Consider the following 57,671-nt stretch of genomic DNA (forward strand, 5'->3'; position numbering starts at 1 on the left):
AACCTTACATAGACCCGCTCAACTACCTGCAGGCGGAGCTACTCAAGCGTTATCGCAGTGGCAAACCCTTTAGCGACGAGCTAGAGCGTGCATTGAAAGTGACCATGGCGGGTATTTCCGCGGGAATGCGTAATACCGGTTGACAGGGTCTGGTTTGACGAAGAAAGACACGGGGTGCTTGAAAGCGCTCCGTGTCTTTTGGGTTTATGAATGCAAAAAATCTAAATTTTCAATTGTTGCTTTCGATAATCCGTGGGGGTCATGCCCACTCGTTTTTTGAATAATGTGTTAAATGTTGCTTTGCTGTTAAAGCCTGAGTCGTAAAGAATATCGAGAATGCTTCTGTTTTTATGATCAGGGTCGGAAAGTAATGCTTGCGCTTTGTCTATGCGATAACTATTAATGAATTCATAAAAGTTTTTACCAAAGTGCCGATTGAATATAGCGGATAAGGTTTTGGTTGGAACGCCTACCATATTGGCTAATTCTTCAACGGTCAGAGCGTGATGTAAGTGGGGGGATTTTTTCTCCATCAGTTCCAGCAATCCTCGAACCTCTTTGTCGTTGAAAGTTACCTTTTCGGGCTCTTGTTTTTTTGCTTGGCTCTCATCCACAGTGCCAACCAGAGCCGAATGTCTTAAGCTAAAAAATATTAAGACACTAACCAATAAAAAAGTTAAATAATTGGCTGTTAGCCCCATGGTTCGAAAGTCGAACGAAAGTCCAAAATGAACGCTGCATAAAATCATAAGACTAACGATCACTGCGATAATTCTCAGCACTAAAAAACCATCGACTAAAAGGTTAAGCCAGCGAAAATCAATGCTCTGAATGTCAGAAAAATTCTGCCGAATATGTGAACGATAACGGCGAATTTCAATGACACACAAGACGCCAAAGATGACACGCAAAATCTCTCGGGCAAAGGTTACATAGTTCATGTATTTGGGCGCCACAGCAAGATCGTAACCTTGCTGAAGGGCAGTTTTTACATCGTCAGACAGGCTGTAATAAAACAGAATTTCATAGGCTAAGTACAGGAAAAAAGGCAGTAAATAAATATACTCGTAGAGCCTTGGGCGGTAGTTTTTGTACAGTGATGATCGTGTATACCATAGCAATAAGGGCCCTTCCAGCCAGTATGCAAAGCCAAACACGTAAAATAGATTGGGAGAAAATTCCAGTGCGACAAAGCGAAACTCTTCGCCAAAGTTAATTAAAATATCTAACGGAATGGCTGCATGTGATAGTAAAAAAAGCGCCAAAAATAGATTTCTGGGTAGATGGCCGCGACTAACCGCCAGGAGTAGCAGTGCGTAAAGTACACATTGATACGCGGTCATCAACAGCACTACATCGTGAGTGTTGAATAAAACTGAATCCATAGAATCTCATCTTATTTTTATAATCATTAGATTTTATCCATCGCTTTGAGAGGCGAGATGAAGTCTAGATTAGTAGCTATTGGTCGGTATACCAAGTTCTTTTATGCATTTAGGAGTAAAAATCTCCAGATGTTAACTAATGTGCCATCCTTTGCTGTGCCTTGCTTGTGGAGGTTCGAATTTTATCTGAACGTTCAAATTTTATCCTTTTTAATGTGTTGGACGCTTTTGGTTAGGTGTCGTGGTTAAGTGTCTCGCCTCTCGCGTGGCTCAATATGAAAATGCCGAGCTATCTGCGATGGAAACATTGTTAATAACAACGAAGAAATTTGGAGAGTCCTGTGGATATAATAAAGAAACGCTGTAAAGCGCGCCGGCATTTACTGGCTGCCGCTGTGGCTGGCACATTGAGTCTTGTGGGTGCAGCGAATGCATTTTCTCAAGTCAATATTTTAGAAAATTCAACGTTCGACGATAACGCATTTCCTTGGAAAAATAGTGCGGACTGGGGGGAGGCGACTTTAACCTCTTCAGTTGATAATGGTGAGTTATGCGTCAATATAATTGACTCGGGTTCAGTTGCATGGCATGTAACCTTGCGTCACGAGAACTTAAGCCTAAAAGCTGGCACTACCTACTCCTATGCTTATGATGTTAGAGCAACGCAATCAGCGTCGCTGAATTTTCAGGTTACTCATGAGTTGGGTGATTGGATTGGAATCGCTACCTCAGGCACGCAAAGTATTGGCACAACGGTTAGTCGAAAAACCGGAACTTTTACCCCCAACGCTGATTACGACGGGGCGTTTTTTGGCTTTCACATGGGGGGCAATTTAACCTCCGCAGGCACTGAAGTGTGCTTCGATAATATTGAATTATATTGTCCGGACTGTGAGCCGGAAGTGCCCGAAGTACCCGCCTCCTTGGTGCACGTGAATCAAGCAGGCTATCTGCCATCGCTTGAAAAAGTGGCCTCTTATGCTGTGCCTGGCACGGCAACTAATAAGGCTACGCCCAGAGCCTGGCGATTACTGCAAGGTTCACGTGAAGACGCGATCGCGGGTACCGCTACAGAAATTGCTGCCGGTTCTACGTCTGTGGTTGGTGAAGACAGTGCATCGGGCGACTATTTGCATACGGTGGATTTTTCGAGCGTTACAGCGACAGGCTCAGCGTTCGTGCTAGAAGTTCTGGAGGACGGTGAGCAGAATCTTAGCCCAATTTTTTCAATTCAAAGTGACGCCTATAGCGACTTAAAATACGATGCCTTGGCCTATTTTTATCATAACCGAGCGGGTAGTGCAGTCGATGCCAACTTAGTTGGTGCAGATTTGGCTCGTGCTGCAGGACATGAGTATGACAACAATTTATCAACTAAGGGTTGTCTCGACGGCAGTTTTGAATGTCGTGAAAATATTGATGCGAGTGGTGGATGGTACGATGCTGGCGACCACGGTAAGTATGTGGTGAATGGTGGTATCTCGGTTTGGACCATGTTAAATCAGTACGAGCGTTCGTTGCATTTAGGTGCCAATGCAGGTGAGTTTGCTGACGGCACTATGGCGATCCCCGAGTCTGGTAATGGTACGGCAGATATTCTTGACGAAGCTCGCTATGAAATCGAGTGGATGTTGAAAATGCAGATACCCGCTGGTTATGAAAATGCTGGCATGGTGTATCACAAGCTACACGATGACAGTTGGACGCCGAGTGCATTTAACCCAGCTAGTGCGACCCCCTCGATGAACCCGCGACACATTTGGGCCCCATCAACGGCAGCTACCTTAAATCTTGCCGCTGTGGGCGCGCAGTGCTATCGAGTCTTTAACACAATCGATCCAGTGTTGGCTGATGAGTGTTTAACCAAAGCTAAAAATGCGTATCAAGCCGCAAAGAGCTCCTCCTACATGCCCGCACCTTATACTAGCCCTGCCGGTGATGGTGGTGGCCAATATGAAGACTTGCCAGGAGATCGTAACGCTGCGAGTTCAAGTTATGTAGCGGATGAGCATTACTGGGCTGCGACAGAGCTTTATATCGCTGCCACATTAGATGCTGGCACCGATGCCAGTGTGTATGCTGCGGATATGCAAGCGGCTACGGATTATCACCTGCTGCTGCCCAGTGCTGACCCGCAAACCAGTATGACTTGGGCACATGTTTCTGGATTGGGGGTAATGTCACTGGCAACCGCTGGTGAGGCCGCCGGTGCAAATAGTAATTGGGTCAGTCAGGCACGCTTGGCAGTAACCAATCGCGCTAATGATTATGTAACGGCCAGTCAAAGTGAAGGTTATGGCGTTCCCTTTAATGTTGATACTGTGTATTGGGGATCTAACTCTAATGTGCTGAATAATGCAGTGGTTATGGGGCTTGCCCGGGATTTCACTGGCTGCTCCAATGATGAATACCTCCAAGCTATGAATCGGGCCATGGGTTACCTAATGGGACGTAACCCTATGGGAACTGCCTATGTCACAGGTTACGGTGAAAAGGCGGTACAGAACCCGCACCATCGTTACTGGGCTAATAGTTTGAACAGTAATTTTCCTGCTCCACCTTCAGGTGTATTGGTTGGTGGTCCGAATGCGGGCATGGACGATCCGATAGCGCAAGTATTACTCGATGGATGCGATCCGTTGAAGTGCTATGTGGATGAGTTGGAGGCCTACTCAACCAACGAAATCACGATTAATTGGAACACGCCTTTAGCGTGGGTTAGCTCTTACCTAGATGAAGCTGCTAGCGGTGTACTGCCTCAGGCGTGTGGAGGTTTAGTTGCCAAAGAAGAGACGTTAGAGATTGGTGAGGCGAGTGTAGGCACACTTGATTTGGCTGCTCTTAATAACGCCCTGCCAGGTGATCTGTTTGTTATTGTTGAGCCTCCTGAATTTGGTACAGCCAGTATTAATGCCAATGGCGTATTGACGTACAGTGTCGATGTGCAGAGTGGCGAGGATACCTTGGTTTACGAGTTGCACCGTGGAACAGAGGTGTCTGCTGGCGCGACTGTCACTATCACGGCAGAGACTTCACCTTTAAGTTGTACTTGGCAAGTCGTACAAGATGTCGACGCATATAACAGCCATTGGAATGCTGAGCTATTACTTGAAAACAATTCAGCTCAAGATGTTGATGGTTGGGAGTTAGCTGTAACTCTCGGTGCGGATAATGCATTGGGTAGTGAGTGGTATACGGTTCCAAGCTATGCCGTGACATCTGGCAATAGTACTTCGGGAAGTATCTGGTCGGTTGTAGATAGCGGCTGGAACGCATATATTCCCGCTGGTGGCAACATAACTTTAACTTTAGTAGGTTATGACCCAACATTAAAACACTGGGAATCTGGCTTTAATGGTTATACGTCCGCCGATATTCTTAGCGTTGGTGGTGATTGCGGCTCGCCAGCCGTTAAGACCGTCGATATTGTTGAGTTGGAAGGTGGTACAAATGGTTCGTTTACAGGTGATGATTATGTCGTGCTTAGTTGGTTTAATAATAGTGGAAAACCTTTACATTTGACTGATGAGCAAGGCAATCGATTGGAGCTAACCGAGCGTGGGGATGCGGTTAGAATTATTCCGCAAGGAAACTGGACCCGAATTGAAGCTCGAGTGTTCCAATTACGTGAATTAACATCCTTGGATATGTCGCCTGGCACACATACTTGGACAGTCGCTACTGATTCAGGTCTTCCTCAAGAAACCAGTAACCCGATCAGCATTACTATCTCTAACGAGGCGGTTCTAAGATGCAGTGTTGGCATCACAACACGTTACAGCGACGGGGATTGGATGGGTAGTTTTGAGTTGACGAATACTAGCGATCAACCTATCACCGATTGGAGCTTAGTATTAGAGTGGCCAAGCGATGATTATTTAAAAGCTCCTGCAAATATACAAAATTACTTTTCTAGCAGTGAGTATGAGGTCGTTCAAGAAGAAACATGGCTATACCGGATAGAGTCGAAGGACACAACGATTGCACCGGGAGCGACACTGACCAATGTGTACCGTGGTATTGTTTGGCCTGAAAGTGACTCTTGGGCAGTGTCTAATCCAACAGTTATTGCCGAACCAGGTGGGCTGCACTGTTACTAACACGAGTAATTAGAGTGGGGAAAATGACCTGCTCATATTGCTATTTAGTATCCTATAGCCAATGTTTGACATGCTGCCGCGCAGCACTATTGATCCACCGGGTTGGTATCCGGTAAACGAGGGGCAGCATTGGCTGCCCTTTTTTTGCAACGTTAAACAGTTTTAAATACGCTTGATTATCGGATAATAAGTGCAATTTCCAAAAAGCGTCGATGTGTGAGGTGCAGTGGGCAGTTTTTATGGCCTTAATTGATGTAACATTCTCTGCAGCGACATTTTTAGCGGCAGAGGTTTACATTGGTGGATGCCAAAACTGAGGTGGAAAATTTAGAGCAAGTTATGGATCGCGTTGTTAAAACAGCCGAAGGGCACAATGCGGTAACTCTCGATCTGATTCTCAGCGCCATTGGTCAGCGCTCCTACGGCCCGGTACTGCTACTGGTGGGGCTAATTGTGCTCGCCCCGCTCATCGGGGACATACCTGGCGTGCCAACACTCTGTGCCATCATTGTATTACTCTTTTCTGTACAATTAATGTTGCAGCGCGAACATTTTTGGTTGCCTAACTGGTTGCTGAACCGTTCCGTTAAAACCAGCAGCTTAATTAAAGCGGTTAAATTATCGCTTAAGCCCGCTCGCTTTGTTGATCGTTTAGTCAAGCCTCGGCTCACCTTTTTAATTCGTGGGTTTATACCCACCCGCTGTGTCGCTCTGTGCAGTATCTTTATCGCTCTAATGATGCCGTTAATGGAGTTTATTCCCTTTAGCGCCAACTTGGCCGGCGGGGTGCTCACCTGCTTTGGTCTGGCGCTAATCGCTCGCGATGGCGTGTTGGCAGTGCTGGCATTCTCACTGATGTTAGCCAGTGCGAGTTTGGTGTTTTATGGGATTTGGGGGTGAGCCTAAAGGGCTACAATAAGCCTTGATGTAGGTGTGGGGTGGTTGAGAGCTTACACAGAGCGTTAGGGCTGTATTTAACTATTGGCTTTTGTCGTGAAAGGTTTTAGCAAAGCTACCGTCCGACTTTAATTCTCGCAAAGTTTTGTCAATTAATTTTGCCAGTTGATGTCCCCGGTCAGTATCCTGATAGGCGATATAAACAGGCATTTGCGACAGCTGCTGCTCAGGATTGTATTGCATTTGATCCAACTGCCCGGTGTTTTTAAATGCTTGACGCCCCGAGTGCTCCTCCACAACAATGGCATCAACCCGGCCACGTACAAGCATTTTTACACTTTGTTCATCGCTACTGGATAATTCAAGCTTTAGGCTTTTATTGTTGAGTAAGGCGGGTGTATAAGGGTAGCCTCGGGTGATGCCAATACGCTTTCCTGCTAAGTCGCTCATACTGCTTAATAAGGGTGTTCCGCGCCGCGTGAAAACAAAATCTTCTTTCGTGTAAATGGTTTCTTGGCTTTTAATTACGCGGTGCTCTGGGGAAATCATACCCTCGAGCGCGGGTAGGAATATATCAATTTCCCCTTGAATGAAAAAACGAGTGGCTCGCTTGGCTGGAGTAACAATGATGTTTAGCTTGAGATCGGCATCTTGGGCAATGCGTTGCATCAGCTCAATAAACCTTCCTTTTTCTGGGCTCTCAACCATAAGGGGTATGGGGAAGGTGCCAACTTGAACCGGATCATCTTGGCCAAGGCACAAGGGGGCGCTTAAGCTGACGATGGTTAGCAATAGGCGGATGAGACGTGACATGTACCGTCCTTAGTGAAAAGTCTAGTAATGTTGCTGGTTGCAGAGCATACATTGAGTTTAGCAAATATATTTGTGTGTCGTCCTGGGTAGGTCAATGCCTGATTCATTCTGAATTCATGGGCGATATAAGAGAGGGGAGTGCAGTATCCTTGGCCACACTTTAATTTGCATGGCATTGATACGTGTGTACGCTATTTACAACGGCCAGTAAAAAGGGTTCCGTTAGACGGTAAGTACCTTTTTATGCGCGCCTATTAGTGCGCGTTTTTTAAAAGTTGCCTGCTATACCAAAAGGCATATTCAGGGTTGCGCCAAACCACCCGTGTTGATCGTCAGTAATCCCTAGGGCGATACCAAACTTGAACGATTGACGTTGCCAGGGATAAATATTAACTCGCAGTTTTAAATCCTCGGTGCCGTTGTAAATGGCCGACCACAATAGGTTACCATTGCGGTCGGCAAAAATACCTGCACTGGGTCTGGTGTTATACGCAAGTTCATCATTTTTATAATAAATACGCGTCATTGCCACACCGACGCCCCAAGAAATGGTTTGTCCATTGCTCAAGGTGTGTGATAAGCCTGCCATGTTATTCATGCCCATATACATAAATAACTCGGTGTTGTCACTGCTAAGCAGTTGTGGTCGAATCACGTAGCTAATACCGGCATTGCGCAATTTGTCAGTGCTGGGGTTGTACATGAGCTGGTGGGGCCAAATAGCGGGTTTGAGCCATTTCTCGATGGTTTTAGCACGCCCATCATCGGCAAATAACCACAAGCCCAGAGGGCGAAAAATATAAAAATCGGCGACCGGGTCATCCTCAGTGGTGGTCTTTTTCTCGACCGCTTCCTGAGCAAGTTCCGAAAGGATGGCGGTGCCCACGGCAGCCAGTTGAGGATAGGAATAATCTTTGGCGCGAAAGTACTCTAGGTCGCGACGGTAAACGAGACCCCCGCCAAACAGGTGCAGTGCGTAATTGGGCAGCATGGTGGGCCAATCACTGACGTATTCTGTATCGTAAGGCAAGACTTGGCGGTTGATAAACCGCCCCCAGCCCCCCTCGTTGTCGATTGAGCGACCCGGCTCCGATAAATTGTCAAATAGGGTTTGAAAGCGATCATCGAGGTTGTGCTGATCGAAATTGCGGGGCAATTGCAAGGTGTCGAAGGTGTAGTGCGAAAAGCTGTTAAGTGGTGTGTATAGTGCGTCTGAGCCTACAGCTGAAGGTTGATAATAGTCTGCCTGCACGGGCGACGCCATTAACAAGATTACTAAGCTTATTATCCACTCTTTGCCGAGTAAAAGTCGCTGCAGCTGTAGGCGTGAGATTCGGCGTGTAAACAAGCTAAATTCACCCAAGGTTTTGAATAGCGGGTTTTTATAGGTCGCTGGCATTGTTATAAGTTTGCTTGATGATCGAAGTGTTTCTGATCATAACAAGATTTTTGTTGTGAAGCGTTACCTGTTAGCGGTAGTGGAAAATGTCTATTAAGGCTTTTGTCTTAAGTTGGCGCAACATTCATTTTTTGCCAGTCATTTTTGTGTATTGTATAGCGAATATGATCCACCCACTCGCCGTATAAGTCTTCCGCTTGCAGTATTTTATGCCCTTGTCGAAAGCCCAGGCGTTGGGCTACAGCACGGCTTTTTTGGTTGCATTCGGCTGTATTTAAGTTCAATTGTTGCAATGACAATTGAGTGAAAGCGATATCCAAAAGTTGCCGAACACAAAGCGTCATAATGCCTTGTCCACAATGCTCTTCAGCGAGCCAATAACCTAAGTTGGCTCTTCCTCGAGTCGTTTCAATCGCATCGATCGAGCAGATACCAATAATGGCACGGTGCAGCTTAATCGCGAAGGTGTAGCTAGTGCCTGCTCGGCTCTCATTAATGGTCAGTGCAATAAACGCTCGGGTATCGCTCGGGCAAACTGCATCATCCAGCCAGGGTAGCCACTGGCGTAAATGCAATCGATTGGTTTCTATCTGTGCGAACAGCCCCGCCTCGTCTGCGGCTTGCAATAGGCAAAGTTGTAGTTCGTCCGATAGAACAACTGGGGTGTTTAGCTTAATGGCTAAGGTTGGGTTAGGCATATGCCATATTTAATCACAATTGATCACCGTTTTGCCCTTTCTCCTCCCTCGCGGTGCCGTTTTGTTCTGATTAACTGACAGGCACAGTTTGTTAATACGAGAAGGGGCAAAACAATGAGGGGATCACAATATTGGGTGTACACGTTACTTCTGTGGCTATTGGCATCTGCCGCGGTTGCTCAGGAGCCGCAAGCCGGTAAATTATTGGTTGAGTCGGGCCATGAGGCTCTGCACTTAGGCGCTGAGGTGGATGTTCGGATACAAGGCCTCCAGGCTGAAGTGTTAGTGAGTCAACGCTTTCAAAATACATCGCCCGAGTGGATCAATGCCACTTATGTTTACCCTCTGGCTGAGGACAGTGCGGTACATCATCTGACGATGCGTGTGGGTGAACGCGTTATTGAGGGCGAAATTAAAGAAAAAGCCGAAGCGCGAAAAATTTATCAACAAGCTAAAGCTCAGGGTAAAAAGGCCACTTTGTTAGAGCAACAGCGTCCCAACTTATTTCGACAGCAAATCGCCAATATTGGCCCTGGGGAAACGATCGAAGTTGAGATCGGTTATAGCCAACAGGTTATTTACGACATGGGTGAATTTCGCCTGCGCCTACCCATGACACTTACCCCGCGCTATATACCGGGGGTAAGTCGCAGGGAGCTTCTACCACAAAAAGTCTTGGCGGCTGAAGGTAGTGGCTGGTCACTGGCAACCGATCAAGTGCTCGATGCCCCCATGATTACCCCGCCGCAGCAGACAGTTCAGCCAGGCCGTTTACTTAACCCTGTGGCTATTAATGTGCAGCTTAATGCCGGGGTAGATTTAGCGCGCGTAAGCAGCGCCAGCCATGCGCTAAAGGTCTCTCGCCCGAACGGTTCGGCCGCGGGGGTGAGGCAAGTACAATTTGCCCATGGACAGGTGAGCATGGATCGAGATTTCGAGTTAAGCTGGCTGCCGGTGGCGCAACAGGCACCAGTGGCGGCGCAGTTTGTAGACCAGTGGCAAGGTGATCGCTACGCTCAGATTATGCTGATGCCGCCGCAGAAAATGAGCGCCGAGCAAGTACTACCGCGCGAACTATTGCTGATAATTGATACCTCGGGTTCCATGGCGGGTCAATCTATTGAGCAAGCGCGTGCCAGCGCGCTACAAGCCCTCGATCAGTTAACCCCGGGTGATCGCTTTAACGTAATTTTGTTTGCTGGCGAGACACGTACACTTTTTCCGCATGCTGTGGCGGCACAACCGAATAATGTAAATCGGGCGGCCGATGCGATTCGGGCCATGCGGGCAGAGGGCGGTACCGAAATGCACGATGCGCTCGCGCGCGCTTTTGAGCACGAGCCTTTAGCATCCCATTTACAGCAAGTTGTGTTTGTCACCGATGGCAGTGTGGGCAATGAATCGGCTTTGTTAAAGCTTATTCATCGGCACCTAGGTGATGCGCGATTGTTTACAGTTGCTATTGGCAGTGCTCCTAATCGTTATTTTATGCGCCGCGCCGCCGAATACGGACGCGGTACGTTTACCGAAATTACCAGTACCGAACAAGTGCAAGCGCGTATGGCGCAGTTGTTGGAGAAATTGCGTAAGCCCGTGGTTACCAATATATCCATTGATTGGCCGCAACCGGTGGAAGCGTTTCCGCGCAAGGTGCCAGATTTGTACTGGGGGGAGCCTCTATTGGTCACGGTTAAGATGAGCCCCTGGCCCGGTCGTTCCGATCAGCGCATCATTATTCGCGGCGATAGCGCCGGCAGCCCATGGCAGCGCGAACTGCGTTTACCGGAGCCTGGCAATGAGTCCGATGCGAGTAAAACACCGGTATTAGCACAGCGTTTTGGTCGCGAAAAAATTGCCTTTTTAGAGGATGAAGCAATTCGCCAGGCAGAGGATGCGCGCGTGAAAGTGTTGCCGGTTGCCTTGCGGTATCAATTAATGTCGCGCTTTACCAGTTTGGTGGCCGTCGACAAGACGCCCTCTAAACCCGAGGTGCTGACAGCTAAAGAGCGGTCGGTGGCCAATGCCATGCCAGTGGGTTCACAAATGCAGGCGGTGGGTTATCCGCAAACGGCAACCAATTTATATTGGCATTGGTTAATAGGAGCATTTGCGGCCTTGGGGTTGTGGCGAATTCAGCGTCCGGGGGTGAACTGTGAATCGTAAATCAGAGCGCAACGCATTGGCACTGTCACACCCCGGGCGTTTGGTAATCTCGGCTATTTTATTGCTGGTGTTGCTCTATCAATGGGGCAGTGCGCTGGGTATTGAAGCCAAGGCGCATTTGGCGCAAATACTCATAGAGCGCGCCTGGCAGCAAAAGCTTGAGGCGCCGGATGTGGCTGCTCGCCCTTGGCCCTGGGCCGATACCGAGCCGGCTGGGCGTTTACAATGGTTGGATGGCGAGGGACGGGTGCGCAAAGATCTGTTTGTGTTGTCCGGCACTCACGGTGAGGCGTTAGCTTTTGGCCCTGGGTTAATGGCCGGTGTAGTGGCCGGGGCTCGAGTGGTCGGTGGCCATCGGGATACCCATTTTGCCTTTTTGCGGGATTTGCGTGATGGCGATCAGTTGCGGTGGCAGAGTGAAAGTGGCCGCTGGCAACACTATGTCATCAGCAAACGCAGTATTGCCGATGCGCGCAATAATCATTTGTGGATTGATCCGTCTGCGAACGCTATTTGGTTGGTAACATGCTATCCATTTGAAGCCTTGCAGGCGGGCGGGCCATTGCGTTATGTGGTGAGGGCCGATCCACTGCCGGCTTACCCAGTGGAGCGAGCGTCATTGGCGGGGGTTCAGTGGTAGTTTTAACTTAGCGCTGCGTAGCCAGCAAGGGTTGGATCAACTCCGGTATTTGTGTGGGTGTTGGGTGATTGAGCACAATGATGTGATCCTTTTTTTGTTGAATAAGTGCTAGCGCCTCACCAAAATGTTTTTCCAGTAAGCGCGCCAAGGTGCCGTCGCGTTCTACTATAGCGAGCCCCTCGGCCACTCGGCGGGCGAGCTCGGGGTGCTGGCCACTCACTTGATATACCATGGCATGGGGGTAGTAAATAATAGTCTCTTCGACAATAGTAAGTTGTTCTTGTAGGTGGCTGGCTGCGAGCTCGGCGGCGGCTTCAGCGACGCCAAACAAAACCATATCAAAGCGGCTGTAGGTCAGCATGTTGAGCAGGTTTTCGTAACGGCCGTTATCGTTTACGGTAAAACCGTTATGGCGCAAAATATCGACATCGGCCCAGCTGTGTCCTTGACCGATTACCCAGCTGCGCAGGTCCGACTGTTGTACGGCCTGCTGAAAACGGCTGGCATCCTCTTGGCGAATAAGCACCGTGCGATAACCTAATAGCCCTTTCATAATAGGAGTGGGAATGGGGATGATATTTTGAGTACGAGTGTACTTATCTTGCCGTAAACCCGAGACATAAATATTTGCCAGTATGCCGTCGGCCACCGTCTGTCGGCCTCTTTCCGCACCTAAGTTTTGGGTGTTCATTTGCAAGTTAAAGGCGGGGTAGTGGGACGAGGTTTTTAGCAGAATTTGTTCAAGCAGGTCGTGTTCGTAAAGGCTGCGGCCGCTTTTGCCCCCCCATAGGGTGACTTGCATGACGGTCGTGTCGGCGGCGTTATCTTGCCCGGCAGCTTCAACGTGTGTCAGCGCCAAATTCGCGGTCAGAAAAAATAATACGCAGTGCTTAAATCCCATGGCTTGCCTGTCAGGTAAAGAGACGAACTGCTTGAATTGGGCTTGTCTGCATTGTAGCACGTGTGCTTTACACTACAATTTGAGTTGGTGTCGAGCTAGCGCCTTTGCTTAAACGCCGTCAACATTAAAATCTAAGGCTACAGTGTATAATGAAAAGTCTGTTTCACCTCTGCGAAAAAGGATGCTCGAATGCCCGCCCGCCGACAGCTTGAAGGCCTACAGTTCGCCTACGCCCTGCGCGATAGTCTAGGTCGTGAAGGTTATAATGGCAGCAAGTTACGCGGCGACTTATTGGCCGGATTAACCGTCGGTATTTCGGCTATTCCGCTGTCCATGGCTTTGGCCATTGCCATCGGGCTTCCCCCGGAACACGGCCTGTACACCTCGTTGGTGGCAGGGCTTATTATGGCGCTGTTGGGAGGGTCGCGTTACAGCGTATCGGGCCCTACGGCGGCTTTTGTAGTGATATTGCAACCCATTGTGTTGCAGTACGGGTTATCCGGATTATTGTTAACGACGTTAATGTCGGCCTGTATTGCCCTGTTAATGGCCGTGGCGCAATTTGGGCGGGTGGTGACCTACATTCCCAATACCGTCACCTTTGGTTTTACCTTAGGTATCGCCGTCATTATTGCCACCTTGCAGGTGCCGGACCTTCTGGGGCTGGAGTTAGACGGCACCTTGCCAGAGTTTTATTTTGCCAAGGTGTGGGTCATTGTGGTGGCGGCATTGAGTTCAGCGCACTGGCCCACCTTGCTGATTACCGTCATCTCCTTTGCGGTGATGCTGGCTTGGCCGCGCCTGAAATTACCGATACCGGCCCACTTGGTGACGATTGTCGTGGCCACAGCGGCGGCGTTTGCACTGGCGGCTATCGATGCACCGGTGGCAACCATTGCCAGTAATTTCGAATACACCGCACAAGATGGCCATACCGGTGAGGGTATTCCCAATTTTTTACCCGCTTTCGGGCTGCCTTGGCAAAATGTTCCGGGTGAGCCTTGGTCGTGGAGTTTAGTCAGCACTTTATTGCCGCAAGCATTAACGATTGCTTTGCTAGGTGCTATTGAAGCGCTACTGTGCGCGGTGATGTTAGAGCGTATGAGCGGCTCGCGTTACTACGCTAACGCCGAGTTGTTTGGCCATGGCTTGGGCAACCTGGTGGCGCCATTCTTCGGCGGTTTTAGTGCGGCGCCCGAGCTGGCTCGCTCCACCACCAACTTTCGCGCGGGTGCTCGCACACCTATAGCCGCGCTTATTCACTCAGGGGTCATCGCGGCCAGTTTAATGTGGCTGGCACCCTACCTTAAGCACTTGCCCATGGCTTGTATGGCGACGCTGGTGATTATTGTGGCCTGGCGGATGTGCCACGGCCGGCAAATAGTCTCCACGATTCGAACGGCACCGGTGGCCGATGTGTTGGTGTTTTTTGTGTGCTTCTCCCTGACGTTAATGGTGGATATGGTGGTGGCCATTGGCAGTGCGGTAGTGATCGCTGCTTTTTTGTTTATGCGCGATATCGCCGAAATGACGAAAGTGCGCGATATTACTAAGTTGCTTAAACATGTGCCCCGGCCATTGCCGGAGGGCTGGCGAGTGGTGAAGATTTCCGGCCCGCTGTTTTTTGCCGCCGCGGATAAAATATTTGCCGAGCTCGATGTGCTGGCCGAAGATCAAGCGGGGCTGGTGATGCATATGGACGGTGTGCCGCTGCTGGATGCCGGTGGCTTGGATGGTCTAACCAGCTTTATTAAGCGCTGCAAAAAGAATGGTGTAGAACTTATTTTGTCCGATATTCAGTTTCAGCCTTTGCGGGCGATGGTGAAGGCCGAAATTAGACCGGAAAATGGTAACTTTGCCGTGTTTCCGACCCTGGCCGACGCGCTCGATGCTGTGCTGGATAAATCCCCCGAGGCGCCGCCGGCCTGTTAGGTAGAAATAACTCTCACCGTCACCCCCGTGTGAAGGCTTTGAGAACTCCCCACTTTCTCACTGTATCCACTATGGCGTATACGCCATAACCGATTAAGGCGATACGGAAACTGTTGCTGGATGCCGCCCAATGGTTGGCGTTTTCTTCGGCCCCTATTATGAGCGTTATCGGATTGTCCCACTGGCTGATTAAGAAAAGTAACATTAAAGTGGGTAGGTGTAATGCCAATTCAGCGTAGACTTTCGGGCGGGTCCAGTAGGGTGTGATTAATTTGCTGAGCGCCAGAGCAAGGCTGGCAATCAGTACGGCGGTAATCCACGGTAGCAGGGTTGCCCACTCACTGGAGAATATGAGATCAATGCTGGGTTCGCCCAAGCTTTGGGGGATTGTTTTGTTGACCCATGCGGTTACGTAAATGAGCACTACCACCTCAATGGCCGAGCCGGTACGGCTGATGTACTTTCCTCGTTCTGGCACTAAGGGCAGTGAGTCCGCTTGCCAGCGCTGCAGTAAATTGGCTTTTTTAATTGATTCTGCGAATAGATAAAAGAGTAATGTTAACCAGGCAAATCCATAAAGGCTGGTATTCAATATGCTCCACAGCAGTTGCGGTAACAATTGCCAAAAGTTTGGGTCGGGTGCTTGCGCAGCTCTAATCGCACTAAAACTCAATTGAACCACGGCGATGAGCATCACCAGACCTTGCAGTAACTGCCTGTATAAAGGAAATAAGCTTTCGCTGATCAAGCTAGGTCGGGGTAGAAAGTTGGCCGCAACTAATAACGGGTGTCCCCGCTCTTGCAATAGTTGTTTGACCTCGTCGTCGTTTAGTTCCCGCCCCAATGTTTCACTGCGGTAATCACACTCGTCGATAAGATCGCTGAGCAGTTCGTCGGCGACATCATTGCGCACTTGTGCTGGCAGGTGAGATTTTACTGCGTATGCGTATCGGTTTAACCATGGGTTGATCATTGTGCACCCTCCGTTAAGTTTGTTAGCGCTTGATTTAATTGTTGCCACTCGCGCGCCATTACCTCGCGCGCTTGTTCACCTAATGTCGAAAGTTGGTAGACCCGTCTTTTCCGCCCCTCTTGCACCTGCCAGTCGCTGGTTAATAGCTCTTGGCTCTCTAGGCGTCGCAGCAGTGGATACAAAGTACCCTCATCGACTGTGAGGCCGTTTTGCTCCATATGCCGCCGCAGGGAGTAGCCATAGTGCGGGGTCACCACAGCCTCCAGAACCGCCATAACCAAAAGGCCCCGACGCAGCTCCATGGTTAATTTATTGAACTTGGCGTGGTTGTCTGACACGGTGCACCTCATACTGTGTGATATACAGTATATACTATGTGTCACACAGTATGTGTTGTCAAGTCATCCGCAAAATCAGGTGTTGTGTAATAAAATTGCGGTAAGATAGAGAAACTGTGATTGCTGGAGTTAAACCATGAAAAAATTACTGTCCGTATTAGCGTTATCCCTCTTGGCCGTGGCTTGCTCTAAGCCAGACCCACTGCATGAGTCCATGGAGTCGATGGGTGATTCATTTAAAGCCATGCGCGAGTCTAATGACTTGGCGCAAATGCAATCCGATTGGGATGCGTTTAAAGAGGCGCGCAGTGTCGCTGCCGCGCAAACCATGGGCCCTGAAGAGCAAAAAGATTTTGAGCAGGGCATGCAGAGACTGGCAAAATTAAGTAAGGTGGTGGACGCCGCGTTTGCCAGTGGTGATGTCGAGGCGGTAAAGGCGAGCCTTCAAAAATTGGGTAAGGTCCGCAAGAAGTATCACGACAAACTCAAGGTCGATTAATCGGCCCGAGAGATACCCCGCAGGCTAAGCTTGCGGGGATTTCACCGCATGAGCTTTAAATTGAGCAAACACCCCGAGCCCTGGGGTGAGGTCTAATGCTCGAACGGCCCGGTGAGTGATGAGCGAATACAGGCGCAGCTCGCCCCAGTGCAAAGTGAGCAGAGCGCTGGTTTTATCGAGCGCCGTTATTTTGCCTATCTCGACTTGCAGAGTATTGGCGATACTGGAGGGGCCCGGGTGCCGGCGAGCAATGGAAACCTCGTGGGCGTCAATGCTCACTCGGTTAATCGTTGTGGGCAATGGGCCTGTTTCGATTGCGTGGCCGGCTGCCATCCATTGCCTGCGGTCCTGGCACCACTGGACTGGCCAGAGCGCCGCTGCCTGGACCGGCGATTGCTCGGTGAGTTCGTGCTGGGCGCGGTTGATGTCGAGTGTTTGTCGGCTTTGCCATTGGTAGCAAAAATCGCAACTGGCGGCGAGATCGCGCCATTGGTGGCTGACGAGCAAAGCGCTGAGATTGCGCTGGTCGGCTGCCCGGCGCAGCGCCATTAATATTTCGCTGGCGGCCTGTTGATCCAACGCCGATACCGGCTCGTCCAGTATTAACAGTTTGTCGGCACACAAGAGCGCCGCGAGCAGAGCGACGCGCTGGCGCTCCCCGCCCGATAGTATTGCGGTCGGTTTTTCCAGAAGCGGTAACACCTGAAACTCGGCGGCAAGCGCTAACCAGTTTTCGCTTTTGTGGCGCTCGGCCAGTGCGCGCAGTTGTTGTTCCACTCGTTGATTGGGCCACAGCGGTGCTCCCTGCGCGGCCCAGCCGATGCCTCGCAAAGCCTGCGGGCGCTCTAGAAGATTGTTGTACTCCAGCTGAAGTTGGCCGCTCTGGCCCGACACGATTTGTTTCAGCAATTGAGTTTTACCACAACCGGAAGGACCGCTGATGCCCACCCAGGCGCCCCGGGGCCAGCGGATTTGATGCGCGCCGAGCTTAAGCTCCCACATGAAAGCCTCCCCGGCCTCGCTGCCAGCGATATAACATAAACAAAATAACCCAAGAAACAACCACCAACCCACCGGCTAAGCGGTGGGCGTTGGCATACTGCAGCGACTCTACCTCGTCGTAGAGCAAAACTGATAACACTTGGGTTTCACCGGGAATATTGCCACCAATCATTAAGATTACGCCGAACTCGCCCACGGTATGAGCAAACCCCAGCGCGGCGGCGGCGACAAACGCATAGCCACAGCAGGGCAGGATAATGTGTCGGAAGACGGCAAAACGGTTAAGCCCCTGAGACTGCCCAAGTTGAATCAGTTGCGGGTCCAGCTGGCGAAAGCTTGCGGTTAAAGGCTGCGCCACAAACGGTAAAGAGTAAACACAAGAGCCGATGACCAGGCCGGTAAAGCTAAACGCCAAACCGCGGTCAAAAAACTGGCCGAATAAACCCTCGGGGCTTAATAACAGTAATAAATAAAAACCCATCACGGTCGGCGGCAATATCAGCGGCAGGGCAATGGCGGCCTCAACGCAGTTGCGCAGCCAGCCCGACTGCCCTCGGGCCAACCACCAGGCTAGGGGGGTGCACAAGAGCGTTAACGCCACCGTTGTGACGCCGGCGAGTTTAACGGTAATGATAATGGCGTCGATCATGGCTGGGCCGCTTTGCTAGGCGGCGATGTATAGCCATTGTTACGGATAATCGTCTGCGCCGGTTCGCTCAGTAAAAACTGCATAAAGGCCTGGGTTGTATCGGAGGTGCTCAGCAACACGCCGGCTTGTGGCAGTGACGGGCTAGCATCGATGGGGTGCCAGTGCAGTTGAGGGGCAATATGGGCAAAGCTGGCGGCTACCAGCCCACAGGTGACATTGCCAGTTACAACAGTGTGTAGAGCACCGGCGACGGATGTTGACTGGACAGGCTGAGCTTGGATGGAGAATTGTTGCAACCACATTCGGGCGGCGCGACCATAAGGTGCGGTTTTGGTATTGGCAACGGCTAGACGGGGGCTGGTTTTAAGTGCCTCGGTGGCCGATGCAAAAGGTCGGTGGCATGCGAGCATCAACTGGCCCTCGGCATAAATAAAAGGCTCGGCAGTATCGAGCTTTTGAAATATACGCTGAGGGTAATCCATATCGGCAGAAAGAAAGACATCAAAAGGCGCGCCGGAGAGTATCTGCTGGGTAAAGACTCCGGAGGCGCCACCGGAAATAACCAGCGGATAAGGCGATTGCGACTGCCACAGTGGGCGCAGAGCCTCAAGGGTAGGCTTAAAGTTACTGGCTACCGCCACTTTTATACTGGTTGCGGCAAACGTGTTGGCGCTGGCCAGGATGAGATAGCTCAATAAAAAAAAGCGCACAATAGCTCCTTGGTTTGGGCGCGGGGTATTCGCCTGAAACAAGCTTGCTGTCAATCAGCGAGAACGCTATTGTGCCATAAATACCGCGGCTTAGGCCGCGTTATGATTGGTGCTTTTGGCCTTTGGCGGGGCGCTGCGCCGCGCGGTGAGCGGCTCAACCTTTTTTTGTTTTTCATACAAAAAGCGCAGTACCGAGCTGCGGTATTGGTTGTAGTGGGTGTCGTCCGCCAGAGCCAGTCGATCTCGGGGACGGGGCAAGTCGATATCAAGAATTTCACCAATGGTCGCTTCCGGGCCGTTTGTCATCATGACAATGCGGTCGGATAGCAGTACTGCCTCGTCTACATCGTGGGTAATCATAATTACGGTGTTGCCCAGTTCTGCTTGTATATCCATTAGTGAGTCTTGCAGATGGGCGCGGGTTAACGCATCGAGCGCACCAAAAGGCTCGTCCATTAATAATACCTGAGGTTCCATAGCCAGAGCGCGGGCAATGCCCACACGCTGCTTCATGCCACCGGAGATTTCATCGGGTTTTTTATGCATGGCATGGCTCATTTGCACCAACTCTAGGTTGTGTTCAATCCATTCACGCATTTCGGTCCGAGTTTTTTTTCGGCCGAATACGCGTTTAACCGCGAGCTCCACATTTTGGTAGGCGGTGAGCCAGGGCAGTAGGGAATGATTTTGAAATACGACCGCTCGCTCAGGGCCGGGTTCATTCACTTCGCGACCGTTAAGTACCACGCCGCCGGTAGTGGCTTGATATAACCCGGCAACAATGTTGAGTACAGTGGATTTGCCGCATCCGGAGTGGCCGATAAGCGAGACAAATTCACCTTCGCGAATTCTCAAGTCAACATTGTTAAGTGCACAAAAAGGCCCTTTGGGGGTGGGAAAGCTAATGCCAACCTGGCTGAGTTCTAAATGCGTATTGCTCATAATTTTCTCCTCATCATTCGGTGATCTGTTAGCGCACAACGGCTGTTTTGTCCCAATTGACCCAGCTTTGAATAAATAGCAAGGCGCGATCTAGCAGAAATCCGATAAAGCCGATCATCAATACCGCCACACAAATGCGGCCCAGTGAGTTGGATGAACCGTTTTGGAACTCGTCCCAAACAAATTTTCCGAGCCCTGGGTTTTGTGCCAACATTTCCGCGGCAATTAAAACCATCCAGGCGATACCCAGTGATAGGCGAAGGCCGGTAAACATCATAGGAATGGAGGAGGGCAACACGATGGTTTTGATGTGTGTTAACCACCCCAATCGCAAAACCCGACTAACGTTTTGTAAATCCTGATTAATACTGGCAACACCCACGGCGGTATTGATCATTGTGGGCCATAAGCAGCACAGGGTGACCGTGACAACCGAGGTAATAAACGATTTGGCCAGCACAGGGTCTTCTGAAACGTAAACCGCACTCACCACCATGGTAACCAAAGGCAGCCACGCCAATGGCGAAACTGGCTTGAAGATCTGAATGATCGGGTTAAGCGCCCGATAAACCGTATTACTTAAGCCGATAAAGATACCCAGCGGAATCGCAATCATCGTGGCCAGAAAAAAACCGGTCATTACGGTAATTAAGCTGGTAACAATTTGGTCAAAGAATGTAGGGCGGCGGTTAAAGTCACGCCAACGAACCTCAGCACTTGGATTCTGTTCCAACTTTTTGGCATTGCGTTGTTCTTGCCTTTCGTAAAAGGCCGCTTCGCGCTCATTCTCACTGATGTGTTCGGTGCGTAAGTTTTGCCATTGCTCATGAACCTCGGCAGGTCCTGGGAATTGCCCTAACGATGTATCCACTTGTTTGGCACCGATATGCCAGACGCCGATAAACAGCACTAGCCCGATCATGGGCGTTAATACGGCCTTAGCTAAGGCTTGCCACTGCTCCGGGCCAAAGCTCGCTCGTTGCCACTTTTGTTTGATCAATATAGAGGGGTTCATGCTTATTTCCTCGTAGATAAAACGGCGCCACAGGGTGGCGCCATGCTCAAAGCGTAAATTGAGCGTCAATAAAAAATTAAAGAGAGTCGGTCGCTTTTAAACCGATGTCGAGCGCTTCCAGGTACTCGGTGGGTTTGCTGCCGTCGTAGGTAATGCCGTCGATAAAGTCTGGCTGTGGACCTTTAAAACCGGTCTCGCTCGCAAAGTCCGGGAATTGCTCCGCACTGATTTCGCCCTCTTTAATGAGCGACTGAGCGGCTTGTTGATAAAGGTCAGGGCGATAGACTTTTTGGGCGGTGTCGAAGTACCAGTTGTCGTCTTTATGCTCGGCAATTTGACCCCAGCGACGCATTTGGGTGAGATACCAAATCGCATCAGAGTAATAAGGGTAGGTGGCGTTGTAGCGGAAGAATACATTGAAATCGGGCACGGAGCGTTTATCGCCTTTTTCGTATTCAAAAGTACCGGTCATAGAATTGGCAATTACTTCCGCATCTGCCCCGACATAGTAAGGTTTAGACAGAATTTTTACCGCCTCTGGACGGTTGGCGTTGTTGTTCTCATCCAGCCACTTGGCCGCACGGATTAACGCTTTGGTCAGCCTGATTGTGGTGTTGGGGTATTTCTCGGCAAAGTCAGCGGTAATGCCAAATACTTTTTCCGGATTGTTTTTCCAGATCTCATAGTCGGTGATAACCGGAACGCCAATACCTTTAAAAACAGCTTGCTGGTTCCACGGCTCGCCCACGCAATAGCCGTAAATAGTTCCGGCTTCCATGGTGGAAGGCATCTGTGGTGGAGGTGTCACACTGAGCAAGGCATCCGCTTGTAATTGACCAGAAGTATCCCCTTTGTGTGGGGCGTAAAACCCAGGATGAATACCGCCGGCCGCTAACCAGTAGCGCAATTCATAATTGTGAGTGGATACGGGAAAAACCATTCCCAAATTAAACGACTTGCCCTCCTGTTGGTATTTTTCTACCACCGGCTTTAGCGCATCGGCCTTAATTGGGTGGACGGGTTTGCCGTCAGCTTGTTTGGGGATATGTGGTTTCATCTGCTCCCATATGGTATTGGAAACGGTTATGCCGTTGCCGTTTAAATCCATTGAGAAGGGGGTAATGATATGAGCTTTGGTGCCATAGCCAATGGTTGCCGCTAAGGGTTGTCCCGCCAGCATATGGGCGCCGTCAAGCTCGCCAGTGATGACTCGATCCAACAACACTTTCCAGTTTGCTTGCGCTTCCAGTTCAACAAAAAGCCCTTCGTCCTCAAAGTATCCGTTCTCTAACGCGATTGCTAATGGCGCCATATCGGTCAGTTTAATAAAGCCGAACTTAAGGTCTTCCTTTTCTGGCTCTCCCAGTGCCATGGCATGCACAGAGGCAGATAAAACTGCGACGCTAAGAATGATGTTTTTCAAAGGTGTAAGCCAGTGCCCTATGCTTTTTAAATATGTCTTTTTTACCAGTCGATTTTCCATCGTTAATCTCCTAATTCCCAAGGGTGTTTAATTTAATTCGTTACTAGCACGGCAACGGTAGCGCTTAATGCTCCGTTACTTTTTAAGTTGTTTGTATCGGCCTCGCGCTAAAGAATTTGTCGTTTATTTTGAAAAACGTTTCATCAAAGTTCAGGTCGATAGTTTCAAAGGCCGTGCCAAAACTGGAATTGCCCAAAACCGTGCAGTGTTGACGTTTAATGACATAGGGTTTAGGGCGTAATACACTCTTATGCACACTTGTGGCTCATAGAAAAAATTGCGATGCATAAAAAAGTATCCTTGTTGTGCATTTTTTTGTGGTGGTTTTGGTGGTGTGTTGGTGCAATTGGTGTGCACGGGGGTGCATTACGGTGCGCAAAGTGAGGGGTTTCCAAAGCAATTTGCCGTCAACGGCTATACTTCAAAGAAGTCATGGAGGTTGGGCAATGAAGGAAAAACAACTGCAGCGCTTAGTTAGTTTGACGGGAAGGCTCTTGATTGGTCCGCTGATAGCCTTGGCTATTGCCGGATGCACCAGTGCGGGGTCACGGATTTCTGCCAACCTGGCCCCGGCGCCGCAACCGCTTATTGATACGGCCCTTTCTGGGCAAGCCTTAGGCGTTGATGTGCAAGCGGTTTCTGTTGAGGCTGAGGAGCCCTTATTAGAGCTCACGCCGGCGATGCAGCGTTTTGCGGAGCGAAGTGTGGCCGGAAGTAGGTTTCAAGACCAAAAAGTGGAGGCTCTGCATAAGGCGCTGCTGCTGCCGGAATCTGCCGGTGGCATGGGTATTCGTTATCAAAGTTCCGCGACCCATAGCCCTAGGGACTCTTTTCGCCTGCGCGAAGCCAACTGTTTGAGCTTTTCGCTTCTGTTTGCTAGCTTGGCCCGACATGTCGGTTTAGATGCGAAGATAAATGATGTCACCATTCCACCAGCCTGGAATCTGTCGAATGACAGGGTTCAACTGATACGCCATGTAAACACTCGTGTGGACCTGAAGTTTAATCGTGACGACATGATTGTCGATCTGGATATGGAGAGCTATCGCAGCTACTACCCTCAAAGAACGATTGACGACAATATCGCGGTCGCTCAGTTTTACAATAATCGGGCGATGGTATTGCCAGCGCGCCGCGAAACCTTGGCAAAGCGTTTTGTCTATTTGAGACGAGCATTAACGCTCGCACCTAAACAAAGCTATCTGTGGAATAATTTGGCGGCTTTGTACTCGAGTGAAGGACATACTGAACTGGCCGAAGCGCTCTACCTAAGAGCTTTGGAGCTCAATGCCGAGGATCTTACCGCCATCATGAACTTAAGCCAGCTTTATTTGTATGCAGGGCAACTCTCACAGCACCGCCACTTGTCGGATCTTGCCAATCTGTATCGGGATAGAAACCCTTATTATCAGTACCTAATTGCCTCCGAGCTGTTTGAGGATGAGTCCTATGAACAGGCGGCGCTTAAAATTGAAGCTGCGATTCGGAGTCAGCCCAATGAAAAGCGTTTTTACCGATTGGCCGCGGATATTTACCAAAACCTGGGAGATGAAGACAAACACCGCCAGGCGATTAGTCAGTTGTAGCCAATATTTTGCTTAATAGGTCACCCCCCGTGTAACAGAGCAAAGAATGGTTCAGGCATTGTTTGAGCGGGAAGTGCCGTTTGGTCATGACCGAGGAGCAAACGCAACGACAGCATCTAAACATGCGGAGGCGTTAATAAAGGTACTTGTGAATAATATGGTGGCGCGGCGCAAAGGCTCGGATCATCCCCCGCTCTGGATGGCTTTGTGCTGTCATCCTGCGCAGACCAATTAATGCTAAAGTAGTGTTCATGACGACCCCACCGATCACAACCTCTTCTCGCACTATTGAGCAGCCCAGTCAGGAGGCTCTCATTGCCGCTATTCATGCCGGCGTGGCGAAGTATTTTGCCGAGTGCCGGGCACGCGTGCCCAGTTTTGTAAGTCGACACTTTTGCTATCCTGGCGCCTGGCGTACCAATCGTCATGGTTTGGGGTGGGATATGCTGCGCTCGCCTCTCAATCTTTTGTGGGTGCCATTTTACTTGGCGGCGCACTTGCTTGCCTGGGGCCTAGATAAACTCAGTTTACGACAACCGGCAAGGTTATTGCGTCACTGTCCTGTGGGGCTGCGTACCCGGATTCAGCAGTACCTTATGGCCTGTGCCGAGCGCGACCTGCTATTGCGCGACCGCGACGATGGCGAATCTGGCAGTAGTCGGCTGCGCGAGTGCATTGTTGAAGCGATAGTTGAGGCTGAGCACTTGGACTCGCTGCCGGATGAACAAGAAGCTTTGTTGGAAAAAAGCCTGAATGATGCATTGGCGCAATACGCTTTAACCCGTACCGCCAATGCGGATATTAGCAATACAATTATTGCCACCATCGCAGGTGCATTTACCTTGCAAAAATTCACTCCGGGCGGTATTGCCATCGGCTTTGCACTGGCCGGTTTTTTGGCCAACCGCCTGGCGGCTTGGAACTTCTTTCTAGGTCAGGGCGTGGGGCAGTGGTACTACGCCCTGTTTCCGGTTACGCCGGGTATCGAATTGGTTGTGCTGTCTACTTTGGGTGTAATGTTGGTGTTTGCGGTCTTGGCCTGCTTTTCCGGGCTGTTATCCGATCCGGTACAGGCGCTATTGGGCATTCATCAGCGCCGGCTCTATCGAATGCTCGATGCTTTGGAACGCGATATTAAAGCCAGTACCAGCGGCAGCTTCCGCCCCAAAGATGCCTATCTGGCTCGTCTAATGGATATTATTGATGCCGCGCGACAGGGGGTGGGCTAGAGTGATCTTAACGACGGTGATTTCGTACTCTTGTTATGACTGTACTCTAAGTAGGAGAGTTATATGGTTTTACTAAAGGCTAAGGGGTTAAGTTTGCTCGTTTGGCTGGTTGTGTGTTTTGCCGCGGCTTTTATTGGCGGCTTAGCGTCAGTGAATGCAGGTGCGTTCTATGGCGAGTTGCGCCAGCCGGCTTGGGCGCCGCCGGGGTATGTGTTTGGGCCGGTGTGGACCTTACTTTACGCGCTGATGGCGGTTGCCATCTGGCGTGTGTGGGTGCGCGCCCCCGCACTGCGCCAACCTGCAGTATGGCTATTTTTGTTGCAGTTGTCCGTTAATGCGCTGTGGAGCTGGCTGTTTTTTGCCTGGCAGTTGGGGGCGGCCGCCTTGTTGGATATTGTTGTGCTATTGAGTTTGCTTGTTGCTACGGTGTGGCAGTTTAGGCGGTTCGATAAAACTGCTGCCTGGTTGTTGGCGCCGTATGTTGGATGGGTGAGTTTTGCCGGGGTTTTAAACTACACCGTGTGGCGGCTTAACCCCGGCTTGCTCTAGTCTTTGGTTAGCAAACTATTTAGTTAATAAGGCTATAGAGGCTATGGTTGGTCTGTTTCATTGGCAGAACCTTCTGCCTGAGTGTTGGCCTCTAGGGTTCCCTCTGTTTCTGGTCTATCGTTTTCTATTAGGAGTGTATCCCAATCCTCATCCACATTAATTTCGCGCATAAATATGCCCCAAAAAGCGATAAATAAAGCAGCGATTAAGGGACCAATCACAAAACCATTAATGCCAAACAGCGCCATACCGCCCAGGGTTGAAAGCAGTACGATGTAATCGGGCAGTTTGGTGTCGCGGCCGACTAAGATGGGGCGCAGTAAGTTGTCGACCAACCCGATGACACCGGCGCCGAAGCCCACCAAAATAATCCCTTGTATGTAACTTCCTGTGGCTAAAAGGTAAATTGCCACCGGCCCCCAAATAATGGCGGCCCCTATGGCGGGTAACAAAGAGGCAAATGCCATGACAACTGCCCACAGTAGGGCGGCGGGAATGCCGAGTATCCAGAAAATAACCCCTCCTAGAGCGCCCTGAGTCATGGCGACCACAAGGTTACCTTTGACGGTGGCGCGGGTGACTTCGGCAAATTTGGCGAATAATAGGCGTTCGCGGGTGTCGCCCATGGGAAGGGCGCGCACCATTAATTCTTTGATGTTGTTGCCATCGCGTAAGAAAAAGAAGGTGAGGTAGAGCATTAAGCAGAAATCCAGTACAAATTTGAACGCGTTTGAGCCGATATCAAAGGTGTATTGGGCGATAAATTTGCCGCTGTTCATGGCTAGGTCGACGGACTGGTTTTTTAAATCAGAAAAATTAACGCCAAAACGTTCGAACGTCTGCTGGATCGCTGGGTAAGCATTTTGAAATTGTTCGATACGCCCGGCTAGGTCAAATTCACCCGATTCTATTTTTTGATACAAGTCCGCCGCTTGTGTGACTACGGAGCTGATTAAAAATATCACCGGAATAATCACAATCACTAAACACATGGTCAAGGTAATGAGTGCTTGGCTATTGGGGCGGTGATTAAGCCCTTTCAATAGACGCGTCTGGATGGGGTGGAAAATAATCGCCAGAGCGCAGGCCCAAAAAATGGGGCCAAAAAAAGGCTGCAATATCCAGAGAAAGGCGGCCGATACAATCAGCAGTAGCGCGAGAAACGACTTAATTTCCAGATTCTTTTTAAGTTCTGACATATCCTTACCCAGTGTCGATAAAAGGGCATCATAAGGCAGTGGCGGGGCGAAGGCCACCCCGACCAGCAAGGCAGCATTGCCCGTTATGCTGCGCTGGTTCGCATCCGCTCCAAATAGCCGCGCACTTTGCCCATAAGGCTGCGGTTCGTACTCGGTTCAGGGGTCGGATCGGTGTTGGCCTCGACTTTATGGCGACGCAACAAGGCAGGCTTGTCTTGCAGGGATTGACGGTGTTTGAGCGCTGAGCTGATGCTGTCGTACAGCATACGGCGCGATAAAGGCATAGGCAGTACCCGAAACACCTGGGCGCGGTTAATCAGCTTAATAAGATGGTTGGTGTCGGAAAAGGCGGTCACCACCAGAACAACTAGCTCGGGGCGGCGCTGTTTCATTAGAGCCAAGGCTTCGGAAATGTCCCCTTCGGGTAAAATGAGATCAGTCAGTAAGATCGCTTTGGGGTGTTTAATCAATAGCTCCATCGCATCGTTGACAGTGGTGGCGTAACCGACTCGATACTCGGGCTTCTCCTTGGCAATAAGCTGGGCCATGGCTTTTTTGCTGTGCAGCACCACAATGTCGCCGGCATTCGGTTTGGCTTTTGCGGGCTCAGCAATGGCCTGTTTTGTTTCCCGGGCGATGGCCACGGCTTCGTCCAGGGTTTTGCGCAATTCGATCAGGTGCCAGGGTTTTTGTATGTAGCGGAAGATTTCGCCATCGTTAATAGAGCCGACGATGCTGGCAAGCTCGGCGTAGCCTGTAAGCAGAATGCGAACTGTGCCGGGGGATATATCCCGTGCACCGCGCAATACTTCTACTCCGGTCATCATTGGCATGCGCTGGTCCGAGATGATGACATCGACCGCGTGGTTTTTTAATAGCTCCAATGCGTCGCGGCCGTCGCTTGAGGTAAGCACGTTATAGTCGCGTCGAAAGGCCATCTCCATCGTCCTTAAAATACGACTTTCGTCGTCGACAAACAATAAGGTGGGCTTAGCTGCCGTCATATTGGCTCCTCCGTGGATTGCGAGCTTTGCGTTTTAGGTAAGCGGATGACAAATTCAGTGCCTTTGCCCTCAACCGAGCGCACATTGATGACGCCCTTGTGCTGTTGAATGATCTGGTAGGAAATCGACAACCCCAGACCAGTGCCTTCCCCCACTTTTTTGGTGGTAAAAAAGGGATCAAAAATCTTTTTGCGCACGGCCTCTGGCATGCCGCGCCCATTGTCGAGAATATGAATATCGACGCAGTCATTGCGCACGCGTGTTTTAACTTTAATTTTGCCCCAGTTGTCGATGGCCTGGGCGGCGTTGGTAAGAATGTTGAGCAGAACCTGATTGATTTGCGAGGATACGCACTCGATCACAGTGCCGTCTTGGTAGTCTTTTATCACCTGCGCTTTTTGTTTAATGATATTGCGGCCAATATTTAGAGCGCTATCGATGCAGTCATTGAGATCGACCTCTGACATTTTAATATGATCAATGCGGGCAAAGTTTTTCAGGTTGCCCACCAGCTCCCCGATTTGATCCAGTCCGTGCAGGCTGTCGGCTACCAGTGTGCGCAAATCCTCAATCATACCTTGATCAACCGTCTCGTTGATGCTTGCGGCGTTGACGCTAATGGCCTGAGTGATGGTCTCGTCGTTTGGCTCATCGGCGAGAAGGGCGGCTACCAGCGCTTGGTTGCTTTGGGTCAATTGCTCAATGTGTTCTTGCAAGCTTGCCGCCAGTTCTACATTGGATTGCACATAACCCAGTGGCGTATTTATCTCGTGCGCAACGCCGGCGACCATCTGACCGAGCGAGGCCATTTTTTCCGATTGAATCAAATGAGCTTGCGACGATTTAAGACGATGGTTGGCCGTTTGTAGGGCGCGGTTGCGTATCTCGGCGCGCTTTTCAAGCAGCTCCAACAGCGACAGAACCATTCCCATGCCGTAGTACTGGTTTTCGCCGGTGATGATCACAAAGTCTTCGGTGATAGGGTTGTCGATGTGGGCGTGAACATAGCGGCTGGCCTCTTCGATATCGGTATTGATGTCAATGAGCAGCGGCTCTTTGTTCATAAAGTCACCCACCGGCCGGGAGCCGTAAATTTCGCGTCCGTAGGACTGCAAAAATATCCGCATAATCGCATAGCGGGAAATGGTGCCGGCTACCTGACCCGCAGTGACCACGGGCAGACACAGCAGTGCCCGATAATCTTCCGACAAAAACAGGTCGGCAACATCTTTAATGCGTGTTTGCGGGGTTAGCGGCTCAACGGATACGGCTAGGTCGCGAACCCGTTGGTAGGAGACGGCAATGTTCATTTTCAATCCTTAAAATGATCTCTAATAGGCAATACACGCTCGCTGTAGTGGGTGTATCTCTGTGAGCATCAATGCCGAAATATTGAGCAGTGTGAAGGCTCAATATGACAGGCAAGTGAATGCTCTCTGGCAAAGCCACTGTAGTGCAGGATTGGCGCATGAGGTGATGCCTTTGCTCTGCATTGGTGCGGGGTTTTGGTGTCAACGCTGACTAGATTGAGCGGGATATCTGCCAATCACTTGCAAGTTATTAAGAGGTAAGAAAAAAAGTACAGTGGCACGCAAAATGCGTTAAAGCGAGAGCAAAACCATAATTGCACCATCGTATAACACACGGTGGTACAACCGGCGTCAAAAAACCAAGCCGGCCATGAGAAAAACTAAGAGAATGCCCATGAAGAATGTACTGTCCCCACTGCTCAGCGCTGTGTTGCTGCTGTGTGTTTGTCCTGCGCTGGCGGCTGACTCGGTCGCCTCGCAAACCTCCGTTGATACTGTCTGGATTATTGTTGCTGCCGCTCTCGTATTTTTTATGCAAGCGGGTTTTGCCTTGCTTGAAAGTGGTATGTCGCGCGCCAAAAATACAGTTAATGTCATAATGAAAAACTACGCAGATGTCTGTGTAGGTTCGTTGGTGTTTTGTCTGGTTGGGTTTGGCCTGATGTTTGGTGCTAACCCAACAGGTTTTTGGGGGACCGACCACTTCTTGTTAAACCCTGACTTGGAGTGGGACTGGTCGGTCGTATTGTTTCAGGCCATGTTTGCCGCCACAGCTGCAACCATAGCCAGCGGTACTATGGCTGAGCGAACCCGGTTTAATGCTTACTTAGTAGCCGCCTGTGTGGTGATGGGATTTCTCTATCCGGTATTTGGCAGTTGGGCGTGGGGCAGTGCTTTTGAGGGAACCGGCTGGCTGGCCGAGCTCGGCTTTATCGACTTTGCCGGGTCAACGGTTGTGCATTCGCTAGGTGCCTGGGTGGCGCTCGCCGGGGCTTTAGTGGTGGGGCCGCGAATCGGTCGCTTTGACAGCGAAGGGCGTGTGCACCGAATTCCGGGCCATAACTTAAGCTATGTGGCCATGGGCGGCTTTATTCTCTGGTTTGGTTGGTTTGGCTTTAATGGGGGGAGTACTTTAGGGGCGGATGTTTCTATTGGCCTAATTAATCTAAATACTCATTTGGCCGCCTGTGCCGGGGCCGCCGGGGCGCTATTAGCTTGTGCGCTGGGGCGTAAACCCATATTGGTGGAGCAGGTGGTAAACGGCTCGATAGGTGGCTTGGTCAGTATCACTGCCGGTTGCGCCACTATGGACCCATTGTTTGCGGTTGTGACCGGGTTGATAGCAGGCTTAGTGGTGGTGTATGGATCTCGTTTATTGTTAAAAATGCGAGTTGACGATGTGGTGGGGGCGATCCCTGTGCATGGTTTTGCCGGTGCCTGGGGCACCATTGCCGCCGGTTTGTTTTATGCCGAAGATATGCTTTCAATAGAGTTAGTGATTGTACAGTGCATAGGAGTACTGACCTGCTTCTTGTGGGCCTTTGTAGGATCTTTAATTATCTACGGATTGGTTAATTGGGTGATGCCGCTGCGGGCCGAGCCTTTGCATGAGCAGCGCGGCTTAGATATTACTGAGCATGCTGAGCTGGGGTATCCTGAGTTTACTAAAGGCAACGCTTATAACGAGAAAACACTGGAGGTGCTCGAACGATGAGTGCCACCCCAGTGCAAATACAAAAGCGGCGCATTGTTTACACGGCTTTGTCTGACTTTTTGCAGGGCGAAGAACTGGCTAAAGCGTTTCAGTTGTGGGAGCAACAGTACGCTGATAAGCCGGTTTTTGCCCTGAATGAGTATGTGGGTAAGTTATCGATGTTGGCTAGCAATTTGGGCCCGCGCAAAGAAGTCATCCGCGCCTTATTAAACCTCAGCCAAGATCCGAGCTCACAGACACTTTTGCCAGACCCCGCACCCTCAATCGGTGTGATGAAAGATTTGTCGGTTCGCGAAAGTGCCCCACGCGAGTATCCCGAGCGGTTAGATAAAGTGTTTGAGCATTTTTTAGTGGCGCTAGAAACGGTTATGCCCAGTAATATTTTTTTGCAATTTCGGTTAAATTTTTTGGTTCGTTTGGCCGACATGCCGTTAAACCCCGCCTTGAAAACACGCCTGCGGAGTTGGTTTGATAGCGATGGTGCGAGCAAGTCGTTTTCGGTGGTATGCGCCTCGCCTGAAATTCGGCGCGTGGTGAATCAGCTCTATGTGGTGATGTGTGAGTTGTTCGGCCCGGTACAGGCAGATGATATGTTGGAGCGCAGTGTCGAGTGGCTCGAGCGCTACCACCCCAATTGTGTGCGAGATATTCGGCGTTTCTTATAGCTTGTGCTGGCGTTCATTGTTGCAACAGTTAACGCCGGTGAGCTAACTCAAAGGCCCCCTAAGTGGCGCCAGCCAAGTTGATCGAGTCTTTGGTTGATGGCACTTTTTATGCCTTGTGCGTCCAGTCCCTGGCTGGCTAATTGGTCGGCTTGGCTGGCGTGGCCGACAAACTCATCGGCCAAGCCGAGTTGTAACACCGATGTCGTGTTTTGCTGGCTGTGCAAATATTCGGTGACTGCGGAGCCCGCTCCACCGGCGATGGCGTTCTCCTCCAGTGTTACCAGTAGGTTATGGTCGCGGGCTAGCTGATCGATCAATTCAGTATCAAGCGGTTTCACAAAACGCATATCGCACAGGGTTAAGCCCAGCTCGGCGGCGACTTTTTGCGCGCAAGTGGCCAAGGTGCCAAAACATAGTAGCGCGGCGCTGGTGCCCTGTCGCTTGATAATGCCCTTGCCAATTGGCAGGGCGTTCATGGCTTGTTCAATTGCAGTGCCGGCACCGCGCCCTCGGGGGTAGCGCACCGCGCTTGGCCCCTGGTGCTGGAAGCAGGTGTACAGCAGTTGTCGGCACTCGTTTTCGTCCGAAGGCGTGGCGAGTACCATATTGGGAATGCAGCGTAAAAAAGAGATATCAAAACTGCCGGCGTGGGTGGCGCCGTCTTCACCGACCAAGCCCGCTCGGTCAATGGCAAAGGTGACATCTAACTGTTGCAGGGCAACGTCGTGAATTAATTGGTCGTAAGCACGCTGTAAGAAAGTAGAGTAAATTGCCACTACCGGCTTTTGGCCTTCACAGGCTAAGCCTGCCGCTAGGGTTACCGCATGCTGCTCTGCAATAGCGACATCGTAGAAGCGTTCTGCGTATTGCTCGGCAAACTCCACCATGCCGGAGCCTTCACACATGGCCGGGGTGATGCCCACCAAGCGCGGTTCCACCGCCGCCATATCGCACAGCCACTGGCCAAATACAGCTTGAAACTTGGGCCGGTTGGGGACGGGTTTTTTCGGTGCGGGTTCGAGCTTGTTGAGTGCATGGTAGCCGACCGGGTCTAGCTCGGCGGGCTCGAAACCTTTGCCTTTTTGGGTGATAAGGTGCAACAGCTTTGGGCCTTTGACACTGCGCAGATTGCGTAAATAGCGCACAAGAGATGGCAGGTCGTGACCGTCGATGGGGCCGATGTAATTAAACCCCAGCTCTTCGAATAAAGTGCCCGGTGAGACAAACCCTTTAAAGTGCTCCTCGGTGCGCCGGGCAAACTCCCACGCCGATGGAATTTTGGTGAGCACTTGCTTGCTACCCTCGCGCAGAGAGTTGTAAAACTTACTGCCCCAAATCTTAGATAAATACGTGGCCAAACCGCCGACATTGGGCGAGATCGACATATTGTTGTCATTGAGAATGACCAGTAGGTCAGCATCGGTGTGGGCGGCGTGGTTGAGCGCCTCAAAGGCCATGCCGGCGGTCATGGCGCCATCGCCGATTATCGCAGCACATTTGCGCTCTCCCCCAGCCAGCGCCATACCTAAGGCCGCACTGATAGAGGTGCTGGAGTGGCCCACCCCAAAGGTGTCGTATTCGCTCTCTTCGCGCTTGGGAAAGCCGGATAGGCCGCCCTCTTGGCGCATGGTGAGCAACTGCTCACGGCGGCCGGTGAGGATTTTATGGGGATAGGTTTGGTGGCCCACATCCCACACGAGGCGGTCTTCGGGGGTGTTGTAAATGTAATGCAGAGCAATGGTCAGCTCGACCACGCCGAGGCCAGCTCCAAAATGCCCGCCGGTTTGCCCGACGCTGTACAAAAGAAAGGCGCGCAACTCTTCTGCCAGTTTGGGCAGCTCTTTTTCGGTGAGCTCACGCAAATCAGCGGGGGAGTCGATGCGGTCAAGCAACGGTGTTGCCGGGCGCGTTTGAGGTATTTCGTTCAGCATTTGGGTACGTCGGTTATCGCAAACGTGCCATTGTAGGCGCCACTAGTGTTCACGCTCAACCACATATTGCGCAATTAGGTGTAAAGCTTGGGTGTTGCCCGGTAACTGGGTGAGACTGGAGAGCGCTTCTTGTTGCAGTGCGCGGGCTTTTTCTTGAGCCGCTTCCAGCCCCAGCAGCGAGACATAAGTAGGCTTGTTGCGAGCTTGATCCGCACCTTGTTGTTTGCCTAGTGTTTGAGTGTCGGAGGTGATGTCGAGAATGTCGTCTTGCACCTGAAAGGCCAGCCCCAGTGCGCGACTGTAGCGAGCCAAAGCCGCTAAGTGAGCATGAGTGGCTGCACCCAACTGAGCACCCATGGCGACGCTGGCGTCAATGAGTGCACCGGTCTTGCAGCGGTGCATATGCTCAAGCTGAGCCAGAGTCAGGGTTTGGTTGACGGCGGCCAAATCGATGGCTTGCCCCAGTACCATACCGCGCGCGCCAGCACTTTGGGCGAGGGTTTGGATTAAGCTGATGCGGGTAGTAGCGCTGACTTCGGGGGCTTGAGCCAGTAATTCAAAAGCCAGCGTTTGCAGAGCGTCGCCGGTGAGAATAGCGGTCGCCTCATCGAAAGCAATGTGGCAGGTTGGTTTGCCGCGGCGTAAGTCGTCATCGTCCATAGCGGGCAGATCGTCGTGCACCAAGCTGTAAGCGTGAATCGCTTCAATGGCGCAGGCCAAGTGGTCGAGAGCGGAGTGGTCTCGCTCGGCGTTGACGGCATAAAAACCGGCAAATACCAACAGTGGGCGAATACGTTTACCGCCGCCGGCCAAGGCGTAGTGCATGGCCTCGCTGAGGGGGTTGTCGCGAGTTGTGGGGATGGCTTGGGTGAGAGCCCGATCAATACGCGCTCGAACCGCCTTTGAAAAGTCTGCGTAGGCGGACATTACAGTGTTTCCGGCTGGTCAAAATCGTTGAGGGTTAATTCGCCATTTTGCTCAAGCAGCAGTTTTACCTGTGTTTCGGCATCGGTTAGGCGCTGTTGGCATTCGCGGGTTAGTTTTATGCCTTGCTCAAAAGCTTTCAGTGATTGCTCCAGTGATAGCTCGCCGGACTCCATTTGGCTGACAATGCTTTCTAGCTCTTGTAGAGAAGTCTCCAGCTCGACTTTTTTTTTGGTTGCGGGCATAACTAAACCTGTTACTTGGGGGATTGCGTCCTTAATGTTAAGGGCTTGTGGCCGATAAGTAGGGTGTATCCCATGAATGTGGGCTTATTATAACGCTTTTAGAGCTGTTTTTTATTTTTACTGTCGACAGTGGTTTGCGGCTAGAATAGATGGTAAGTATGTCAATATATCCAGAGGCCGTTAAGGAGTAAGGTGTGGATTTAGCAACACTAATTGGGCTGTTGGGGGCCCTCGCCCTGATCGTCACCGCGATGTTTATGTCGGGCGAAGTCGGTATGTTCGTCAATGCCCCGTCTCTGGTGATTGTGGTCGGGGGGAGTATCTTTGCGGTGATGGCCAAGTATGGTTTGGGCCAGTTTTTAAGTGCGTTTAAAGTCGCCGGAAAAAGCTTTAGCAATAAGCTGGACGATCCGTTGGATATGATCGATGAAATCGTCGATCTGGCCGATGCGGCACGTAAAGGTGGCTTGTTATCGCTGGAAGGCAAAGAGGTGACCAACGGCTTTCTGCAAAAGGGCATTCAATTGCTGGTGGATGGTCACGACCCCGATGTGGTGCGTACGATGCTATCTAAAGATCGTTCGCTCGCGGAAAAACGCCACACCTTGGGCTCTTCAATTTTCGCCTCCATGGGGGACGTGGCGCCGGCCATGGGGATGATCGGGACGCTGATCGGTCTGGTGGCTATGCTGGCGAATATGGATGACCCGAAGGCGATTGGCCCGGCCATGGCAGTGGCTTTGCTGACCACTCTTTACGGTGCCGTCATTGCCAATGCCATTGCCCTGCCCATAGCCGATAAGTTAAAGCTGCGCGCGACGGAAGAGTATTTGATTAAAAGTATGATCATCGACGGTTTGCTGGCTATTCAAAATGGCCAGAACCCACGGGTGATCGACACTATTTTGCGCACCTATTTGCCGGAGCGTAAACGCGAAGTCGCCGATGCGGCGGAGTAGCGGGAGTAGCGACAATGGATGAAGAAGAGAACGAATGCGAATGTCCCCCCGGCCTCCCGGCTTGGTTGGCGACCTTTGGCGACCTAATGTCGCTGCTGATGTGCTTTTTCGTACTGCTGCTTTCATTTTCCGAGATGGACGCGATGAAATTTCGCCGCCTGGCGGGCTCTCTTGCCCAGGCGTTTGGGGTCCAAGCTCAGATTAACGTCAACGAAATACCCAAAGGCACCAGCATCATTGCCCAGGAGTTTAGTCCGGGCAAGCCCGACCCGACCCCGATCACCGAGATTTATCAGCGCACCCAAGACATTACCAAAATGAGTCTGGAGGTGCGCGACGCCGAAGAGTACGACATTGAGCGCGGTGAGCCCAATGTCGATGACAGCGCCAAAGACCGGCTGCAAAAAATCATCGAGGGCCTGGTAGAGCAAACCCGCCAAGACGCTGCCGAGCTGGCCAGTAAGCTGGAAGAGCAAATCGCTAACGGTGAACTTGAGATCGAAACCGAAGGCCGACAAATTATTATTCGCATCCGTGAGAAAGGTTCATTTGAGTCGGGCTCGGCACGCCTAGCGCCTGATTATTACGACGTTATCGACGAAATTCGCGCTGTATTGATGCTGAAGCCTGGGCGCATTCAAGTCCAGGGGCACACGGATAGCGTGCCCATTAGCTCGTCGCAATTTCGCTCTAATTGGGATTTATCCGCTATGCGGGCCGCCTCGGTGGCATCGCAGTTAATGCGCGGTGGTTATTTACAACCTGGGCGCTTTGAGGTGTCCGGATTTGCCGACGTTAGACCGCTGGCGGCTAACGACAGCGCCGCAAGCCGAGCTCGCAATCGCCGGGTGGAAATTGTGATTCGGCAAGGTCTGCAGGCGGAGCTGGCGCCGCAAGATATGGAGCTGCTGCAAGAGGAAGGGGATGACATTATCCGAAATCTGGATATAGAACCCCAGTACTTATTCGACCTGGATCCGGAGGAGGTATTCTAAAGTGTGCCGAGGATTTTGTGAGACATATCCTACAAATGCTAGTGACAATGGCGCCTTTTTTTATTCCCTCGACCTTGCCATAATTTAACCAAGGACTAAGACATATGGACGTGAGGCAAGGAGTAGACGGATCTCGCCATCAATGAGCCCAAGGCTGGACTCCATCCTGCAGAACCCTACAACAGGCCCCCTTGTTGTAGGGTTTTTCTTTTCTGGGGCCGATAAGTGCCGGTTTATCTTGTCGTTTGCTAAGGTGGTATGGAGCCGTAGAGGTAGATTTCCCCGCAACCCGCCCAGAGTATGGTTAAATAGAACGACTAAAAAATCACAATAAAAAGCCGGTGTTATGCATAGCGCAGCGCCGGCTTTTTTGTGGTTGTCCGTTTTATAACTGCACGATGGGGTTTTGTGAGACAAACATCCAATCCAGATGAGTCGACTTCGCGCTGGTCAGTGCTGATTATGGTCTGTTTGGGTGCTTTTATTGCCCCGCTGGGCATGGCCTCTGTCAATGTGGCGATACCAGCCTTGGCCGAAGAGCTGTCGGCCAATGGTATTTTGGTCAGCTGGATTCCCACCGCCGTCTTGGTGGCCAATATCGTCTGCATGCTACCCGCTGGTAAGCTGGCCGACATTTGGGGCAGAAAGCGTGTTTTTCAGTTGGGCATAGTAATTAATGCTCTCGCCGGCATCAGCGCTTTTTTTGCTACTGATATGTTGTGGTTGCTCGCCATGAGATTTATGCAGGGCACCGGCTCGGCGATGATCTTCGCGACCAGTATGGCCATGCTAATCTCAGTTTTTCCGTCTCACCGTCGAGGTTTGCCTCTGGGGTTAAACGCCGCCTGTATCTACTTAGGTTTAACGCTGGCGCCCGCTTTAGGGGGGTGGGTTACCCAGTTTTGGGGGTGGCGCTATGTGTTCTTAATGCCTTTGCCGCTGGTTGCGGTGGTACTGGCACTGTCGTATTGGCGCGTAACTGATGAATGGCGCGAGGCCAGTGGAGGGCGTTTCGATTGGCCGGGCGCTTTACTGTTGGCGGCGTGGGCGGTGACATTAGTATTAGGCTTTACTCATCTGCCGAGCTGGCAAGGCATAGCGACCTTGTTGGCATCGGTGCTGTTTTTTACTGGATTTGTGGTATTACAAGTGCGCTCTAAAGCGCCGCTGATTCGTGTGCAAATGTTCACAGAGTCCAAGTTCTTTTCCCTGTCATTAGTGGCAGCGGTGTTGATGTACGCCTCCAGTTACCCATTGGGTTTTTTGCTCAGCCTGTATTTACAATATGTACTTGGGTTGAGTGCGGCCAATGCCGGGCAGGTTATGCTCTCGCAGGCTTTAGCTATGGCCTGCGTGGCACCATTTGCGGGTAAATTGGCCGATTTTATCTCGGCGCGAATATTAACCTCAGTGGGTTGCGTGATGACATTGCTAGGCTTGTACCTGCTGCATCGACTACAGCTCGGAAGTACGGCTATCTATATCAGCGTGGCACTGGCGTTAGTCGGGGTCGGGTTTGGTTTTTTCTCCAGTCCCAATAATCACGCGGCGATGCAGGCGGTGAGTGCCTCCGAGGCAGGCGTCGCCTCGGCGACGTTAAATTTGGCACGGGTTAGCGGCAATTTGGTCGGGATGAGCTTGGTTAACTTAATCGTTTATTCGTATATTGGCGAGCGAACCTTGAGTAAAGCACTCGCGCAGCCGATATTGTCGACTTTTTTGCAGGCTCTGGAGTTATCCATGACGTTTGTCGGTTTGGCGCTGTTGGTCTCAATTATGCGGGGGCGACTGTCGGAGGAAAACTCGGGGTAGGTGCGCTCGGTCGGAACAGGTAGAACATGAGATAATCGATTTTAAATACTCAAGCTGAGGCAGAGATGGCCCAATCGTATCAAGCGCTGGCTCAGGCGTGTCGTTATCTTTATGAAGAAAAACGCAGTACTTTTACTGCTATCCTTACGCCGGTAGAAAGCCGTGAGGATGCCATGGCAGTGCTGAATGAAATAAGGCAAGCCCACCCAGGGGCCAGCCACTATTGCTGGGCGTATATCGTCGGTAGCGCCCAGCAGCCCAAATTAGTCGCCTTTAGCGACGATGGCGAGCCCTCGGGTACAGCCGGAAAACCCATTTTAAATGTGCTCACTCATCGCCAGGTGGGCAACTGTTTGGCTGTTGTGGTGCGTACTTTTGGTGGAGTAAAGTTAGGGGCGGGTGGTTTAGTGCGAGCTTACGGCGCCAGTGTTTCCCAAGCGGTTGACATCGCAACACTGCGTCAGGTGGTACCGCAGCAATCGTTAAAAATTGACGCACCTTTCGCGTATGAGCAAAAAATTCGCCTAGCGCTTAATGAACAGCAAGCCACATTAGAAGACGTTGCCTATGCTGAAGGTGTCAGTCTTAGTGTTTGCCTGGCTGAAGATCGCGTGGCCGCGCTTATCGATCATATACGATTATTGACCTCCGGTCAGGCGAGTGTGGATCAGTCCCCCGAGGGTAATACTTAATTGAGTCGGTAGTCTTTGCGACGGGTGATTAAAGGGCTCTTAATTGAGTAGGCAACTCGAGCAAAACACGGTACATTTGACACACTAGCGTCACAGTTATTCGACACAGTAGTGTGTATGGCGAGTTTGTCAGGTCTTTTGCCAATCCTGCATCACATCCGTGGTGAAAACGACAGGAGGTGCCCATGGACGAGAGGATATTGCGGCTTAATATTGCCGGGCAGCCGATAGAATGGCTGCATTGGCAGGACGCGGTTTGCCTCTATGCTCGTGACTTGGTGGCTTGGAGTTTAGGCGGCCCGGTTCGCAACGTGGTGGGCGGTTACGCCCGCTGTAGTCATCTTCGTTCACAAATTACCTTGCCAGCCATTATTGCCTGCGGCGGAAGTCGCATTGCTCGTTATCGGCACATTCCCCCCTTAACCAACCGCGCACTGTTCGCCCGCGATGACCACTTGTGTTTATACTGTGGTAAGACCTTTACCACAGGTTTGCTGTCGCGCGATCATGTCCACCCTCTCAGTCGTGGTGGTAAAGATATTTGGCAAAATGTGGTTTCGGCCTGCAAACGTTGCAATCAACGTAAGAGCAATCATTTGTTGCAGGATATTGATATGCAGCTATTAGCCTTGCCATTTCGCCCTAATATTGCTGAGTATCTAGCTTTGACCAACTCAGAGCGGATTCGCGGTGATCAGATGGAATTTCTTCGTCCGCAGTTTTCAGAAAATCGCCAGTGGCATTGAGAAAATTAAGGTAAAATGTTCTGCATGCTGGTGTGATAAATAATAATTCAACGATCGAGGTAAATTTATGGCGCAGATGTCTCGTCGCCAATGCTTGGCTGGGCTAGGCTCCATATTTGCAGGTAGTGTCTTGGCGGGTGGGGCGCCAACTTGGGCGGTTGCCCCCAAACCCTACCATTTTGATATTTCTTTGGCGCAATGGTCCCTTAATAAATCTTTTTTTGATAAATCCTTAAGCACGCTGGATTTTCCCGCTGTGGCTCGTACCAGCTTTGATATTGGTGCGGTGGAGTATGTGAATCAGTTTTTTATGGATAAGGCCACGGACTCTGTTTTTTTAACGGCATTGAATCAGCGCGCGGCCGATCACAATGTGAAAAGTTTGCTGATCATGGTAGACGGAGAAGGCGATTTGTCGGTGGTGGATGATAAACGTCGTCGCCAGGCGGTAAGCAACCATTATAAATGGGTCGAGGCGGCCGCACACTTAGGCTGCCATAGTATTCGGGTGAACTTACATGGTTCTGGGCGGGCCGAGGATTGGCATCGCTCTTCGGTACAGAGTTTATCTGAGTTAAGTGAGTTCTCGGCCACCATGGGAATAAAAATATTGGTGGAGAATCACGGGGGGTTTTCATCACACGGTGCCAAGCTGGCGGGCGTATTGGCACAAGTGGGTTCACCGTTTTGTGGGTCTATGCCCGACTTCGGCAATTTTTGTTATCAGCGCGCCAGTGGCGACTTGTGGGATTCGCCTTGTGTAAAAGAATACGATATTTATCAAGGTATTGCCGAGTTGATGCCCTATGCCGGCGCGGTGAGTGCAAAAGCGTATCGGTTTGATAGCGAAGGCAATGAATCCCAAATTAATTTTCAGCGCATCTTTAATATTATTAAAGCGGCCGATTATAGGGGCTATGTTGGCATCGAGTACGAAGGTCATGAGCTGTCAGCCGAAGATGGCATACGGGCGACCAAAAAACTGATCGAAAGGATACGGGGGGAGCTGGCTTAACAATAATGACATCAAAAATGTAGGGGGGCTGTTTGCGGCTGCCTTTATTGCTGCGTTGTAACACCTTGGTTATTTCAGAACCTTCCAGTGTGCTATTTGAGGGTGATGAAAACCGCTTTCCCGGTAAGCCCTCTCCAGCGTGCCGCTGGCTTTTAACTGTGCCAACCCCTTCTGTAGTGCGACGAAGTAGGAGTCTCCCTCGGGGTGTTTAGCGCTAACGATCCAGTGGCGACTACCGGTCAATGCCACTTTGATGCCGGGTATGGGAATCAGCCGTCCTTCGCTTTGGTTAATCGCCATATTATTACCCGGTTGAAATGGCGCTAGAGTGATATCCGCACGGTGAGCTGCCAACATTCGCACCATGGATACCCAGGTATTGGTTAAGTAGATATTGTCGAAACCCAATTGTTGCAGGGTTTGTATGTCGGTTTTCCAATGGGTGTTGCTGACGACTTTAAGAGTGGCAAGTGCTTGGCGTTCGGTGTTAAGTGCTTTTTGATTGTTATGAGCGGTATACAAGCCGACTTGAAAGTCGCCGTTTTCAATGACCGGATCTGATAATAATATATCTTTACCCAGATCGTGGGTGTCGGCTTTCCAGGTTAACGCACCAGAGCTTATAAGTTCCCCTGCCGCCACTTGGTGCAAAGTTCGCCGGTAATTTTCCTCAGGCACGATCTCTAATGGTTTGTGATATCCGCCCAAGTGCAGTGCTTGATGTAAGAGCACCAGTTCTATCACGTCTCTTCTGGCACCCTCTCCGCCATAATAATCTATCTCGGTTGGGTCACGGCCCGCGGTGAACAGGTCGTAATCGCTTAGGATGTCAGTGGTGGCGGTTATGCGGGAGGCTTCGGCAATTAATTCAGGCGCAGCAGTAAGCAACCAAAGCGTACATAGCAGCGCTAGAGGGCGACGGCTTTGCAAGAGGGGGGTGGCCACAAATCGCCTCCGGTCATAATAGTTGAGGGTCACTCCTTAATTATAACGGACTTGCAGTTTTGTGCTGAGCTCACAGAGTTTTAATCGTAAATAACCTGCCCGCGATAAATTCTGGTTTTATGCTGCGGTTGTGCGTGGTTTGACGTGTAATCTGGGCTGGGTACCGTGTTCAGACTGACTTGTCCGCGATAGACCTTGACTTGCGATCGAGAGGCTGGCTGATCTGGGACTTTGGGGGCATTAAGGCGCTGCAACCAAGTGTCGCCAGCCATCATTAATAATTCTTTGATAAGCGCACGAGTGACATTGTCTTTGGAGTCGGGGTAGTGACTAATAAGTTCATTGAGTACCTCAGGGTTAGCCAGTTTTATACCCGGCTTGAGGCTCGATGGTGCGCGACGGCGCAGCTCTAATATTAAATCTATCATGGGCTTACTGTATTGCATTAAGGGCCTCGGGCAGTCATTTTTAGTGTATTGCAATATGAGCAGTACAAGATACAAGCAATAATGCCGCCAACAATAAAATCCACCTGTAGCGGTGCATGCCGTTGGCGATACCGTGAATCTATGCGCCTAAATGGAGCGGCTGCACTGTGGGTGGGTCAAATTAGGTGCGCAAGTGGATGTGTGCTAATCAAATGACAGATCTGCAGGTTTTATGGTGGGCGGCAGTATAGCCCAATGCTGTGTTTTATTATTAAAGAAGCCAGCTTGTCGATAAGCTCGGATAACTGTGCCCTGTTCGCGCAATGCTGAAAGCCCTTTTTGTAATGCTTGAAATAAATGTTGTCCTTGAGGGTGAGTTTGACTGACGAGCCAGTGGCGCTGGCCGGGTATATGTAAGCGTATATTCTGAACGGGAGTCAGTGTGTCCTCATCTGCCTCCATCGCCAGGTTGGCGCTGTTGGGGAAGGGCGCCGCAATGATATCGCCGCGTCCTGCCTGTAACATTCGCAGCATAGATCGCCAATCAGAGCCGTAGACAACATTGTTAAAGCCGGCAGTGGTGATGGCGTTGATGTCGGCCCGCCACTGCAGGCTGGTTATGATGGGGTGCTCGGTAATATTGGCGATGGTTAGTTGGGCCAGCTCAGGGCGGGACTCTAAATGATAGAGGCCGACGAGAAATTCACCGTCGCGGATCAAAGGCGTAGTGATGAAAAGATGTTGTTTTAAAGGTTCGAAGTCGAGGTACCACTTAGTGGTGCCAGTGCTGATAATTTGCCCTGATATTAATTGTCGTAATGAGCGACGGTAAGAAATCTCCGGGACAAAATTTATCTGACCTTCAAACCCACCAGCAGCCAGTGCTTGTTGGAATAGAATGACCTCAATGACATCGCGTCGACTGTGTGTGCCACTGTAATCTTTAACGGTAAGCGGGTTACGGCCATCTAAAAAGAGTTGATAGTCAGCCAAAATGTCATTGGCTACAGCGACATTTATTGCGTTATCGGAAACTTGCCCATGGCTAAATACGGCAAAAGCCGTTAATAAAAAAACAAGTAGCCATCGTCCTGTGCGTTTTGCGTGTCCCTCTCGGTGTGAGGTGTATAGCAAGTGACTAAAGCCCCTCGATTGTTTGGCTATATGGTTCGCTCGATAGACGCAGTGGTCAATGGCAAGCTGCGGCTGTAACTAAGTGGTTACCTAGAGTGATGCGCCCCTAGTGGTGTTAAAAATCAAAGCAAGGGTTAAGCCATTTTTTTGATTACTGCTCAATGGTGTGATTCATTGCCCGAGAAGGGTGGCTGCAATCGGCCGAGCCAACCACTTTTGCAGGCACTCCCGCCACGGTCGTACGCGCGGGCACGGAGTGCAGTACGACGCTACCGGCACCCACTTTAGCGCAATGGCCAATTTCAATGTTGCCGAGAATTTTAGCACCTGCACTGATAAGTACACCGCTGCGTACTTTGGGGTGTCGGTCGCCGGTTTCTTTGCCGGTGCCGCCGAGGGTAACCGCTTGCATAATGGAGACGTCATCTTCCACCACAGCGGTTTCTCCAATCACAATGCCGGTGCCGTGATCGAGCATAATGCCGCGGCCAATTTGTGCGGCCGGGTGGATATCCACCGAAAACACCATAGAGATACGGTTTTGCAAAAACAGCGCCATTGCGTGACGATTGTTTTTCCAGAGCCAATGCGCAACACGGTAGGCCTGTAGGGCGTGAAAACCTTTAAAAAATAAAAACGGGGTGGTCAGAGAACAGCTGGCCGAGTCGCGCTCATTGATGGCTTGAATATCCGCGCGTACCGCGGCACCAATGTCACTGTCTTGAGCTAGAGCATGGTCTATAACTTCGCGTACCGATATGGCGGGCAGGGCTTGGCTTTCTAACTTGTTTGCCAAGTGAAAACTGAGGGCATCTTCCAGCGAGTGATGATTGAGTATGGTGGCGTATAAAAAGCTTGCCAGCATAGGCTCTTGCGAGGCCTGTTCAAAAGCGCGCTCGCGAATCTCATCCCACACAGGGTCTGCGCTGGCGGCAGCCGTCTCGGTTGTCATGCTAACTCCTAAGGCCTGTATACATTAATCGATGGTCTGCCATTATTGGGGGTGGGCGGCGAAATATCCAGCCCTAGGCTTGGTGTTCAATAAACACTTAAGGCTGGTTCGTCTAGGGCAGCCAGTTGCTCGCGTAACTCCAGTATATGCTCGGCCCAGTAGCGCTCAGTGTTAAACCAGGGAAAACTGTGGGGGAAGGCTGGGTCGTGCCAGCGTCTGGCCAGCCAACCGGCGTAGTGCATAAGGCGCAGTGTGCGCAAAGCTTCAATAAGCAATAATTCGGCACTGTCGAAGTCACAAAACTCTTGATAGCCCTCCAAGATTTCCGCCAGCTGAGCGGTTTGCTGGGGTCGGTCGCCTGACAGTAGCATCCATAAATCCTGTATCGCCGGCCCGTTACGCGCATCGTCGAAGTCGACAAAATGAGCGGTATCATCGCGCCAGAGTATATTGCCTGGGTGGCAGTCGCCATGCAGTCGGATTCGCTGGTAATTCACTTTGCCGAGTATTGAGCGGCAGCGTTCAATTAAATCGCGCCCCAGGGTTTCATACGCAGGTATAAGCGATTGAGGGATAAAATCATTACCCAGCAAAAAGTCATAGCTGGCTTGGGCAAAACTTTCGGTGTCCAGTTCCGGGCGCTCGGCAAACGGGCTGACCTGACCTAAGGCGTGAATGCGCCCCAGTGCCCGGCCGAGGCTGAGCAGATGATCGAAGTTGTCCAGTGTTGGGGCGTGCCCGCCTTGGCGCGGGTAGAGTGCGAAACGGAAGCCGGCGTATTCATGCAGAGTTGATTCATTCAACTGGCTCGGGGGGACTACCGAGACGCCCAAATCGAATAGGGCTTGAGAGAAGCGGTGTTCTTCCAAAATTTGCTCATTGCTCCAGCGTTCGGGGCGGTAGAACTTGGCAATCAGGGGAGCCTGCTCTTCAATACCCACTTGGTAAACCCTGTTTTCGTAGCTGTTGAGGGCAAATACACGGGCATCGCAGGTGTAGCCCAAATGCTCAACAGCATCCATCACTAGATCCGGCGTCAGTGTTTCGTAGGGGTGGCCCGTTTGGGTTTCGTCGCTCATAAGCCGCTCTGTTGGGTAAAACGGCTATTGTACGTTGTCGTGGCCGCTCTGTGTCCAGCACCTAGTGGTTTACCGTGCGCTTGGTGTGCGCGCCAAGGCCCAAATATACACTTGGCTGGCCCCAGCGCGGCGCAGTTGCTTGCTCAATTGGCGCGCTGTGGTGGCGGTGGTGACAATGTCATCGACTAACGCGACCACTTGCCCTTGCAATGGTTTGCAGGCAAAACATTGTTTGAGATTTCGTGTGCGGTCTCGCTTTTTTAGGCCGTGTTGGGCAGGTGTGGCGCGCGTTTTATGGAGTATTTGGGTGTTGATGTGCATATTTAAGCCGCGAGCGGCGGCTGTGGCCAGGCGTTGTGATTGGTTATAGCCACGCTTAATGTGACTGCGCCAGTGAAGTGGGGTCGGTACGATAAGGTCGGGCTTGGGGGCGTGTCGGGCGATAAAGTGCGCGAACAGCTCGGTCATTAGTTTTTCTGAGGCAAGGCAGCCACTGAATTTATAACGGCCAATCAGGTAATCCAGCGGGAACTGGTATTGAAAGGGAATAAAAGCGCGCTCAAAGGCCGGGGGCTTGGCTAGGCATTCGCCGCAAAAAGGCGTGTCGGCGGCCATTGGCAATGCACACTGCTGGCATTGGCGCTGACCAATTAAGAGCTCGCTTAGGGCGTTGTGGCAATCTGGGCACAACCGGTCATGGGCGGGCTGGTGGCACAATAAACAGTGGGGGTGAAATAGCATTAGTTAACCTCGAACTCCATTTCAGGTTGACAGCGCTCGCTGGCCCTCTATTATGGAGCCTTTAAAACAGTCTAATCCTAATCTGCGCTCTGCGCACTAACTGTGGACTTATTATGAACGCCCCTGTCAGTCATGCGCCTGTTGGCGCTGTGCGCCACGATTGGACGCGCAATGAAATATTGGCGCTGTTTGCGCTGCCATTTAACGACTTGTTGTTTCAGGCGCATACCGTTCATCGGGCGCACTTTAATCCTAATGAGGTGCAGGTCAGTACCTTGTGCTCCATTAAAACGGGCGCCTGCCCGGAGGATTGTGCTTACTGCCCGCAGAGTGCTCGCTACGACACCGGGCTTGAGCGCGAAAAACTGATGCAGGTCGAAAAAGTTGTAGAAGAGGCGCGTGCGGCCAAGGCCTCTGGAGCGACCCGCTTTTGTATGGGGGCCGCCTGGCGCTCGCCCAAGGGTAAAGATATGCCCTATGTCACCCAAATGGTGCAAGAGGTAAAGTCCCTTGGCCTGGAAACCTGTATGACCCTGGGTATGCTGGATCAGGATCAAGCCAAGTCGCTGGCCGACGCAGGGCTCGACTATTACAATCACAATTTGGATACCTCGCCGGAATACTACGGTGAAATTATCACCACTCGCACCTACCAAGATCGCTTGGACACACTGGCCAATGTGCGTTCGGCGGGCATGAAAGTCTGTTGCGGCGGCATCGTCGGTATGGGTGAAGAGGCGGGCGATCGCGCCGGTTTGCTGCAGCAGTTAGCCAATATGGCCGACCACCCCGAGTCTGTACCGATTAATATGCTGGTTAAAGTCGAGGGCACACCGCTCGATCAACTGGATGACCTTGATCCACTGGACTTTGTCCGCACTATTGCTGTGGCACGCATCATGATGCCAGAGTCCCATGTGCGCCTGTCGGCGGGCCGCGAAGAAATGAGCGATGAAATGCAGGCAATGACGTTTTTTGCCGGTGCCAATTCCATTTTTTACGGCGAAAAGCTATTGACCACGGCTAACCCCGAGTCCAATAAAGATATGCAGCTGTTTTCCCGCTTGGGTATTCAGCCTGAGCAGCGCCATGTGCATGACGATGACAGCGCCGTGGCCGCACAAATTTCCGATGCCCTCGAGGCGTCTCACAACGACCAGTTCTTCTACGACGCAGCCAAATAAAGGCAACTTGCGCCCTCACATGAACCCGTTTGAACAACATCTGGCGGCGGTGCTCGACGAGCGCCGCGCGCTCAGTCGCTATCGCGTACGCCCTCATATCGAGTCGCCGCAAGGTCCCGACTTGGTGGTGGACGGCAAGGTCTATACGGCCTTTTGCAGCAACGATTATCTGGGGCTAGCCAACCATCCCGATGTGGTATCAGCGATGGCTCAGAGTGTCGGTCAATGGGGTGTGGGCAGTGGAGCCTCGCACCTTGTGTGTGGGCACAGTGCCGAGCACCACGCACTGGAGCAAGAGCTGGCCGCCTTTTGTGGTCGCGAGCGCGCACTGGTGTTTTCCACCGGTTTTATGGCCAACTTGGGCGCCGTGACGGCCTTGGTGGGGCGCGGCGATCACATTCTGCAAGATAAGTTAAATCACGCATCGCTGCTCGATGCGGGCCTATTGAGCGGCGCTCGGTTTAGCCGTTTTTTGCACAGCGACCTAAACTCTTTGCGCGCCCGCTTGGCGAAAGCTGACACTGGCCGCACCTTGGTTGCGGTGGATGGAGTGTTCAGCATGGATGGCGATATAGCCCCGCTGCAAGAGCAAGCTGCGCTCGTGCGAGAGCATAACGCCTGGTTGATGGTGGATGATGCCCACGGCTTCGGTTGCCTGGGGCAAGGTGGCCGAGGCACCACGGAGTTGTTGGGACTAGATGCCCAGGATGTGCCAGTGTTGATGGGGACCCTGGGTAAGGCGCTGGGCACTTTTGGGGCCTTTATTGCTGGCTCCGACACTCTGATTGAAGCTCTGATTCAGTTGGCGCGCCCTTATATTTATACAACGGCGCTGCCGCCTGCCGTGGCGGCCGCCAGCCGCCGCAGTTTGCAGTTGGTGACTGACGAACCTTGGCGCCGGCAGCGCTTGGCTGAGTTGATCGCTCAGTTTCGCGCCGGTGCGCAAGTGCTTGGCTTGCGCTTGATGCCCTCGGAAACGGCAATTCAGCCGATAATAGTGGGCGCTGATGCCGATGCTCTAGAGATGTCTTTTCAATTGCGTCAACGCGGCTTTTGGGTCAGCGCGATTAGGCCGCCCACTGTCGCCGAAGGCAGTGCGCGCTTGCGGGTCACCCTGACCGCGTCGCACACCCACCAGCATGTAGAGGGACTACTGCAAGCATTGGCCGATATTCTGTCCGACCCATCCAAGGCTTCGTCGTGATTGCGCCGCAAATTTATCCCGCTTATTCGACTGCTGGTGCTAGCCCCATTGTGCTTCTTCACGGCTGGGGTTTTTCTGCGGCCAGCATGGCGCCATTGATTGAGCCTTTGCGCCAAGTGAGAGATGTCTGGTGTGTCGACCTGCCGGGTTTTGGAGATCAGCCCAGCCTTGAGTCTTTCGATGTGGATTCGCTGATGGGGTTTCTGGCTGAGTGCTTGCCGGTCAAGGCCTGCCTGGTGGGGTGGTCTTTAGGTGGTGTATTAGCGCTGACTTATGCTGAGAGGTTCCCCGCGCGGGTTGATGCTGTGGTTAGTCTTGCGGTCAATGGCAAGTTTGTCGCCAGTGCCGACTGGCCCGAGGCCATGGAGCGCAAGGTTAATCGATTGTTCAGTCACGGCTTTGCCGCCGAGCCCACGGCGACGTTAAAACGTTTTTGTGGCTTAGTGGCGCAGGGCAGCTGGGATGAGCGCGCCCGCTTGCGCAGCCTGAGAGCACTGATGCAACTGCCGGAGTCCGGGCAACTGCCTAGTTGGCGGGCCGGGTTGGAGCTATTGAGTAAAAGTGATTTGCGCTTGGTGTTGCACAACTTAAATCTGCCGTGTCTGCACATTTTAGCCGAGGGCGATGGTTTAGTGCCCGCTTCGGCGCAGCAGGACTTGGGCGGTTTAAATCGCCTGCATCGGGTGGAATGTGTGGCAGATGCAGGCCATGCCGTACACTGGGATCAGTCGGCTTATGTAGCGCAGCTGATCACAGCCTTTTTGCTGCCGGCGGGGGCTGGATCTCAGCCGAGTCAACTCGATAAGCGCTGGGTGGCGAAATCATTTTCACGCGCGGCCGCCAGCTATGATTCGGCGGCGCGGCTCCAGCGGCAAGTGGGTGAGCGCTTGCTTACACGCTTGCGTTCATCAGCCGGCCCGGTGATTGATTTGGGTTCAGGTACCGGTCACTTTCTGACTGAGCTCAGGCAGCTCAACCCTGGCGCCGAACTGCTGGCGCTGGATATTGCTGAGGGCATGTTGTCCCACTCGCGCCGCTGCCAGCGTCCTGCCGATGCCTGGCTGTGTGCCGATGCCGAGGCATTGCCCTTTGCCGCTGGCAGTATCGATACCTTTTTTTCCAGTCTAGCTATTCAGTGGTGTGAAGATCTACTGCAATTGTTTTCTGAGTTGTTACGCAGTTTGCACCCGGGTGGTCAACTTTGCCTATCAACGTTAACCGAGGGCACCTTGTTGGAGCTCACACGGGCTTGGCAGGCGGTCGATGGCTATGTGCACGTTAATCATTTTGTCACTGTTGATGTGCTGCGCGAGGCGTTGCTCGGGGCGGGTTTCGTCGATATCAATATTCAGCAAGAGCCGGTTGTGTTGCACTGCGCTAGTTTGCGCGAGCTGAGCACAGAGCTCAAATCACTCGGCGCGCACAACGTGAATACCGGCCGGCCCAAGGGGCTGACCGGGCGTATGCGTTTGGCGAAACTGGAGGCGGCCTATGAGCGCGAGCGCACAGTATCCGGGCTGCCAGTGACCTACCAAGTTTGCTATATACAGGCATATAAACCGCAATGAATCACTACTTTGTCACCGGCACCGATACCGATGTCGGCAAAACCCAAGTAGCTTCGGCGCTGCTGCATTTGGCGGTAAAACAAGGGCTGTCCACGGCGGCGTCGAAACCGGTAGCTGCCGGGTGCGACATGACGCAGGTGGGCCTGCGCAACGACGATGCGCAAACTTTGATGGCGCAGTCCACCCAGGCTTTACCGTATGAGACGGTAAATCCGGTGGCCTTGGCTCCACCCATTGCCCCGCACATAGCCGCCCAGCAAGCGGGCATTGAATTGAGTGTCGCGAGCTTACTGCCGCGAGTGCAGCAGGTGCTGGCAGGGCAGGCAGATTTTGCAGTGGTTGAGGGTGCTGGTGGTTGGCGGGTACCGCTCAGTGAAACGCAAACGCTGGCTGACCTGGCGCAAGCGTTGCGCCTACCTGTGATTTTGGTGGTGGGTATACGTTTGGGGTGCATCAGTCACGCCCTGTTAACTGCCGAGGCAATCGAGCGCGACGGGCTAACACTGGCCGGTTGGGTGGCCAATATCATCGACCCCGACAGCGCCTGCATCGCTGACAATATCGCCACCTTAAAGCGCCGATTATCGGCCCCGTGCCTGGGTGAGGTGCCTTTTTTACCCGAGCCTAATGCAGCGCTAATAGCGCACTATTTGTCGCTGCCAGAAGTGGCGAGTTAACCCCCCATTTTCTCTATTGGTCTTCTTGCCGCGTCCTGTTTTTATAATCACAAGTGCTTTAATGCTAGGTTTTTAATGCAAAGCAGTCTTACCTGAGTAATTATCAACCCCACTTTTGATTGTTTTTTGTACGCACTAGGGGCTAAAATAAAGAATAAGTGTCGCTAAGTTTTGAACAATTGCGATCTGTGGTTGGATAAAACCATTATTACATATGGTTTGAGAGGTGTTTATGGACGTTGGCTCCGTGGTAAATCAAAGCCTGATTGGCCTGCAAAGCTCGCAAACTGAGATTGCTAAATCTGCTCAGCAGGTGGCGCAGGTTGCGCAAGGCGATCAGACGCAAGGCGTGGTTGAGCCCTTGATCAACATTCAAGCCCAGCAACAAGTCTTTGATAGTAATGCGCGAGTGCTTGAGGCGGCTGACGAAGCCATCGGCACCCTGCTCGATACCAAAGCATAAGGGCCCGCGCTGTGATTAACTCACTTCCCTCCAATTTTGCCAACGCTGTGACGCCTTATGCGCCACTGGGGCGGCAAGCTGTGAGCGAAGAGAGTACAGAATTAAAATCCACCAGTTTTAAACCGCTGGAGGAGAGCGCCGCTTCGGCTCGTGGTGCCAATGAGCGCTCACCCGAGCAGCGCCCGGGTGAGGTGGAAGAGCGCGAACGAACTCGTATCAACGGTGAGTCTGCCGAAGGTGATGCTGAGCAAGAGGAGCGCGATACCGATGAGGGGGAGGCGCTTTCTCGCAGTGAGCGCCGCGAGCTAGAGCAGCAACAGGAAACAATTCGTGAGCTGGCTGCTCGCGATCGTGAAGTTCGCGCCCATGAGCGCGCCCACGCGGCTGTAGGTGGGCAGTACGCCGGTGCCCCTAGCTATCAGTACGAGCGAGGTCCCGATGGTGTCAGCTATGCGGTATCGGGTGAAGTTGGAATCGATGCCAGTGCTGTGCCGGGCGATCCCCAAGCGACGTTGGATAAAGCCGAACAAGTCCAGCGCGCCGCATTGGCTCCCGCTGAACCTTCTGCCCAAGATCGCCGTGTGGCAGCCCGGGCCTCTCAGTTGGCTGTAGAGGCACGCGCTGAGATTCAGGTGCAGCAGCGAGAAGAGCGTCGGGTTGAACAGGAGGCGGCGGCCGAGGCTCGTGAGCAGCAATCAGAGCAAAGCTCAGTGCAAGGTGCAGAGGAAGACACTAGTCAGGTGCGTGAAAGTCAGGCCGAGGAGCAACAGCGGCGCGAGGAGCGCGCTCGTGAATTTGCCGAGGCGAGTGCACGCAACATTGATATTAATCGCCGTTTAATCGAGATCGGTGTGATTGAGCCGCCGTCGAGTAGTGGCGCGTTGCTGAATCAGCGAGTTTAACGTCGCCCCAAAAGACTTATGCCCATCGGTAGGCTCCCAGGTTCCTGGGTAAAAGTTATCCTGTAGTCTTTATTCCCTTTAATTGTTCTTCATTTCTGTTACTTAGTGGATCGTGCTTCTGCGGGCGTGAGTTTCTGGTTCATTGCTGGTAATCTTTGAAATATAAATCGAACAACCCCTAAAGGTGAAACAGCAATGGCGAGTAAGTTATCGGCAGAAGATCAGGCGCGTGTGGATAGCGTATTGCATCGTGGTGTGAACAGCACTGAACGCAAGCCGTTTAAGGTCTGGACATTGTTTGCTTTTCTTTTGATGGTGTTAACGGTGATGAGTTTGTTTAGCTTCTATATAGCTTGGCGCCACGGGGTCGTTTGAGTCGGTTCAGTCGTTTAGTTGCAAACAATTAAAATTAAACGGAATTTCCCCTTGACCGATAGCAGTCCCCTCCCTATAATGCGCGTCCTCGGTTAGGGCAAAGCCCGACACTGAGTTGCGAATGCGGGGTGGAGCAGCCTGGTAGCTCGTCGGGCTCATAACCCGAAGGTCGTTGGTTCGAATCCAGCCCCCGCTACCAAATTTAGATTTAATAGCCTTTGGTTGTTAAGTCGCTACTGTTAAAGTAGCAGTGCCACAGCAGGTGGCCCCCGGTGAGAAATTGCTGGATTCAATGGCGCAGGTCGTCTATCGTGATGACTTAGCCAAGCTCCACATCGTTGTGGATGCGACCTGAGGCCCCTGCATGGGGCTTTTTTGTATCTGAAAGATGGTGGAGTGCCACTACTGCAAGTTTCGAACTTGCAGTCATCAGTATTAAAGTGGGCCTCTAGGCCCATTTTTTGTTTGTAGCGTCTGTGTGCGAGAGCTGGCGCTGTCGGTAACCACGGGCATCACCCTGCTGGTTAAAGCTTCAGGATTTGAATTATGGCGTCGAAAGAACAGCAGTTGGTGGACTTATTTACACCGACCGTCACCGCTTTAGAGTGCGAGCTCTGGGGGGTTGAGTATATGACCGGCGGGCCGAAAAAAATCCTGCGGGTGTATATCGATGCTGAAAAAGGCGTCATGCTGGAGGATTGCGAAAAAGTCAGTCGTCAGCTAAGCGCCTTAATGGATGTAGAAGACCCAATTGCCGGAGAGTACACGCTTGAAGTGTCTTCGCCGGGTATGGATCGCCCGTTGTACACACTTGAACAATTTAAACAATTTGTGGGTAGTGTTGCTGCCGTCAAGTTACGCATCGCTTTTGAAGGTAGACGAAAATTTAAAGGTGTAATTAGCGCCGTTGAAGAGAATGACGTCGTGCTGGTAGTCGATAACGAAGAGTACCTACTGCCGATTGAATCTATCGATAAAGCAAATATTGTCCCCCAGTTCTGATCGAAAGCTCGATCTGCTGCAGGAGTTGAAGAGGCTGACTCATGAACAAAGAAATTTTGCTGGTCGCTGATGCCGTTTCTAACGAGAAAGGTGTCGACAAGGACGTGATCTTCGAGGCCATTGAAAGTGCCTTGGCGATGGCGACCAAAAAGCGATTTGACGAAGACTCCACTATCGATGTAAAAATCGATCGCACCACGGGTGATTATATTACTCATCGCAGTTGGGAAGTCGTGGCCGATGATGTGCTGGCCGAGCTGGGCACCCAGTGGACCACGCAAGAAGCGGCGGAAGTGGATGAGAGCTTGCAGATAGGTGACGTTTATCGCGAGCAAATCGAAAACGTTGAGTTTGGTCGTATTGCCGCCCAAACCGCCAAGCAAGTTATTGTGCAGAAAGTGCGTGAAGCTGAGCGCGCCCAGATGGTGGATGAATACCTCGACCGCGTTGGCGAGCTGGTTAACGGCACCGTTAAGAAAGTCACCCGCGACAGCATTATTGTCGATTTGGGCAACAACGCCGAAGCGTTATTGCCGCGTGATCAATTGGTTGGGCGTGAAATCTTTCGTATGGGTGACCGCGTGCGCGCTCTGCTGCAAGATGTTCGTTCCGAGTCTCGTGGTCCGCAACTGTTCTTGAGCCGCTCGTGCCCAGAAATGTTGGTTGAGTTGTTTAAGATTGAAGTGCCGGAAATTTCGGAAGGCATTATTGAAATGCGCGGCGCAGCCCGTGACCCTGGCTTACGTGCCAAGATTGCGGTGAACACCAATGATGGCCGTATCGACCCAGTCGGCGCTTGTGTTGGTATGCGCGGTTCGCGTGTACAGGCTGTTTCTAACGAGCTTGGCAATGAGCGAGTTGATATCGTCCTTTGGGATGATAACCCAGCGCAGTTTGTTATCAATGCCATGTCTCCGGCTGAAATTGAATCGATCGTGGTTGACGAAGAAGCCAACTCGATGGACTTGGCCGTCGGTGAAGACAATCTGGCGATGGCAATTGGTCGCGGTGGGCAGAATGTTCGCTTGGCTTGCGAGCTCACCGGGTGGGACATCAACGTGATGAGCACCGCAGAGTGGGAAGAAAAGCAAGAAGCCGAAACCGGCGGTTACATTCAGGTGTTTATTAATGCATTGGATGTGGATGATGATATTGCTCAAGTATTGGTAGAAGAAGGCTTTACCAGTATCGAAGAGGTCGCTTATGTACCTCTGGAAGAAATTGCTTCCATTGAAGGGTTTGATGAAGACGTTGCCGATGAGCTGCGTGCACGAGCCAAAGATGCTCTGCTGACACAAGCCCTGGCATCAGAAGAGCAGCTCGAAGGTGCAGCTCCTGCAGATGACCTGGTGGCGATGGAAGGCATGGACCGCGAATTGGCGGTGAAGATGGCAAGCCGTGGCATTGTGACCATGGAAGACTTGGCAGAGCAATCCATCGATGAATTACTCGATATTGACGGTGTTGATGAAGAGCGCGCGGCGGCATTGATTATGAAAGCCCGCGAGCCCTGGTTTGCCTAAATCCACACGTTAACGACGTGTAGACGTGTGAGCTAGAAGGCAAAATTTACAACTGAGGAAATAGAATGGCAGAAGTAAAAGTAAGCGAACTCGCCAAGTCAGTGGGAACTCCCGTTGAGCGACTGCTTAAACAAATGCAGGAGGCAGGGCTCAATCATACCGCTGAAGATCAGATTGTTTCTGATGATGAGAAGCAACAATTACTCGCCTATTTGAAAAACAGCCACGGCGAGTCGGCCAGTGAGCCTCGCAAGATTACGCTGAAGCGTAAAACCACAACCACCTTGAAGGCGGGCAGTGGCAGCGGTCGCAAAACGGTCAATGTTGAAGTGCGTAAAAAACGCACTTACGTTAAGCGCAAGCCGACTGACGACGCACCTGAAGTAGATGAAAATCTGCTGAGCGAAGACGATGCTCAAGAGCAAGAGATTGCTGAAGTTGAGCCCGTTGTTGTGGCAGAAGAAGTTGCGCCTACCCCAGAGCCTGAGATTGAAGCTCAGCCGGAGCCTGAAGTTGAGCCGGAGCCTGAAATTGAGCCCGTTGCACAAGAAAGCTCGGAGGAGGCGGAGAAGCCTGTCCCTGCAGAGCCGGTGCGCAGTTCATTTGTGGACGATGTTGAAGAGAAGCGTCGCGCCGCACAAGAGCGTCGCCAAGCCGAAGAAGCCGCTCGCGAGCAAGAATTGAAAAAAGCGCGAGAAGAGCAAGCCGCTGCTGCGGAAGCGTCGAAAAAATCTAAGCAAGAAGCTGCTAAGCCAAAGCCTGCCGCAAAGCCTGTGGCAGAAGCGCCGGCGCCTAATAAGCCCGACACCAAGCACGGTCGCAAGAAAGACAAAGGCCGTGGCAATTTTGACGAAGATGAGTCGCCGCGCACTAAGCGCTCTAAAGGCAGCAAGAAAGGTATGGGCCCGAAAAAGTCATCCAAAGCAGATTTGTATGAGCTGGCTGATGACGATATGGATCAGGCGTTTATGCAACGCCGTCGGGCCGCCCGGGCTGCGCACAAAGCCTCTAACCAGCACGGCTTTAAAAAGCCAACGCAAAAAAGAGTGCACGAAGTAGAAGTGCCAGAAACCATTACCGTGTCAGACTTGGCTCAGCGCATGAGCATCAAAGGCGGTGAGGTTGTCAAGCAACTGATGAAGCTGGGCGTTATGGCCACGATTAATCAGCCGCTCGACCAAGAAACCGCGCAACTTGTGGTTGAAGAGCTAGGACATAGTGCACGCCTGGTCAGTGAAAACGATATTGAAACCAACCTGGAGCAGCATGTTCAGCTTGAGGGTGAAGAGCAGCCGCGCGCGCCAGTCGTCACCGTTATGGGTCACGTGGACCACGGTAAAACGTCACTGCTGGATTATATTCGCAAAGCGAAAGTTGCCTCGGGCGAAGCCGGTGGTATTACTCAGCACATTGGTGCTTATCGTGTGCCTACCAGTCACGGTGAGGTTGCGTTCCTAGATACCCCGGGCCACGCCGCGTTTACCGCCATGCGTGCTCGTGGTGCTCAGTGTACGGATGTGGTTATTTTGGTGGTGGCAGCCGATGACGGTGTTATGCCACAAACCGAAGAGGCGATTACCCACGCTCGCGCCGCTGGCGTGCCACTGGTGGTTGCCATCAACAAGTGTGACAAAGAAACAGCCGACCCAGACCGCGTGAAAAACGAGTTGGTCGCTAAAGAGGTGATCCCGGAAGATTGGGGTGGTGACATACAGTTTATTGAAGTGTCAGCACACACCGGCGTAGGGGTTGATGAACTGTTGGAAGCGGTATCACTGCAAGCTGAACTGCTTGAGTTGAAAGCCGTTGCCGATGCACCCGCTCAAGGTGTTGTGGTTGAATCGCGAGTTGATAAAGGCCGCGGTGTGGTTGCCACATTGCTGGTACAACAAGGTACTTTGAATCACGGCGATCTGGTACTGGCTGGTCAAAGTTATGGTCGCGTACGCGCGGCGATGAACGAAATGGGGCAGCAGGTTAAGCACGTAGGACCGTCGTCACCGGTAGAAATTTTGGGTTTGGATAACGCACCGAGTGCGGGTGACGAATTTGTGGTTCTGGAAGACGAGCGCAAAGCCCGAGAAGTAGCTGAGTTCCGCGCTGAGAAAGAACGCAAAGAGCGTATGCAGCGTCAGCAAGCCGCTAAGCTGGAAAATATGTTTGCCAATATGGATGGAGGCGAAACTAAAATTCTGTCGGTGGTTGTGAAGGCTGATGTACGCGGTTCCCTGGAAGCTATCTTGGCCTCTTTGGCTGATATTGGTAACGAAGAAGTTGAAGTTCAGGTGATCTCGTCGGGTGTGGGTGGTATTACCGACAACGACATTAACCTGGCGATGACGTCCAATGCCATTGTGATTGGTTTTAATGTGCGCGCATC

The 57,671-nt window shown here is 51.7% G+C and carries 53 protein-coding genes and 1 tRNA gene (1 of these 54 cut by a window edge); 29 read left to right on the plus strand and 25 right to left on the minus strand.

Annotation, left to right across the window (positions count from 1 at the left end; genetic code table 11):
* Positions 1-143: phosphoenolpyruvate carboxylase (locus tag Q4526_RS04505; protein WP_303609545.1), on the plus strand; the 143-nt coding region annotated here is incomplete at its 5' end.
* A 78-nt stretch (positions 144-221) separates the two neighbouring features.
* Here the strand turns inward: Q4526_RS04505 and Q4526_RS04510 are convergent.
* Positions 222-1,385: an AraC family transcriptional regulator gene (locus Q4526_RS04510; protein ID WP_215975709.1), complete on the minus strand. Its 1,164-nt coding sequence runs from the start codon at positions 1,383-1,385 to the stop codon at positions 222-224.
* Positions 1,386-1,726: 341 nt separating this feature from the next.
* Between Q4526_RS04510 and Q4526_RS04515 the strand changes: the two genes are divergently transcribed.
* Together Q4526_RS04515 and Q4526_RS04520 are read left to right on the plus strand one after the other, a co-directional pair.
* Positions 1,727-5,485: a glycoside hydrolase family 9 protein gene (locus Q4526_RS04515; RefSeq protein WP_215975710.1), complete on the plus strand. Its 3,759-nt coding sequence runs from the start codon at positions 1,727-1,729 to the stop codon at positions 5,483-5,485.
* A 300-nt stretch (positions 5,486-5,785) separates the two neighbouring features.
* Complete coding sequence (locus Q4526_RS04520) at positions 5,786-6,385, plus strand: exopolysaccharide biosynthesis protein (RefSeq protein WP_215975711.1); 600 nt, start codon at positions 5,786-5,788, stop codon at positions 6,383-6,385.
* Between the two features lie 78 nt (positions 6,386-6,463).
* Here Q4526_RS04520 and Q4526_RS04525 read toward each other — a convergent pair whose 3' ends face one another.
* The 3 genes from Q4526_RS04525 to Q4526_RS04535 all read right to left on the minus strand — a co-directional run bounded on the left by Q4526_RS04525 (position 6,464) and on the right by Q4526_RS04535 (position 9,292).
* Positions 6,464-7,195 (minus strand): ABC transporter substrate-binding protein, encoded by a 732-nt coding sequence (locus tag Q4526_RS04525; protein ID WP_215975712.1) that lies wholly within the window; start codon positions 7,193-7,195, stop codon positions 6,464-6,466.
* A gap of 268 nt (positions 7,196-7,463) precedes the next feature.
* Positions 7,464-8,447 carry a hypothetical protein gene (locus Q4526_RS04530; protein ID WP_303609534.1) on the minus strand — a complete coding sequence of 328 codons (984 nt, stop codon included), beginning with the start codon at positions 8,445-8,447 and terminating at the stop codon, positions 7,464-7,466.
* A 254-nt stretch (positions 8,448-8,701) separates the two neighbouring features.
* Positions 8,702-9,292, minus strand: coding sequence for a GNAT family N-acetyltransferase (locus Q4526_RS04535; RefSeq protein WP_215975714.1), 591 nt, complete (start codon positions 9,290-9,292; stop codon positions 8,702-8,704).
* A gap of 114 nt (positions 9,293-9,406) precedes the next feature.
* Here Q4526_RS04535 and Q4526_RS04540 point away from each other — a divergent pair, with 114 nt between their 5' ends.
* Entirely contained in the window at positions 9,407-11,455 is a 2,049-nt protein-coding gene (locus Q4526_RS04540; protein ID WP_215975715.1) for a marine proteobacterial sortase target protein, read from the plus strand.
* Positions 11,445-12,095 carry a class GN sortase gene (locus Q4526_RS04545; RefSeq protein WP_215975716.1) on the plus strand — a complete coding sequence of 217 codons (651 nt, stop codon included), beginning with the start codon at positions 11,445-11,447 and terminating at the stop codon, positions 12,093-12,095. The genes Q4526_RS04540 and Q4526_RS04545 overlap by 11 nt, the downstream gene beginning before the upstream one ends.
* A gap of 7 nt (positions 12,096-12,102) precedes the next feature.
* Here the strand turns inward: Q4526_RS04545 and Q4526_RS04550 are convergent, their stop codons facing one another.
* Complete coding sequence (locus tag Q4526_RS04550) at positions 12,103-12,996, minus strand: transporter substrate-binding domain-containing protein (protein ID WP_215975717.1); 894 nt, start codon at positions 12,994-12,996, stop codon at positions 12,103-12,105.
* A 189-nt stretch (positions 12,997-13,185) separates the two neighbouring features.
* On the opposite strand from Q4526_RS04550, the gene dauA reads away from it, so the two are divergent.
* Entirely contained in the window at positions 13,186-14,928 is a 1,743-nt protein-coding gene (dauA, locus tag Q4526_RS04555; protein WP_215975718.1) for a C4-dicarboxylic acid transporter DauA, read from the plus strand.
* 19 nt (positions 14,929-14,947) lie between these two features.
* Here the strand turns inward: dauA and Q4526_RS04560 are convergent, their stop codons facing one another.
* Together Q4526_RS04560 and Q4526_RS04565 are read right to left on the minus strand one after the other, a co-directional pair.
* Positions 14,948-15,901, minus strand: coding sequence for a hypothetical protein (locus Q4526_RS04560; protein ID WP_215975719.1), 954 nt, complete (start codon positions 15,899-15,901; stop codon positions 14,948-14,950).
* Entirely contained in the window at positions 15,898-16,239 is a 342-nt protein-coding gene (locus Q4526_RS04565) for a PadR family transcriptional regulator (RefSeq protein WP_303604801.1), read from the minus strand. The genes Q4526_RS04560 and Q4526_RS04565 overlap by 4 nt, the downstream gene beginning before the upstream one ends.
* A 136-nt stretch (positions 16,240-16,375) precedes the next feature.
* Here Q4526_RS04565 and Q4526_RS04570 point away from each other — a divergent pair, with 136 nt between their 5' ends.
* On the plus strand, positions 16,376-16,738 hold the full coding sequence (locus Q4526_RS04570) for a cytochrome b562 (protein ID WP_215975721.1): 363 nt from the start codon (positions 16,376-16,378) through the stop codon (positions 16,736-16,738).
* 24 nt (positions 16,739-16,762) lie between these two features.
* Here the strand turns inward: Q4526_RS04570 and Q4526_RS04575 are convergent, their stop codons facing one another.
* The 6 genes from Q4526_RS04575 to Q4526_RS04600 all read right to left on the minus strand — a co-directional run bounded on the left by Q4526_RS04575 (position 16,763) and on the right by Q4526_RS04600 (position 22,428).
* Positions 16,763-17,740 (minus strand): ATP-binding cassette domain-containing protein, encoded by a 978-nt coding sequence (locus tag Q4526_RS04575; RefSeq protein WP_215975722.1) that lies wholly within the window; start codon positions 17,738-17,740, stop codon positions 16,763-16,765.
* The gene (gene modB / locus Q4526_RS04580; protein WP_215975723.1) at positions 17,727-18,389 is read right to left on the minus strand and encodes a molybdate ABC transporter permease subunit; all 663 of its coding nucleotides are present in this window, start codon (positions 18,387-18,389) and stop codon (positions 17,727-17,729) included. The genes Q4526_RS04575 and modB overlap by 14 nt, the downstream gene beginning before the upstream one ends.
* On the minus strand, positions 18,386-19,099 hold the full coding sequence (gene modA / locus Q4526_RS04585) for a molybdate ABC transporter substrate-binding protein (protein ID WP_215975724.1): 714 nt from the start codon (positions 19,097-19,099) through the stop codon (positions 18,386-18,388). The genes modB and modA overlap by 4 nt, the downstream gene beginning before the upstream one ends.
* A gap of 90 nt (positions 19,100-19,189) precedes the next feature.
* Positions 19,190-20,041 (minus strand): ABC transporter ATP-binding protein, encoded by an 852-nt coding sequence (locus tag Q4526_RS04590; RefSeq protein WP_215975725.1) that lies wholly within the window; start codon positions 20,039-20,041, stop codon positions 19,190-19,192.
* A 28-nt stretch (positions 20,042-20,069) separates the two neighbouring features.
* Positions 20,070-21,056: an ABC transporter permease gene (locus Q4526_RS04595; protein ID WP_215975726.1), complete on the minus strand. Its 987-nt coding sequence runs from the start codon at positions 21,054-21,056 to the stop codon at positions 20,070-20,072.
* A gap of 76 nt (positions 21,057-21,132) precedes the next feature.
* Positions 21,133-22,428 carry a CmpA/NrtA family ABC transporter substrate-binding protein gene (locus tag Q4526_RS04600; protein WP_303609546.1) on the minus strand — a complete coding sequence of 432 codons (1,296 nt, stop codon included), beginning with the start codon at positions 22,426-22,428 and terminating at the stop codon, positions 21,133-21,135.
* 557 nt (positions 22,429-22,985) lie between these two features.
* Between Q4526_RS04600 and Q4526_RS04605 the strand changes: the two genes are divergently transcribed.
* The 3 genes from Q4526_RS04605 (at position 22,986) to Q4526_RS04615 (ending at position 25,903) form a co-directional block, all read left to right on the plus strand.
* Positions 22,986-24,125 carry a hypothetical protein gene (locus Q4526_RS04605; protein WP_215975728.1) on the plus strand — a complete coding sequence of 380 codons (1,140 nt, stop codon included), beginning with the start codon at positions 22,986-22,988 and terminating at the stop codon, positions 24,123-24,125.
* A 251-nt stretch (positions 24,126-24,376) separates the two neighbouring features.
* On the plus strand, positions 24,377-25,354 hold the full coding sequence (locus tag Q4526_RS04610) for a DUF6635 family protein (RefSeq protein WP_215975729.1): 978 nt from the start codon (positions 24,377-24,379) through the stop codon (positions 25,352-25,354).
* A gap of 63 nt (positions 25,355-25,417) precedes the next feature.
* Positions 25,418-25,903, plus strand: a complete 486-nt coding sequence (locus tag Q4526_RS04615; protein WP_215975730.1) for a TspO/MBR family protein — start codon at positions 25,418-25,420, stop codon at positions 25,901-25,903.
* 41 nt (positions 25,904-25,944) lie between these two features.
* Here Q4526_RS04615 and Q4526_RS04620 read toward each other — a convergent pair whose 3' ends face one another.
* The 3 genes from Q4526_RS04620 to Q4526_RS04630 form a co-directional block, all read right to left on the minus strand.
* Positions 25,945-27,102 (minus strand): AI-2E family transporter, encoded by a 1,158-nt coding sequence (locus Q4526_RS04620; protein WP_215975731.1) that lies wholly within the window; start codon positions 27,100-27,102, stop codon positions 25,945-25,947.
* A gap of 83 nt (positions 27,103-27,185) precedes the next feature.
* Positions 27,186-28,106 carry a response regulator gene (locus Q4526_RS04625; RefSeq protein ID WP_215975732.1) on the minus strand — a complete coding sequence of 307 codons (921 nt, stop codon included), beginning with the start codon at positions 28,104-28,106 and terminating at the stop codon, positions 27,186-27,188.
* Positions 28,103-29,416 carry a sensor histidine kinase gene (locus Q4526_RS04630; protein ID WP_215975733.1) on the minus strand — a complete coding sequence of 438 codons (1,314 nt, stop codon included), beginning with the start codon at positions 29,414-29,416 and terminating at the stop codon, positions 28,103-28,105. Before Q4526_RS04630 ends, Q4526_RS04625 begins: the two co-directional genes overlap by 4 nt.
* Before the next feature lie 394 nt (positions 29,417-29,810).
* On the opposite strand from Q4526_RS04630, the gene Q4526_RS04635 reads away from it, so the two are divergent.
* Positions 29,811-31,130: an ammonium transporter gene (locus Q4526_RS04635; RefSeq protein WP_215975734.1), complete on the plus strand. Its 1,320-nt coding sequence runs from the start codon at positions 29,811-29,813 to the stop codon at positions 31,128-31,130.
* On the plus strand, positions 31,127-31,795 hold the full coding sequence (locus Q4526_RS04640) for a hypothetical protein (protein ID WP_215975735.1): 669 nt from the start codon (positions 31,127-31,129) through the stop codon (positions 31,793-31,795). Before Q4526_RS04635 ends, Q4526_RS04640 begins: the two co-directional genes overlap by 4 nt.
* A 47-nt stretch (positions 31,796-31,842) precedes the next feature.
* Here the strand turns inward: Q4526_RS04640 and dxs are convergent, their stop codons facing one another.
* Genes dxs through Q4526_RS04655 form a run of 3 tightly spaced genes read right to left on the minus strand, consistent with a single transcriptional unit; the run spans position 31,843 to position 34,895 of the window.
* On the minus strand, positions 31,843-33,726 hold the full coding sequence (dxs, locus tag Q4526_RS04645; protein ID WP_215975736.1) for a 1-deoxy-D-xylulose-5-phosphate synthase: 1,884 nt from the start codon (positions 33,724-33,726) through the stop codon (positions 31,843-31,845).
* Positions 33,727-33,768: 42 nt separating this feature from the next.
* Positions 33,769-34,653, minus strand: coding sequence for a polyprenyl synthetase family protein (locus Q4526_RS04650; RefSeq protein WP_215975737.1), 885 nt, complete (start codon positions 34,651-34,653; stop codon positions 33,769-33,771).
* Entirely contained in the window at positions 34,653-34,895 is a 243-nt protein-coding gene (locus Q4526_RS04655; RefSeq protein ID WP_215975738.1) for an exodeoxyribonuclease VII small subunit, read from the minus strand. Before Q4526_RS04655 ends, Q4526_RS04650 begins: the two co-directional genes overlap by 1 nt.
* A 194-nt stretch (positions 34,896-35,089) precedes the next feature.
* Here Q4526_RS04655 and pomA point away from each other — a divergent pair, with 194 nt between their 5' ends.
* The 6 genes from pomA to Q4526_RS04685 all read left to right on the plus strand — a co-directional run bounded on the left by pomA (position 35,090) and on the right by Q4526_RS04685 (position 41,114).
* On the plus strand, positions 35,090-35,854 hold the full coding sequence (gene pomA, locus Q4526_RS04660) for a flagellar motor protein PomA (protein WP_215975739.1): 765 nt from the start codon (positions 35,090-35,092) through the stop codon (positions 35,852-35,854).
* A gap of 14 nt (positions 35,855-35,868) precedes the next feature.
* Positions 35,869-36,849, plus strand: a complete 981-nt coding sequence (locus Q4526_RS04665; RefSeq protein ID WP_215975740.1) for a flagellar motor protein MotB — start codon at positions 35,869-35,871, stop codon at positions 36,847-36,849.
* 408 nt (positions 36,850-37,257) lie between these two features.
* Positions 37,258-38,661 (plus strand): MFS transporter, encoded by a 1,404-nt coding sequence (locus Q4526_RS04670; RefSeq protein ID WP_303609535.1) that lies wholly within the window; start codon positions 37,258-37,260, stop codon positions 38,659-38,661.
* A 65-nt stretch (positions 38,662-38,726) separates the two neighbouring features.
* Entirely contained in the window at positions 38,727-39,353 is a 627-nt protein-coding gene (locus Q4526_RS04675) for a YigZ family protein (RefSeq protein WP_215975741.1), read from the plus strand.
* A gap of 185 nt (positions 39,354-39,538) precedes the next feature.
* The gene (locus Q4526_RS04680; RefSeq protein ID WP_215975742.1) at positions 39,539-40,099 is read left to right on the plus strand and encodes an HNH endonuclease; all 561 of its coding nucleotides are present in this window, start codon (positions 39,539-39,541) and stop codon (positions 40,097-40,099) included.
* A 67-nt stretch (positions 40,100-40,166) separates the two neighbouring features.
* Entirely contained in the window at positions 40,167-41,114 is a 948-nt protein-coding gene (locus Q4526_RS04685; RefSeq protein ID WP_215975743.1) for a sugar phosphate isomerase/epimerase, read from the plus strand.
* 69 nt (positions 41,115-41,183) lie between these two features.
* Here the strand turns inward: Q4526_RS04685 and Q4526_RS04690 are convergent, their stop codons facing one another.
* The 6 genes from Q4526_RS04690 to Q4526_RS04715 all read right to left on the minus strand — a co-directional run bounded on the left by Q4526_RS04690 (position 41,184) and on the right by Q4526_RS04715 (position 46,393).
* A complete protein-coding gene (locus tag Q4526_RS04690) occupies positions 41,184-42,059 on the minus strand; it encodes a transporter substrate-binding domain-containing protein (RefSeq protein WP_215975744.1) in 876 nt (291 codons plus the stop codon).
* Positions 42,060-42,139: 80 nt separating this feature from the next.
* Entirely contained in the window at positions 42,140-42,487 is a 348-nt protein-coding gene (locus tag Q4526_RS04695; protein ID WP_303609536.1) for a hypothetical protein, read from the minus strand.
* 204 nt (positions 42,488-42,691) lie between these two features.
* Complete coding sequence (locus tag Q4526_RS04700) at positions 42,692-43,480, minus strand: hypothetical protein (protein ID WP_215975746.1); 789 nt, start codon at positions 43,478-43,480, stop codon at positions 42,692-42,694.
* A gap of 292 nt (positions 43,481-43,772) precedes the next feature.
* Positions 43,773-44,573, minus strand: a complete 801-nt coding sequence (gene cysE, locus Q4526_RS04705; RefSeq protein WP_215975747.1) for a serine O-acetyltransferase — start codon at positions 44,571-44,573, stop codon at positions 43,773-43,775.
* Positions 44,574-44,659: 86 nt separating this feature from the next.
* A complete protein-coding gene (locus Q4526_RS04710) occupies positions 44,660-45,652 on the minus strand; it encodes a serine/threonine protein kinase (protein ID WP_215975748.1) in 993 nt (330 codons plus the stop codon).
* A gap of 69 nt (positions 45,653-45,721) precedes the next feature.
* Complete coding sequence (locus Q4526_RS04715) at positions 45,722-46,393, minus strand: ComF family protein (RefSeq protein WP_215975749.1); 672 nt, start codon at positions 46,391-46,393, stop codon at positions 45,722-45,724.
* Positions 46,394-46,506: 113 nt separating this feature from the next.
* Between Q4526_RS04715 and bioB the strand changes: the two genes are divergently transcribed.
* The 11 genes from bioB to infB all read left to right on the plus strand — a co-directional run.
* Positions 46,507-47,577 (plus strand): biotin synthase BioB, encoded by a 1,071-nt coding sequence (bioB, locus tag Q4526_RS04720; protein WP_215975750.1) that lies wholly within the window; start codon positions 46,507-46,509, stop codon positions 47,575-47,577.
* 19 nt (positions 47,578-47,596) lie between these two features.
* Positions 47,597-48,781, plus strand: a complete 1,185-nt coding sequence (gene bioF / locus Q4526_RS04725) for an 8-amino-7-oxononanoate synthase (RefSeq protein ID WP_215975751.1) — start codon at positions 47,597-47,599, stop codon at positions 48,779-48,781.
* Positions 48,778-50,349, plus strand: a complete 1,572-nt coding sequence (gene bioC, locus Q4526_RS04730) for a malonyl-ACP O-methyltransferase BioC (protein ID WP_215975752.1) — start codon at positions 48,778-48,780, stop codon at positions 50,347-50,349. The genes bioF and bioC overlap by 4 nt, the downstream gene beginning before the upstream one ends.
* Entirely contained in the window at positions 50,346-51,026 is a 681-nt protein-coding gene (gene bioD / locus Q4526_RS04735) for a dethiobiotin synthase (RefSeq protein ID WP_215975753.1), read from the plus strand. Before bioC ends, bioD begins: the two co-directional genes overlap by 4 nt.
* Before the next feature lie 232 nt (positions 51,027-51,258).
* Entirely contained in the window at positions 51,259-51,489 is a 231-nt protein-coding gene (locus Q4526_RS04740; protein ID WP_215975754.1) for a hypothetical protein, read from the plus strand.
* Positions 51,490-51,500: 11 nt separating this feature from the next.
* A complete protein-coding gene (locus Q4526_RS04745; RefSeq protein WP_215975755.1) occupies positions 51,501-52,391 on the plus strand; it encodes a putative metalloprotease CJM1_0395 family protein in 891 nt (296 codons plus the stop codon).
* A 195-nt stretch (positions 52,392-52,586) separates the two neighbouring features.
* Positions 52,587-52,766: a DUF3094 family protein gene (locus Q4526_RS04750; protein WP_215975756.1), complete on the plus strand. Its 180-nt coding sequence runs from the start codon at positions 52,587-52,589 to the stop codon at positions 52,764-52,766.
* Between the two features lie 122 nt (positions 52,767-52,888).
* Positions 52,889-52,965: transfer RNA gene (locus Q4526_RS04755), tRNA-Met, on the plus strand.
* Positions 52,966-53,312: 347 nt separating this feature from the next.
* The gene (gene rimP, locus Q4526_RS04760; protein WP_215975757.1) at positions 53,313-53,768 is read left to right on the plus strand and encodes a ribosome maturation factor RimP; all 456 of its coding nucleotides are present in this window, start codon (positions 53,313-53,315) and stop codon (positions 53,766-53,768) included.
* 41 nt (positions 53,769-53,809) lie between these two features.
* Positions 53,810-55,291 (plus strand): transcription termination factor NusA, encoded by a 1,482-nt coding sequence (gene nusA / locus Q4526_RS04765; protein WP_215975758.1) that lies wholly within the window; start codon positions 53,810-53,812, stop codon positions 55,289-55,291.
* Positions 55,292-55,356: 65 nt separating this feature from the next.
* Positions 55,357-57,671, plus strand: the 5' portion of a protein-coding gene (infB, locus tag Q4526_RS04770; protein ID WP_215975759.1) for a translation initiation factor IF-2. The gene runs 415 nt beyond the window's last position; only the first 2,315 of its 2,730 coding nucleotides appear in the window; the start codon lies at positions 55,357-55,359; its stop codon lies beyond the right edge, outside the window.

The organism is Gilvimarinus sp. 2_MG-2023 (assembly GCF_030547685.1).
Classification (GTDB): domain Bacteria; phylum Pseudomonadota; class Gammaproteobacteria; order Pseudomonadales; family Cellvibrionaceae; genus Gilvimarinus.

What these genes read in the sequence shown, in the direction of transcription:
- Q4526_RS04510 (WP_215975709.1), bottom strand. Translation starts at nt 1,385, where the DNA reads ATGGATTCAGTTTTATTCAACACTCACGATGTAGTGCTGTTGATGACC.
- Q4526_RS04525 (WP_215975712.1), bottom strand. Translation starts at nt 7,195, where the DNA reads ATGTCACGTCTCATCCGCCTATTGCTAACCATCGTCAGCTTAAGCGCC.
- Q4526_RS04535 (WP_215975714.1), bottom strand. Translation starts at nt 9,292, where the DNA reads ATGCCTAACCCAACCTTAGCCATTAAGCTAAACACCCCAGTTGTTCTA.
- Q4526_RS04540 (WP_215975715.1), top strand. Translation starts at nt 9,407, where the DNA reads ATGAGGGGATCACAATATTGGGTGTACACGTTACTTCTGTGGCTATTG.
- Q4526_RS04550 (WP_215975717.1), bottom strand. Translation starts at nt 12,996, where the DNA reads ATGGGATTTAAGCACTGCGTATTATTTTTTCTGACCGCGAATTTGGCG.
- dauA (WP_215975718.1), top strand. Translation starts at nt 13,186, where the DNA reads ATGCCCGCCCGCCGACAGCTTGAAGGCCTACAGTTCGCCTACGCCCTG.
- Q4526_RS04560 (WP_215975719.1), bottom strand. Translation starts at nt 15,901, where the DNA reads ATGATCAACCCATGGTTAAACCGATACGCATACGCAGTAAAATCTCAC.
- Q4526_RS04570 (WP_215975721.1), top strand. Translation starts at nt 16,376, where the DNA reads ATGAAAAAATTACTGTCCGTATTAGCGTTATCCCTCTTGGCCGTGGCT.
- Q4526_RS04575 (WP_215975722.1), bottom strand. Translation starts at nt 17,740, where the DNA reads ATGTGGGAGCTTAAGCTCGGCGCGCATCAAATCCGCTGGCCCCGGGGC.
- modB (WP_215975723.1), bottom strand. Translation starts at nt 18,389, where the DNA reads ATGATCGACGCCATTATCATTACCGTTAAACTCGCCGGCGTCACAACG.
- Q4526_RS04590 (WP_215975725.1), bottom strand. Translation starts at nt 20,041, where the DNA reads ATGAGCAATACGCATTTAGAACTCAGCCAGGTTGGCATTAGCTTTCCC.
- Q4526_RS04595 (WP_215975726.1), bottom strand. Translation starts at nt 21,056, where the DNA reads ATGAACCCCTCTATATTGATCAAACAAAAGTGGCAACGAGCGAGCTTT.
- Q4526_RS04600 (WP_303609546.1), bottom strand. Translation starts at nt 22,428, where the DNA reads ATGGCACTGGGAGAGCCAGAAAAGGAAGACCTTAAGTTCGGCTTTATT.
- Q4526_RS04605 (WP_215975728.1), top strand. Translation starts at nt 22,986, where the DNA reads ATGAAGGAAAAACAACTGCAGCGCTTAGTTAGTTTGACGGGAAGGCTC.
- Q4526_RS04610 (WP_215975729.1), top strand. Translation starts at nt 24,377, where the DNA reads ATGACGACCCCACCGATCACAACCTCTTCTCGCACTATTGAGCAGCCC.
- Q4526_RS04615 (WP_215975730.1), top strand. Translation starts at nt 25,418, where the DNA reads ATGGTTTTACTAAAGGCTAAGGGGTTAAGTTTGCTCGTTTGGCTGGTT.
- Q4526_RS04620 (WP_215975731.1), bottom strand. Translation starts at nt 27,102, where the DNA reads ATGTCAGAACTTAAAAAGAATCTGGAAATTAAGTCGTTTCTCGCGCTA.
- Q4526_RS04625 (WP_215975732.1), bottom strand. Translation starts at nt 28,106, where the DNA reads ATGACGGCAGCTAAGCCCACCTTATTGTTTGTCGACGACGAAAGTCGT.
- Q4526_RS04630 (WP_215975733.1), bottom strand. Translation starts at nt 29,416, where the DNA reads ATGAACATTGCCGTCTCCTACCAACGGGTTCGCGACCTAGCCGTATCC.
- Q4526_RS04635 (WP_215975734.1), top strand. Translation starts at nt 29,811, where the DNA reads ATGAAGAATGTACTGTCCCCACTGCTCAGCGCTGTGTTGCTGCTGTGT.
- Q4526_RS04640 (WP_215975735.1), top strand. Translation starts at nt 31,127, where the DNA reads ATGAGTGCCACCCCAGTGCAAATACAAAAGCGGCGCATTGTTTACACG.
- dxs (WP_215975736.1), bottom strand. Translation starts at nt 33,726, where the DNA reads ATGCTGAACGAAATACCTCAAACGCGCCCGGCAACACCGTTGCTTGAC.
- Q4526_RS04650 (WP_215975737.1), bottom strand. Translation starts at nt 34,653, where the DNA reads ATGTCCGCCTACGCAGACTTTTCAAAGGCGGTTCGAGCGCGTATTGAT.
- Q4526_RS04655 (WP_215975738.1), bottom strand. Translation starts at nt 34,895, where the DNA reads ATGCCCGCAACCAAAAAAAAAGTCGAGCTGGAGACTTCTCTACAAGAG.
- Q4526_RS04665 (WP_215975740.1), top strand. Translation starts at nt 35,869, where the DNA reads ATGGATGAAGAAGAGAACGAATGCGAATGTCCCCCCGGCCTCCCGGCT.
- Q4526_RS04675 (WP_215975741.1), top strand. Translation starts at nt 38,727, where the DNA reads ATGGCCCAATCGTATCAAGCGCTGGCTCAGGCGTGTCGTTATCTTTAT.
- Q4526_RS04680 (WP_215975742.1), top strand. Translation starts at nt 39,539, where the DNA reads ATGGACGAGAGGATATTGCGGCTTAATATTGCCGGGCAGCCGATAGAA.
- Q4526_RS04685 (WP_215975743.1), top strand. Translation starts at nt 40,167, where the DNA reads ATGGCGCAGATGTCTCGTCGCCAATGCTTGGCTGGGCTAGGCTCCATA.
- Q4526_RS04695 (WP_303609536.1), bottom strand. Translation starts at nt 42,487, where the DNA reads ATGATAGATTTAATATTAGAGCTGCGCCGTCGCGCACCATCGAGCCTC.
- cysE (WP_215975747.1), bottom strand. Translation starts at nt 44,573, where the DNA reads ATGACAACCGAGACGGCTGCCGCCAGCGCAGACCCTGTGTGGGATGAG.
- Q4526_RS04710 (WP_215975748.1), bottom strand. Translation starts at nt 45,652, where the DNA reads ATGAGCGACGAAACCCAAACGGGCCACCCCTACGAAACACTGACGCCG.
- Q4526_RS04715 (WP_215975749.1), bottom strand. Translation starts at nt 46,393, where the DNA reads ATGCTATTTCACCCCCACTGTTTATTGTGCCACCAGCCCGCCCATGAC.
- bioB (WP_215975750.1), top strand. Translation starts at nt 46,507, where the DNA reads ATGAACGCCCCTGTCAGTCATGCGCCTGTTGGCGCTGTGCGCCACGAT.
- bioF (WP_215975751.1), top strand. Translation starts at nt 47,597, where the DNA reads ATGAACCCGTTTGAACAACATCTGGCGGCGGTGCTCGACGAGCGCCGC.
- bioD (WP_215975753.1), top strand. Translation starts at nt 50,346, where the DNA reads ATGAATCACTACTTTGTCACCGGCACCGATACCGATGTCGGCAAAACC.
- Q4526_RS04740 (WP_215975754.1), top strand. Translation starts at nt 51,259, where the DNA reads ATGGACGTTGGCTCCGTGGTAAATCAAAGCCTGATTGGCCTGCAAAGC.
- Q4526_RS04750 (WP_215975756.1), top strand. Translation starts at nt 52,587, where the DNA reads ATGGCGAGTAAGTTATCGGCAGAAGATCAGGCGCGTGTGGATAGCGTA.
- rimP (WP_215975757.1), top strand. Translation starts at nt 53,313, where the DNA reads ATGGCGTCGAAAGAACAGCAGTTGGTGGACTTATTTACACCGACCGTC.
- nusA (WP_215975758.1), top strand. Translation starts at nt 53,810, where the DNA reads ATGAACAAAGAAATTTTGCTGGTCGCTGATGCCGTTTCTAACGAGAAA.